Annotated in this window: 53 protein-coding genes and 1 pseudogene (1 of these 54 cut by a window edge); 24 read left to right on the top strand and 30 right to left on the bottom strand. The window is 61.3% G+C overall.

Annotated elements, in window-relative coordinates; all coding sequences use genetic code 11:
* Positions 1-101: the 5' end (the start) of a protein-export chaperone SecB gene (secB, locus tag AC13QO_RS23725; RefSeq protein WP_011423412.1), read on the bottom strand. 382 nt of this gene lie to the left of the window's left edge; the window shows 101 of its 483 coding nt (coding positions 1-101); its start codon is at positions 99-101; its stop codon lies beyond the left edge, outside the window.
* A 101-nt stretch (positions 102-202) separates the two neighbouring features.
* Entirely contained in the window at positions 203-706 is a 504-nt protein-coding gene (locus AC13QO_RS23720; protein ID WP_488542029.1) for an FxsA family protein, read from the bottom strand.
* A gap of 132 nt (positions 707-838) precedes the next feature.
* Between AC13QO_RS23720 and AC13QO_RS23715 the strand changes: the two genes are divergently transcribed.
* From AC13QO_RS23715 to gyrB, 5 genes are all read left to right on the top strand, one after another.
* Positions 839-1,543, top strand: a complete 705-nt coding sequence (locus tag AC13QO_RS23715) for a Tim44/TimA family putative adaptor protein (protein WP_085776427.1) — start codon at positions 839-841, stop codon at positions 1,541-1,543.
* Positions 1,536-2,657: a murein transglycosylase A gene (mltA, locus tag AC13QO_RS23710; protein ID WP_488542028.1), complete on the top strand. Its 1,122-nt coding sequence runs from the start codon at positions 1,536-1,538 to the stop codon at positions 2,655-2,657. The genes AC13QO_RS23715 and mltA overlap by 8 nt, the downstream gene beginning before the upstream one ends.
* The gene (locus AC13QO_RS23705) at positions 2,657-3,226 is read left to right on the top strand and encodes a Smr/MutS family protein (RefSeq protein WP_488542027.1); all 570 of its coding nucleotides are present in this window, start codon (positions 2,657-2,659) and stop codon (positions 3,224-3,226) included. The genes mltA and AC13QO_RS23705 overlap by 1 nt, the downstream gene beginning before the upstream one ends.
* Positions 3,223-3,600, top strand: a complete 378-nt coding sequence (locus AC13QO_RS23700; protein ID WP_085776430.1) for a helix-turn-helix domain-containing protein — start codon at positions 3,223-3,225, stop codon at positions 3,598-3,600. The genes AC13QO_RS23705 and AC13QO_RS23700 overlap by 4 nt, the downstream gene beginning before the upstream one ends.
* A 135-nt stretch (positions 3,601-3,735) precedes the next feature.
* On the top strand, positions 3,736-6,171 hold the full coding sequence (gyrB, locus tag AC13QO_RS23695; RefSeq protein ID WP_085779910.1) for a DNA topoisomerase (ATP-hydrolyzing) subunit B: 2,436 nt from the start codon (positions 3,736-3,738) through the stop codon (positions 6,169-6,171).
* Positions 6,172-6,235: 64 nt separating this feature from the next.
* On the opposite strand, the gene AC13QO_RS23690 is transcribed toward gyrB, so the two are convergent.
* Both AC13QO_RS23690 and AC13QO_RS23685 read right to left on the bottom strand, forming a co-directional pair.
* On the bottom strand, positions 6,236-6,835 hold the full coding sequence (locus tag AC13QO_RS23690; protein ID WP_488542026.1) for a nitroreductase family protein: 600 nt from the start codon (positions 6,833-6,835) through the stop codon (positions 6,236-6,238).
* A gap of 36 nt (positions 6,836-6,871) precedes the next feature.
* Positions 6,872-7,156, bottom strand: a complete 285-nt coding sequence (locus AC13QO_RS23685; protein ID WP_085779911.1) for a DUF2218 domain-containing protein — start codon at positions 7,154-7,156, stop codon at positions 6,872-6,874.
* A gap of 131 nt (positions 7,157-7,287) precedes the next feature.
* On the opposite strand from AC13QO_RS23685, the pseudogene AC13QO_RS23680 reads away from it, so the two are divergent.
* The 10 genes and pseudogenes from AC13QO_RS23680 to AC13QO_RS23635 all read left to right on the top strand — a co-directional run.
* Positions 7,288-7,654 (top strand): annotated as a pseudogene (locus AC13QO_RS23680) (glutathione S-transferase family protein); the annotation flags it as partial.
* Positions 7,655-7,748: 94 nt separating this feature from the next.
* On the top strand, positions 7,749-8,591 hold the full coding sequence (locus AC13QO_RS23675; RefSeq protein ID WP_488542025.1) for a fumarylacetoacetate hydrolase family protein: 843 nt from the start codon (positions 7,749-7,751) through the stop codon (positions 8,589-8,591).
* Positions 8,592-8,795: 204 nt separating this feature from the next.
* Complete coding sequence (locus AC13QO_RS23670; RefSeq protein ID WP_488542024.1) at positions 8,796-10,073, top strand: polyhydroxyalkanoate depolymerase; 1,278 nt, start codon at positions 8,796-8,798, stop codon at positions 10,071-10,073.
* 144 nt (positions 10,074-10,217) lie between these two features.
* Complete coding sequence (locus AC13QO_RS23665) at positions 10,218-10,652, top strand: DUF2852 domain-containing protein (protein WP_064800136.1); 435 nt, start codon at positions 10,218-10,220, stop codon at positions 10,650-10,652.
* Between the two features lie 209 nt (positions 10,653-10,861).
* The gene (locus AC13QO_RS23660) at positions 10,862-11,620 is read left to right on the top strand and encodes a M48 family metallopeptidase (RefSeq protein WP_488542023.1); all 759 of its coding nucleotides are present in this window, start codon (positions 10,862-10,864) and stop codon (positions 11,618-11,620) included.
* A 75-nt stretch (positions 11,621-11,695) separates the two neighbouring features.
* Positions 11,696-12,364 (top strand): phosphoribosylanthranilate isomerase, encoded by a 669-nt coding sequence (locus AC13QO_RS23655; RefSeq protein WP_488542022.1) that lies wholly within the window; start codon positions 11,696-11,698, stop codon positions 12,362-12,364.
* 2 nt (positions 12,365-12,366) lie between these two features.
* Positions 12,367-13,587, top strand: coding sequence for a tryptophan synthase subunit beta (gene trpB, locus AC13QO_RS23650; protein ID WP_488542021.1), 1,221 nt, complete (start codon positions 12,367-12,369; stop codon positions 13,585-13,587).
* 3 nt (positions 13,588-13,590) lie between these two features.
* Positions 13,591-14,430, top strand: a complete 840-nt coding sequence (gene trpA, locus AC13QO_RS23645) for a tryptophan synthase subunit alpha (RefSeq protein WP_285193299.1) — start codon at positions 13,591-13,593, stop codon at positions 14,428-14,430.
* A 39-nt stretch (positions 14,431-14,469) separates the two neighbouring features.
* The gene (accD, locus tag AC13QO_RS23640) at positions 14,470-15,375 is read left to right on the top strand and encodes an acetyl-CoA carboxylase, carboxyltransferase subunit beta (RefSeq protein WP_183705815.1); all 906 of its coding nucleotides are present in this window, start codon (positions 14,470-14,472) and stop codon (positions 15,373-15,375) included.
* Positions 15,376-15,459: 84 nt separating this feature from the next.
* The gene (locus AC13QO_RS23635; protein ID WP_085776439.1) at positions 15,460-16,755 is read left to right on the top strand and encodes a bifunctional folylpolyglutamate synthase/dihydrofolate synthase; all 1,296 of its coding nucleotides are present in this window, start codon (positions 15,460-15,462) and stop codon (positions 16,753-16,755) included.
* Positions 16,756-16,817: 62 nt separating this feature from the next.
* Here AC13QO_RS23635 and trxA read toward each other — a convergent pair whose 3' ends face one another.
* The 12 genes from trxA to AC13QO_RS23575 all read right to left on the bottom strand — a co-directional run bounded on the left by trxA (position 16,818) and on the right by AC13QO_RS23575 (position 34,434).
* Positions 16,818-17,138: a thioredoxin gene (gene trxA / locus AC13QO_RS23630; protein ID WP_004672616.1), complete on the bottom strand. Its 321-nt coding sequence runs from the start codon at positions 17,136-17,138 to the stop codon at positions 16,818-16,820.
* A gap of 75 nt (positions 17,139-17,213) precedes the next feature.
* On the bottom strand, positions 17,214-20,765 hold the full coding sequence (gene addA / locus AC13QO_RS23625; RefSeq protein ID WP_488542020.1) for a double-strand break repair helicase AddA: 3,552 nt from the start codon (positions 20,763-20,765) through the stop codon (positions 17,214-17,216).
* Positions 20,758-23,952, bottom strand: coding sequence for a double-strand break repair protein AddB (gene addB / locus AC13QO_RS23620; RefSeq protein WP_488542019.1), 3,195 nt, complete (start codon positions 23,950-23,952; stop codon positions 20,758-20,760). The genes addA and addB overlap by 8 nt, the downstream gene beginning before the upstream one ends.
* 4 nt (positions 23,953-23,956) lie before the next feature.
* Positions 23,957-24,688 (bottom strand): nucleotidyltransferase family protein, encoded by a 732-nt coding sequence (locus tag AC13QO_RS23615; RefSeq protein ID WP_488542018.1) that lies wholly within the window; start codon positions 24,686-24,688, stop codon positions 23,957-23,959.
* A 13-nt stretch (positions 24,689-24,701) separates the two neighbouring features.
* Positions 24,702-26,216 carry a tRNA (adenosine(37)-N6)-threonylcarbamoyltransferase complex ATPase subunit type 1 TsaE gene (gene tsaE / locus AC13QO_RS23610; protein WP_488542017.1) on the bottom strand — a complete coding sequence of 505 codons (1,515 nt, stop codon included), beginning with the start codon at positions 26,214-26,216 and terminating at the stop codon, positions 24,702-24,704.
* On the bottom strand, positions 26,213-28,798 hold the full coding sequence (locus AC13QO_RS23605) for a PAS domain-containing sensor histidine kinase (protein WP_488542016.1): 2,586 nt from the start codon (positions 28,796-28,798) through the stop codon (positions 26,213-26,215). Before AC13QO_RS23605 ends, tsaE begins: the two co-directional genes overlap by 4 nt.
* 203 nt (positions 28,799-29,001) lie before the next feature.
* Positions 29,002-30,402 carry an adenosylhomocysteinase gene (gene ahcY, locus AC13QO_RS23600; protein ID WP_011423435.1) on the bottom strand — a complete coding sequence of 467 codons (1,401 nt, stop codon included), beginning with the start codon at positions 30,400-30,402 and terminating at the stop codon, positions 29,002-29,004.
* A 144-nt stretch (positions 30,403-30,546) separates the two neighbouring features.
* Positions 30,547-30,822: an HPr family phosphocarrier protein gene (locus tag AC13QO_RS23595; RefSeq protein ID WP_011423436.1), complete on the bottom strand. Its 276-nt coding sequence runs from the start codon at positions 30,820-30,822 to the stop codon at positions 30,547-30,549.
* 9 nt (positions 30,823-30,831) lie between these two features.
* Complete coding sequence (locus AC13QO_RS23590; protein WP_011423437.1) at positions 30,832-31,233, bottom strand: PTS sugar transporter subunit IIA; 402 nt, start codon at positions 31,231-31,233, stop codon at positions 30,832-30,834.
* A gap of 150 nt (positions 31,234-31,383) precedes the next feature.
* Positions 31,384-31,833 (bottom strand): HPr kinase/phosphorylase, encoded by a 450-nt coding sequence (locus AC13QO_RS23585; RefSeq protein ID WP_488542015.1) that lies wholly within the window; start codon positions 31,831-31,833, stop codon positions 31,384-31,386.
* Positions 31,830-33,620, bottom strand: coding sequence for a sensor histidine kinase (locus AC13QO_RS23580; protein WP_097601329.1), 1,791 nt, complete (start codon positions 33,618-33,620; stop codon positions 31,830-31,832). The genes AC13QO_RS23585 and AC13QO_RS23580 overlap by 4 nt, the downstream gene beginning before the upstream one ends.
* A gap of 76 nt (positions 33,621-33,696) precedes the next feature.
* Positions 33,697-34,434, bottom strand: a complete 738-nt coding sequence (locus tag AC13QO_RS23575; RefSeq protein ID WP_194291625.1) for a response regulator transcription factor — start codon at positions 34,432-34,434, stop codon at positions 33,697-33,699.
* Positions 34,435-34,773: 339 nt separating this feature from the next.
* Here AC13QO_RS23575 and AC13QO_RS23570 point away from each other — a divergent pair, with 339 nt between their 5' ends.
* From AC13QO_RS23570 to AC13QO_RS23560, 3 genes are all read left to right on the top strand, one after another.
* A complete protein-coding gene (locus tag AC13QO_RS23570) occupies positions 34,774-36,384 on the top strand; it encodes a phosphoenolpyruvate carboxykinase (RefSeq protein WP_488542014.1) in 1,611 nt (536 codons plus the stop codon).
* Positions 36,385-36,569: 185 nt separating this feature from the next.
* Positions 36,570-37,007: an alternative ribosome rescue aminoacyl-tRNA hydrolase ArfB gene (gene arfB / locus AC13QO_RS23565; protein ID WP_183705804.1), complete on the top strand. Its 438-nt coding sequence runs from the start codon at positions 36,570-36,572 to the stop codon at positions 37,005-37,007.
* 1 nt (position 37,008) lies between these two features.
* Positions 37,009-37,620 (top strand): alpha-ketoglutarate-dependent dioxygenase AlkB family protein, encoded by a 612-nt coding sequence (locus tag AC13QO_RS23560; RefSeq protein ID WP_488542013.1) that lies wholly within the window; start codon positions 37,009-37,011, stop codon positions 37,618-37,620.
* A 14-nt stretch (positions 37,621-37,634) separates the two neighbouring features.
* Here the strand turns inward: AC13QO_RS23560 and coaA are convergent, their stop codons facing one another.
* Genes coaA through hisB form a run of 9 tightly spaced genes read right to left on the bottom strand, consistent with a single transcriptional unit; the run spans position 37,635 to position 43,062 of the window.
* Positions 37,635-38,630 (bottom strand): type I pantothenate kinase, encoded by a 996-nt coding sequence (gene coaA / locus AC13QO_RS23555; RefSeq protein ID WP_085776451.1) that lies wholly within the window; start codon positions 38,628-38,630, stop codon positions 37,635-37,637.
* Positions 38,627-38,950 (bottom strand): phosphoribosyl-ATP diphosphatase, encoded by a 324-nt coding sequence (locus AC13QO_RS23550; protein WP_488542012.1) that lies wholly within the window; start codon positions 38,948-38,950, stop codon positions 38,627-38,629. The genes coaA and AC13QO_RS23550 overlap by 4 nt, the downstream gene beginning before the upstream one ends.
* A gap of 16 nt (positions 38,951-38,966) precedes the next feature.
* Positions 38,967-39,755 carry an imidazole glycerol phosphate synthase subunit HisF gene (hisF, locus tag AC13QO_RS23545; RefSeq protein WP_020920029.1) on the bottom strand — a complete coding sequence of 263 codons (789 nt, stop codon included), beginning with the start codon at positions 39,753-39,755 and terminating at the stop codon, positions 38,967-38,969.
* Positions 39,755-40,501, bottom strand: coding sequence for a 1-(5-phosphoribosyl)-5-[(5-phosphoribosylamino)methylideneamino]imidazole-4-carboxamide isomerase (gene hisA / locus AC13QO_RS23540; protein ID WP_488542011.1), 747 nt, complete (start codon positions 40,499-40,501; stop codon positions 39,755-39,757). Before hisA ends, hisF begins: the two co-directional genes overlap by 1 nt.
* Before the next feature lie 6 nt (positions 40,502-40,507).
* Entirely contained in the window at positions 40,508-41,065 is a 558-nt protein-coding gene (locus AC13QO_RS23535; protein ID WP_488542010.1) for a hypothetical protein, read from the bottom strand.
* On the bottom strand, positions 41,062-41,244 hold the full coding sequence (locus AC13QO_RS23530; protein WP_488542009.1) for a hypothetical protein: 183 nt from the start codon (positions 41,242-41,244) through the stop codon (positions 41,062-41,064). Before AC13QO_RS23530 ends, AC13QO_RS23535 begins: the two co-directional genes overlap by 4 nt.
* 52 nt (positions 41,245-41,296) lie before the next feature.
* Positions 41,297-41,947: an imidazole glycerol phosphate synthase subunit HisH gene (gene hisH, locus AC13QO_RS23525; RefSeq protein ID WP_285193315.1), complete on the bottom strand. Its 651-nt coding sequence runs from the start codon at positions 41,945-41,947 to the stop codon at positions 41,297-41,299.
* Between the two features lie 2 nt (positions 41,948-41,949).
* On the bottom strand, positions 41,950-42,432 hold the full coding sequence (locus AC13QO_RS23520; protein WP_285193317.1) for a DUF2628 domain-containing protein: 483 nt from the start codon (positions 42,430-42,432) through the stop codon (positions 41,950-41,952).
* 21 nt (positions 42,433-42,453) lie between these two features.
* Complete coding sequence (hisB, locus tag AC13QO_RS23515) at positions 42,454-43,062, bottom strand: imidazoleglycerol-phosphate dehydratase HisB (RefSeq protein WP_097601349.1); 609 nt, start codon at positions 43,060-43,062, stop codon at positions 42,454-42,456.
* A 177-nt stretch (positions 43,063-43,239) separates the two neighbouring features.
* Here hisB and hslV point away from each other — a divergent pair, with 177 nt between their 5' ends.
* From hslV to AC13QO_RS23490, 5 genes are all read left to right on the top strand, one after another.
* On the top strand, positions 43,240-43,767 hold the full coding sequence (hslV, locus tag AC13QO_RS23510) for an ATP-dependent protease subunit HslV (RefSeq protein ID WP_064800163.1): 528 nt from the start codon (positions 43,240-43,242) through the stop codon (positions 43,765-43,767).
* A 104-nt stretch (positions 43,768-43,871) separates the two neighbouring features.
* Positions 43,872-45,179, top strand: coding sequence for an ATP-dependent protease ATPase subunit HslU (hslU, locus tag AC13QO_RS23505; protein WP_064708200.1), 1,308 nt, complete (start codon positions 43,872-43,874; stop codon positions 45,177-45,179).
* Positions 45,180-45,367: 188 nt separating this feature from the next.
* A complete protein-coding gene (locus AC13QO_RS23500) occupies positions 45,368-46,315 on the top strand; it encodes a DUF1402 family protein (RefSeq protein ID WP_488542008.1) in 948 nt (315 codons plus the stop codon).
* Between the two features lie 48 nt (positions 46,316-46,363).
* The gene (locus AC13QO_RS23495; protein ID WP_488542007.1) at positions 46,364-47,776 is read left to right on the top strand and encodes a cytochrome P450; all 1,413 of its coding nucleotides are present in this window, start codon (positions 46,364-46,366) and stop codon (positions 47,774-47,776) included.
* Positions 47,777-47,860: 84 nt separating this feature from the next.
* Positions 47,861-50,032 carry a malate synthase G gene (locus AC13QO_RS23490; RefSeq protein WP_488542006.1) on the top strand — a complete coding sequence of 724 codons (2,172 nt, stop codon included), beginning with the start codon at positions 47,861-47,863 and terminating at the stop codon, positions 50,030-50,032.
* A gap of 69 nt (positions 50,033-50,101) precedes the next feature.
* Here AC13QO_RS23490 and AC13QO_RS23485 read toward each other — a convergent pair whose 3' ends face one another.
* Complete coding sequence (locus AC13QO_RS23485; protein WP_011423457.1) at positions 50,102-50,785, bottom strand: L,D-transpeptidase; 684 nt, start codon at positions 50,783-50,785, stop codon at positions 50,102-50,104.
* Between the two features lie 179 nt (positions 50,786-50,964).
* Between AC13QO_RS23485 and AC13QO_RS23480 the strand changes: the two genes are divergently transcribed.
* On the top strand, positions 50,965-51,459 hold the full coding sequence (locus tag AC13QO_RS23480) for an MmcB family DNA repair protein (RefSeq protein WP_011423458.1): 495 nt from the start codon (positions 50,965-50,967) through the stop codon (positions 51,457-51,459).
* A gap of 12 nt (positions 51,460-51,471) precedes the next feature.
* On the opposite strand, the gene AC13QO_RS23475 is transcribed toward AC13QO_RS23480, so the two are convergent.
* The 4 genes from AC13QO_RS23475 to lhpI form a co-directional block, all read right to left on the bottom strand.
* Positions 51,472-52,050, bottom strand: a complete 579-nt coding sequence (locus tag AC13QO_RS23475; protein ID WP_285193321.1) for an ActR/PrrA/RegA family redox response regulator transcription factor — start codon at positions 52,048-52,050, stop codon at positions 51,472-51,474.
* A gap of 68 nt (positions 52,051-52,118) precedes the next feature.
* Entirely contained in the window at positions 52,119-53,447 is a 1,329-nt protein-coding gene (locus AC13QO_RS23470; protein ID WP_085776464.1) for an ActS/PrrB/RegB family redox-sensitive histidine kinase, read from the bottom strand.
* Positions 53,448-53,468: 21 nt separating this feature from the next.
* The gene (gene hrpB / locus AC13QO_RS23465) at positions 53,469-55,934 is read right to left on the bottom strand and encodes an ATP-dependent helicase HrpB (protein ID WP_488542005.1); all 2,466 of its coding nucleotides are present in this window, start codon (positions 55,932-55,934) and stop codon (positions 53,469-53,471) included.
* Positions 55,931-56,878 (bottom strand): bifunctional Delta(1)-pyrroline-2-carboxylate/Delta(1)-piperideine-2-carboxylate reductase, encoded by a 948-nt coding sequence (gene lhpI, locus AC13QO_RS23460; protein ID WP_488542004.1) that lies wholly within the window; start codon positions 56,876-56,878, stop codon positions 55,931-55,933. The genes hrpB and lhpI overlap by 4 nt, the downstream gene beginning before the upstream one ends.
* Positions 56,879-57,091: the final 213 nt, after the last annotated feature.

The following is a 57,091-nucleotide window of genomic DNA, read 5'->3' as shown; positions in this document are numbered from 1 at the left end:
CGCGGCGCACCCGGATTTTCGAAGGAGAGGTCCTTGGTATATTGCGCAAGGATCGAAAGGGTCGGGTTGGTCGCACCGTTGCTGTTGTTATCGTCTGCCATTGGCTTTTCCTCGAAGGGCATGGGAATGGTGCCGCCATCTAACATTTCGGGGAGGGGCTTACAACCCTGGGCGCAAGCCGCAGCCGATCACCGGCAAAGCCTCAGTCCCCGAGATGTTTGCCGGACCATGGCGAGTTGCGATCCGGCTCCCTATGATAGTCCTCCTCGTCGAGATCGACCACCTTCGAATTTGAATTGCGATCGCGGAAGTCGGGTTTCGCGCCATTGGAAAAGCCGCTTGCGGCGTTGACGACGAAGCGTTTGGCGATCGACCGCCAGAGGAGATCGCGCACCGGCGGAATGAGAATGAGGATGGCGATGATATCCGTGAGGAAACCGGGAATGATCAGCAGCAGCGCGGCAATCACCGTCATTGCCGGCTTCAGCAGATCACGTCCGGGCATCACGCCGTTCCGCCCTTCGCTCGACATCCGGCGCAGGATGCCGATCCCCTGCCGGCGCAGCAGGACCACGCCGAAGATGAAGCTCGCCATGACGAGCGCAAGCGTCAGCGCCAGCCCGATTGCGCGACCGATAATGACGAAGCCGGCAATTTCGCCAAGCGGCAGCAACAGAATGAAAGCCGGCAGAATTGAAAAACGCATGGTCGTCATGTCCCGGCTTTTGCCGGTCTCCTCGTGGCGCCGGCGAAGATGCCAGCCATCATTTGAATCATCTGTATAGGCGGACTATATGGGAGTACAAATCAGAGATGTTAACGGCGGTTGCGACAGGATATGAGTTCGAACGACTTCATCACATTATTCTTCCTGGTGGCGGCGGTGCTGATCTTCTTTCAGCTCCGCTCCGTGCTCGGGCGCCGCACAGGAAATGAGAAGCCGCCCCGCGATCTCTATAGGCCAAGGGATGCTGCTCCGGCTGAGGCTGCCGACGCCGGCAAGGTCGTGACGCTGCCGCGCCGTGATGCGACGGCCGAGGACGACGAGCGCTTCTCTGCCATCGACGCCTTTGCCGCGCCGGGGACCCCGCTCAACGAATCGCTGCGCGCCCTGAATAAGGCCGATTCCTCCTTCAGCCCGAAGGAGTTTCTGAACGGCGCCCGCATGGCCTACGAAATGATCGTCATGGCCTATGCCGATGGCGATCGTAAAACCCTTAAGAACCTTTTGTCCCGTGAGGTTTATGACGGATTCGAGGCGGCGATTGCCGAGCGCGAAGCCCGCGGCGAAAAGGTCAAGTCCACCTTCGTCGGCATCGACAAGGCCGAAATCACCCATGCCGAGACGAAGGGCAGCGAAGCGCAGATCACCGTGCGCATCGTCAGCCAGCTGATCTCGGCGACTTACGACAAGGCTGATGTCCTGATCGAGGGCGACGCCGAAAACGTCGCCGAGGTCAACGACCTCTGGACCTTCGCCCGCGACACCCGCTCGCGTGATCCGAACTGGAAACTTGTGGCGACCGAATCGGAACATGAGTGATCAGGCATCGGACTTCGTCCTGCAGGCCATCAGCTTCGATAATTTGGAAGGCTGGAAGGATGATGATCCCTCCGGCCTTTTTGAAGTGATGCGGCGCTGCCGCCGGCAGATCACCGACGTAAAGCCCTACCGTACCGGCTTGCTCGGCCTGAGCGCCGAGGACCTGCTTCCACTTCTGATGGACGCTGAAAATTTTACACCGTCGTCGCCGGCAGCGGCGCGCGCCTTTTTCGAGACGCGTTGCCGGCCATTTCTGATCCGCCGCAAGGACGGCAAGTCCGGTTTCGTCACCGCCTTTTATGAGCCGGAGGTCGAGGTATCGGATCGGCCAAACGAGCTCTCCCGTTTCCCCTTCTACAGCCGTCCGAACGATCTGATCGATCTTGATGACGGCAATCGCCCGGCCGAACTGGATGGATCCTATGTTTTCGGCCGCTTGCATGATGATGGCCGCATTGACGCTTATCCGGATCGCCGTGAGATCGATCAGGGCTTTCTCGCCGGTCGCGGCCTGGAAATCGCCTGGGCGAAATCGAAGGTCGATGTCTTCTTCGTGCATGTGCAGGGTGCCGCGCGCCTGCGTTATCGAGACGGGCGTATCGGCCGTATCACTTACGCGGCAAAGGCAGGGCATCCCTTCTCGGCGATCGGCAAGCTCTTGATCGACCGCGGTGAGATCGACCGCGCCGAGATTTCCATGCAGTCGATCCGCGCCTGGCTGGCCCGCAATCCCGAGCGGGTGGACGAGGTGCTATGGCACAACCGCTCCTATATTTTCTTCCGGGAAGCGGCGGTTGCCGATCCTGAGGCGGGTCCGATTGCCGCCGCCAAGGTGCCGCTTCTCGCCGGGCGCTCGCTCGCGGTCGACCGGCTGATCCATACCTTCGGTTTCCCCATTTTCATCCGCGCCGACAGCCTCACCCATCTTGATCACGGCCGCCCGTTCCGTCGGCTGATGCTGGCGCTCGACACCGGCTCGGCGATCGTCGGGCCGGCGCGCGGCGATATTTTCACCGGTTCGGGGGACTTGGCCGGAGAGCGCGCCGGCACCGTCCGCAACGATGCCGATTTCGTCATCCTCATTCCCAAAGCCGCCGCCGGACGTTTCGACTGATGGCCAGGGATCGCAAGCTCAGCGCCGATGAGAGGATCCTGTGGGGCAAGGTGGCCCGCAGCACGCGGCCGATGCCCGGAAAAGCGAACGAGTTGACCGAGCTTGACGCCTTTCTGGCCGAAGCGGAAGCGGCGGCAGAACGGCAGACAGCCGAAAAGCAGACCTCCGTTGCGCCGACGGCAGCACAGCCGGCCCCACCGTCGACGCCGAGACAGCCGGCGAAGGCGCACCGTCCGCTGGAAAGACCGGTCAAGCGCAAAATCGCCAAAGGCCGGCTGGCGCTCGAGGCGCGCATTGACCTGCATGGCCTGGTGCAGAGCGAGGCCCATGTCATCCTGCTCGATTTTTTAATCCGCGCCCATGAACGCGGCATGCGCCATGTGCTTGTCATCACCGGCAAGGGCAGCTCGCTGGGCAGCGAAGGTGCGTTGAAAAGAGCGGTTCCCCTGTGGTTCTCGAAGCCGGAATTCCGCTACCTGATCTCCTCCTATGAGCCAGCCGCACAGCATCATGGCGGTGAGGGAGCGCTCTATATCCGGCTGTCGCGGCGGCATGGGGAAAAGCCATGACACCCTTTGGAGAGGCGGTTCGCAGGCTGAGGGCGCGAAAGGGCGTCTCGCAGAAGGAGATGGCGCAAGCACTAAACGTCTCCCCCGCCTATCTCTCGGCGCTCGAACATGGCAAGCGCGGCCTGCCGACATTCGACCTGCTGCAGCGCATCGCCGGCTACTTCAACATCATCTGGGACGAGGCCGAGGAACTGTTCCTGCTTGCCCGCTCCTCCGACCCGCGCGTCGTCATCGACACGTCGGGCCTGCCGCCGGAATATACCGAACTCGCCAACCGGCTGGCCCGGCGGATCCGCGACCTTGACAGCGCCGAGATCGCCCGGTTATCGGCTGTTCTCGAAAATGGCGGCAAAGGTGACGGAAAAGCGTCATAATCCCCTGTTTTATGGCTTGTTCAGGGGACTTGCCATTGGGAACCGGGCTCAAAAAACCTATATACAAGAGTGAAGAAAGCCGGTGATTCGCAGGGCGCGCCGCCGCTTTACGACAACAGGGAAAATCTCGACAGAATGAGCGATACATCCGCGACGGAAAACGGCGTAAGCACCGAATATGGCGCAGATTCCATCAAGGTCCTGAAGGGCCTCGATGCCGTGCGCAAGCGCCCCGGCATGTATATCGGCGATACCGACGACGGCTCCGGCCTGCATCACATGGTCTATGAGGTCGTCGACAACGCGATCGACGAAGCGCTGGCCGGCCATGCTGACATCGTTACCGTCACCCTCAACCCGGATGGTTCTGTTACGGTCACCGATAACGGCCGCGGCATCCCGACCGACATCCATAGCGGCGAAGGCGTGTCGGCCGCCGAAGTCATCATGACGCAGCTGCATGCCGGCGGCAAATTCGACCAGAATTCCTACAAGGTCTCAGGCGGTCTGCATGGCGTCGGCGTTTCCGTCGTCAACGCCCTCTCTGTCTGGCTGAAGCTGAAGATCCGACGCCATGGCAAGATCCATGAAATGAGCTTCACCCATGGCGTGGCCGACGCACCGCTGAAGGTCACGGGCGATGCCCCTGATTCGACCGGCACGGAAGTCAGCTTCATGCCGAGCAGCGAAACCTTCACCATGACCGAATTCGATTACGGTACGCTGGAGCACCGCCTGCGCGAACTCGCCTTCCTGAATTCGGGCGTGCGCATCCTTTTGAGCGACAAGCGTCATTCCGACATCAAGCAGGAAGAAATGCGCTATGACGGCGGCCTCGAGGCCTTCGTCTCCTATCTCGACCGCGCCAAGAAGCCGCTCGTCGACAAACCGGTCGCCATCCGCGGCGAGAAGGACGGCATCACCGTCGAAGTGGCGATGTGGTGGAACGACAGCTATCACGAGAACGTGCTCTGCTTCACCAATAACATTCCCCAGCGTGACGGCGGCACCCATATGGCCGGCTTCCGCGCGGCCTTGACCCGCCAGGTGGTTTCCTATGCCGACAATTCCGGCATTACCAAAAAGGAAAAAGTGACGCTGCAGGGCGAAGACTGCCGCGAAGGCCTGACCGCGGTGCTGTCGGTCAAGGTGCCCGATCCGAAATTCTCGTCGCAGACGAAGGACAAGCTCGTTTCTTCGGAAGTCCGTCCTGTCGTCGAAAGCCTCGTTAATGAGGCGCTGAACACCTGGTTCGAGGAGCATCCGAGCGAAGCCAAGATCCTTGTCGGCAAGGTCGTCGAGGCGGCAGCCGCGCGCGAAGCGGCCCGCAAGGCCCGTGAATTGACCCGCCGCAAGGGTGCGCTCGATATAGCCTCACTACCGGGCAAGCTCGCCGACTGCTCCGAACGCGATCCGGCCAAATCCGAAGTCTTCCTGGTCGAGGGCGATTCCGCCGGCGGGTCGGCCAAGCAGGGCCGGTCGCGCGAAAACCAGGCGATCCTGCCGCTGCGCGGCAAGATCCTAAATGTGGAACGGGCCCGTTTCGACAAGATGCTGTCGAGCCAGGAAATCGGCACGCTGATCACCGCGCTCGGCACCGGCATCGGCAAGGACGAGTTCAACGCCGAAAAGCTGCGATATCACAAGATCATCATCATGACGGACGCCGATGTCGACGGCGCCCACATCCGCACCCTGCTGCTCACCTTCTTCTTCCGCCAGATGCCGGAACTGATCGAGCGCGGCCATCTCTACATCGCTCAGCCGCCGCTCTATAAGGTCGCGCGCGGCAAGTCGGTGCAGTATCTGAAGGATGAGAAGGCGCTCGAGGAATATCTCATCGCCCAGGGTCTGGAGGATGCCGCGTTGAGGCTCGGCAGCGGTGAGGTCCGCACCGGACAGGACCTGCGCGAAGTCATCCTCGATGCGCTGCGTATGCGCGCTCTGCTCGACAATCTCCATTCGCGCTACAATCGCGCCGTCGTCGAACAGGCGGCGATCGCCGGCGCGCTCAATGCTGAGCTCGTCAGCGATCAGGCGAGAGCGCAGGCATTGGCGAGCGAGGTCGCAAGCCGTCTCGACATCATTGCCGAAGAGACCGAACGCGGCTGGCAGGGCGACCTGGCGAGCGATGGCGGCCTGCGCCTGGAGCGCATGGTTCGTGGTGTCAAGGAAGTGGTGGTGCTCGACATGGCGCTGATCGGCTCCTCCGATGCCCGCCACATCGACCAGCTGACCGCGCGTCTCAAGGAAATCTATCAGACGCCGCCGTCGCTGCACCGGCGCGAAGGCGACATTGAGATTTCAGGGCCGCGCGCCCTGCTCGATGCGATCTTTGCCAGCGGCCGCAAGGGTCTGACCATGCAGCGCTACAAGGGTCTCGGTGAGATGAATGCCGAACAGCTCTGGGAAACGACGCTCGATCCGAATGTCCGTTCGCTGCTGCAGGTCAAGGTTGCCGATGCCACCGATGCCGACGGCCTCTTCGCTCGCCTGATGGGGGATGAAGTCGAGCCCCGGCGTGAATTCATCCAGGACAACGCGCTCAGCGTCGCCAATCTCGACATCTGATCGATGTGCCTTCAATAAAAGCCCCGCCGTCGCAAGACGGCGGGGCTTTTGCTTGTTCTGTCGCTCAGTTGGCTAGGAAATGGCCGTTGAAGGCAAGGTCGGAGAGCGGCTTGCGCTGGCTCGGGAATTCGCGCGCCTGATTGCGTTCGGAAAGAACTCTCTTGTCGGCCAGACGGCCGACGGCAACGCCCGCTTCGATCCGGTAACCATCGGGGATATTGAAGGTTTTTCTGATTTCCTCATGTTTGATGCCGCCCATGCCATGGGCATAGAAGCCGGAAAGGCGCGCTTGCAGCGCCAGGTAACCCCAGGCTGCACCGGCGTCGAAGGAATGGGTGTAGCTCGGCTTTTCCTCGCCGGATCCGGCAACGCCGGTGAAGCTGCGTGAGACAACGAAGATCAATGCCGATGCGTTCTTCGCCCATTCCTGATTGGCGTCGACGAGCAGTGTGACGAATTTCTCCCAGTGCTCCGAGCCCTTGAGGGCATAGATGAAGCGCCAGGGCTGCTGGTTGGAAGAGGAGGGCGCCCAATGGGCGGCTTCGAGCAGGCTGAGCAGCTGTGCCTCATCGATGACTTCGCCGGTAAAGGCGCGAGGCGACCAGCGGTCGAGAAACATCGGATCGATCGGATATTGGGATTCGCGGTTATTGCTCTGCGTCATGCTTGTTCCAGGGTTAGGGCATAAAAATCGTTGAGGTCAATCGGTCCAGACGATGTCGAGTTCCTCGCGGAAGGCGAAACGCTTCAGATGATCATCGATCACCCCCTGCATTCTTGCCTGCTGGTCGGGATCGGCAACGGAAAGCGTCATGGTGAGCGCCGCATCGTCGGCGGCGAATATCACCTCGGCGCTTTCGCTGAACGGCACCCGGCCCTTATGCGGATCGAAATCGACGCTGAACTTGTGGCTCCAGTGTTTGCAGAGCTGCTGCAGGTAACGGCTCGCATGTTCGGTGCGTACGACGGCCTTGGAGAGGTGCATGTCGAACTCCATCTCATGTTGGACTGAGGCCAAAGTCATATTTCCTGCTTCGCCGTCTTGGCAAGCGCAGCGTCGTCGCAGCTGGGTGAACGGACAGTCTCCATGAGGATCGGCCTTGAGCGCGCGCCAAAGCGAAAAAACCAATCGATCTCTGTCCCGTCGACAGACGGGTTGAAAATCGATGGTTTCAACGACCGCGTCTATCCCGCCCTCAAATGGGGCCTATCGCGCCGGTTTTACCAGCAAGCAGATCGCCGATGAGAAAGCCTTCGCCGATGTCTCGATTGGATCGAGCCGCAATTCGAAAACTGGTCCTACCTCTTCGCTGAACACCGGCTTTCGGACTTTGCCGATCTAAGCGCCTTCTGCTGGCTCATATGTCCGAATATCCCTGAAACAATGGGTCTCGACCATATCAAACGAGGCTATTACTCGGTTGAAAGCTTGAACCCGACGAAAATCGTTCCTGCCTGTCCGGATCTCTCCGAAATTTTCTAGAACACCGTACCGCTTCCGGGCAAAGCCGTAATGACACCGATGAATAATTCGTTCATAGGTGGCTGCAAATCCGTTTTCGATGAGGAGGCATTCCATGAAGCTGATGCGTGTTGGCGAAGCAGGTCGGGAAAAACCGGCGCTTCTCGATGCCGATGGCAAGATTCGCGATCTCTCGGCGCATGTCGCCGACATCGGCGGCGACGCAATCTCGCCGGCCGGCCTTGCAAGGATCGCGGCGCTCGATCCGAAGGACCTTCCGGAGCTTGCCCCCGGCCGTATCGGCGCCTGCGTCGCCGGCACGGGCAAATTCATCTGCATCGGCCTCAATTTCTCCGACCATGCCGCCGAAACCGGAGCCACCGTACCGCCCGAGCCGGTCATCTTCATGAAGGCGACCTCGGCCATCGTTGGCCCGAACGACACCGTCCTCATCCCGCGCGGTTCCGAAAAGACCGACTGGGAAGTCGAGCTCGGCGTCGTCATCGGCAAGACGGCGAAATATGTCAGCGAAGCCGAGGCGCTCGACTATGTCGCCGGTTACTGTGTGTCGCACGATGTTTCCGAACGCGCCTTCCAAACCGAGCGCGCCGGCCAATGGACCAAAGGCAAGTCCTGCGACACCTTCGGCCCGATCGGCCCTTGGCTGGTCACCAAGGATGAAATCGCCGATCCGCAGAATCTCGGTATGTGGCTGAAGGTCAATGGCCAGACGATGCAGAATGGTTCCTCCAAGACCATGGTCTATGGAGTCGCCAACATCGTTTCCTATCTCAGCCAATTCATGTCGCTGCATCCTGGCGACATCATCTCGACGGGGACGCCACCCGGCGTCGGAATGGGCATGAAGCCGCCGCGCTTCCTCAGGAATGGCGATGTCGTCGAGCTCGGCATCGAAGGGCTCGGCAGCCAGAAGCAGAGCTTTGTTGCGGATCGTTAACGAAGTTAACTCAGCTGAACCTTAAACTTTCAGTTCTATGGTGATGCCAGAGATCAACTCTCTGGCATTTCTTGTGCAGGTCTGGGACGTCCATGTTGCTGTGCAACAAAAACCTGTTAGTCTGCGTTACGTGCCAGCGTGCGGAAAGAGCTCGACGTCTATCACCCGACGTCATCTTTTCGATAGAGAAAGGCAGCGCCTTCTATGTTCTATCAGCTTTATGAATTGAATCATGCCGCCATGGCGCCGTTTCGCGCCGCGGCTGACATCATGCGGTTTGCCTATGCCAATCCGCTGAACCCGTTCGCGCAGACGCCGTTCGGCCGCACGATGGCGGCAAGCCTCGAAATGTTCGAGCGTACGACGCGCCGCTACGGGAAACCGGAGTTCGGACTGAAGCAGACGGTGATCGGCGATCAGACGGTTTCCGTTCGTGAAGAGATCGTCTGGTCGCGGTCCTTCTGCAACCTCCTTCATTTCTCGCGCAACGTTCCGCCTGGCCGCGCCAGCGATCCGCGCATCCTGATCGTTGCGCCGATGTCCGGCCACTATGCGACGCTGCTGCGCGGTACCGTCGAGGCATTGCTGCCGACCGCCGATGTCTACATCACCGACTGGATCGACGCCCGCATGGTGCCGATGACGGAAGGCAGCTTCGATTTCGACGATTACGTCGACTACGTCATCGAGATGCTGCATTTCCTCGGTCACGACACGCATGTGATCGCCGTCTGTCAGCCGTCGGTGCCGGTGCTGGTCGCAGCCGCGGTGATGGAGGAAGCCCAGGATCCGCTGTCGCCGTCATCGATGACGCTGATGGGCGGCCCGATCGACACGCGCATCAATCCGACGGCGGTCAACAAGCTCGCCCAGGAGCGGTCGCTGCAGTGGTTTTCTGACAATGTCATCATGAACGTGCCCTGGCCGCAGCCGGGCTTCATGCGGCCTGTCTATCCTGGTTTCCTGCAGTTGTCGGGCTTCATGTCGATGAACCTCGACCGGCACCTCGTCGCCCACAAGGAGTTCTTCATGCATCTCGTGAAGAACGATGGCGAACCGGAAAAACATCGCGATTTCTATGACGAATATCTCGCCGTCATGGATCTGACCGCCGAGTTCTACCTGCAGACGGTCGAACAGGTCTTCATGAAGCATTCGCTGCCGAAGGGCGAATTGATGCACCGAGGCAAGCGGGTCGATCCGGCGGCGATCCGCAAGGTCGCGCTCCTGACCGTCGAGGGCGAGAATGACGACATTTCAGGCGTCGGCCAGACCAGGGCGGCGCAGACCATCTGCGTCAACATCCCCGAAGACATGCGCATGCATTATCTCCAGCCGGATGTCGGCCACTACGGCGTTTTCAACGGCTCGCGATTCCGTCGCGAGATCGCGCCGCGCATTGTCAATTTTGTCCGCCAGCATTCCCGCACCGCCGTCAAGCCGCGGGTGCCGCGCGTCATCAAGGGCGGTCGCACCGCCTGATTTAGCGACAGCTGAATTAGGGAAGCGGATTCAAGGCCTTGTTCGATTTCGCAGGCAATCGTCTTGAAGGCGGTTCTTGCGGTAACCACATCGATTTCCAGCGTTCGGCATCTTGCCGGCCGCGGAAAGCGAGGATACCGCACGATGAACCAGTCAGCATTGCTTCGACCGGATTGGACTCCGGCTACCATTGCCCTGATGATTCTCGGCTTCATGGTTTTCTGGCCTCTGGGTCTGGCCATGCTAGCCTACATCATTTTCGGCGATCGTCTGCGCGGCTTCAAGCGCGACGTCAATCAGGCGACCGACGGCTTCTTTGCCTCCTGCCGCCGTTCGCATGGCCGCCACCGCCCGCATTTTTCGACCGGCAACGTCGCATTCGACGACTGGCGTAAGGCCGAGCTCGACCGGATCGAGGAAGAGCGCCGCAAGCTCGACGAAATGCGCGAGGAATTCGACGAGTATCTGCGTGAACTCCGCCGCGCTAAGGACCAGGAAGAGTTCGACCGCTTCATGCGTGACCGCAAAAACGCCAAGCGCGACGACAACGGCCCGGTCGCGGAGTTCCAGACGCCGTGAAGGCCGAAGCATGTTTCGCAAAAAGTGTGCAGCGGTTTTGCGGGCAACGACATGCGTAAACGAAGACCTAAAGCGCAACGAGCGAGTCTGAACGATCGCGACACGCTTTAGGCGATGAATGATGACCGGCATCTCACGATGCCGGTTTTTCCATGTCTGCCTGCCCGCAAATCGTTTAGATTTGCCGGCGAATCGTATAGAAAATCACCATGTTTCCGCATCTGAAGACACGGCCAAAGGCGCGAAAGCCGGCTCCGCCCGAAACGCGGACGCTCGATGTCGCCGGCCGGCTCATGCCGCTGACCATCAAGCAGCACGATCAGGCAACCCGTATCACGCTTCGCATCGAGCCAGGTGGGCGGGCTCTGAGGATGACGGTGCCAAGAGGCCTTGCGGCGCGTGAGGTCAACGCTTTCCTCGATCGGCACCAGGGATGGCTGCTCACCAAGCTCGCCAAGTTTTCGATCGATACCGGCTTAAGCGACGGCGGGAAGATCCTCCTGCGCGGCGTTTCCCATCGCATCGAGCACACAGGCAGTCTGCGCGGCTTGACGGAGGCGGTCGCTGTGGATGGTAGCCCTGTGTTGCGCGTCAGTGGCCTGCCCGAGCATGTCGGACGGCGCATTTCGGCCTTCCTCAAGAAGGAGGCGCGCGCCGATCTCGAGAGGCTGGCGACGATGCATGCGGCAACGATCCGGGCACCGATCCGCTCGATCTCGATGAAAGATACCCGCAGCCGCTGGGGCTCTTGCTCGTCGGAGGGAAATTTGAGTTTCTCCTGGCGTATCGTCATGGCGCCGCCTTCGGTAATCGATTATCTGGCCGCTCACGAAGTCGCCCATCTCAAGGAGATGAACCACGGCCCCCGCTTCTGGGCACTTTGCAAGAAGCTTTGCCCCGGCATGGAGGAAGCGAAATTGTGGCTGAAGCGGCACGGCAGCCAGCTGCACGCCATCGATTTCGATTAGACCCAAGCCCCGCTAAATACAGCTTTCCATGCAAATTGGCTCGACTCTTGCAGCATTTCGTGTCACTTCGCTGCCATGAAACCCGATATCAAGATCTGTGGCTTGAAGACGCCCGAAGCGATTGATCGCGCGTTGAAACGCGGCGCGACCCATATCGGTTTTATCTTCTTCGAAAAGAGCCCGCGTTACGTCGAGCCGGATGTGGCGGCAAAGCTTGCCGAACCGGCGCGTGGCAGGGCGAAGATCGTCGCCGTCGTCGTCGATCCCACAAATGACGATCTGGACGAAATCGTGTCGCTGCTGAAGCCTGACATGCTGCAGCTCCATGGCGACGAGAGTCCCGAACATGTGCTGACCATCAAGGCGCTCTATGGTCTGCCTGTGATGAAAGTCTTTTCCGTGCGTACGGCCGACGATCTCAAGCGCGTCGAAGCCTATATCGGCATCGCCGACCGTTTCCTCTTCGATGCGAAAGCGCCGAAGGGTTCGGAACTGCCTGGGGGCAACGGGATTTCCTTCGACTGGAGCCTTCTCGGCTGGCTCGACGGCAGCATCGACTACATGCTGTCCGGCGGGCTGAACAAGGACAATGTCGCGGATGCGCTTGTGAAGACAAAGGCACGTGGTATCGACGTTTCCTCGGGTGTCGAAACCGAGCCCGGCGTCAAGAGCGTCACGTTGATCGATGAATTTTTCGATGCGGTCGAAGAGGCGGATAAGTCCGTCGTGGCCTCAGGGAGTTGAGAGTGAACGAAACGCCTAAACCGAATTCCTTCCGTTCCGGGCCCGATGAAGATGGCCGCTTCGGCATCTATGGCGGCCGTTTCGTTGCCGAAACGTTGATGCCTTTGATCCTCGATCTGCAGGACGAGTGGAACAAGGCGAAGAACGATCCGGCCTTTCAGGCGGGACTAAAGCATCTTGGCGCCCATTATATCGGCCGCCCGAGCCCGCTTTATTTCGCTGAACGGCTGACGGCCGAACTCGGCGGCGCGAAGATCTATTTCAAGCGCGAGGAGTTGAACCACACCGGTTCGCACAAGATCAACAACTGCATCGGCCAGATCCTGCTCGCCAAGCGCATGGGCAAGACACGGATCATCGCCGAAACCGGCGCCGGCCAGCATGGCGTCGCTTCGGCGACTGTTGCCGCCCGCTTCGGCCTTCCCTGCGTCGTCTACATGGGCGCCACCGACGTCGAGCGCCAGGCGCCGAACGTTTTCCGCATGAAGCTGCTCGGCGCCGAAGTCAAACCGGTGACGGCAGGCAGCGGCACGCTGAAGGACGCGATGAACGAGGCGCTGCGCGACTGGGTCACCAATGTCGAGGATACCTATTACCTGATCGGCACGGCGGCCGGCCCGCATCCTTATCCGGAGATGGTCCGCGACTTCCAGTCGGTGATCGGCGCCGAAGCGAAAGAGCAGATGCTGGCAGCCGAAGGCCGTCTGCCGGATCTCGTCATTGCTGCCGTCGGCGGCGGCTCGAACGCCATCGGCATCTTCCATCCCTTCCTGGATGATTCCTCCGTGAAGATCGTCGGCGTCGAAGCCGGCGGCAAGGGCCTGCAGGGCGACGAACATTGCGCCTCGATCACCGCCGGAACGCCCGGCGTGCTGCACGGCAACCGCACCTACCTGCTGCAGGATGGCGATGGCCAGATCAAGGAAGGTCACTCGATTTCGGCCGGTCTCGACTATCCCGGCATCGGCCCCGAACATTCCTGGCTGAGCGATATCGGCCGCGTCGATTATGTGCCGATCATGGACCACGAAGCGCTCGAGGCCTTCCAGACCCTGACCCGCCTCGAAGGAATCATCCCGGCGCTCGAGGCCGCGCATGCGATTGCCGAAGTCATCAAGCGCGCGCCGAAGATGGGCAAGGATGAGATCATCCTGATGAATCTCTCCGGCCGCGGCGACAAGGATATCTTCACCGTCGGCAAGATTCTGGGAATGGGACTGTAAGACATGACCGCACGCATGGACAAACGCTTTGCCGCGCTGAAAGCCGAGGGCCGTCCGGCGCTTGTGACCTATTTCATGGGCGGCGATCCTGACTACGACACCTCTCTCGGCATCATGAAGGCACTGCCGGAAGCAGGTTCCGACATTATCGAGCTCGGCATGCCTTTCTCCGATCCGATGGCCGACGGCCCGGCGATCCAGCTGGCCGGTCAGCGGGCGCTGAAAGGCGGCCAGACGCTGAAGAAGACGCTGCAGCTGGCGGCCGACTTCCGCAAGACCAACGATGTGACGCCGATCGTCATGATGGGCTATTACAATCCGATCTACATCTACGGCGTCGAGACGTTTCTGGATGATGCGCTTGCTGCCGGTATCGACGGCCTGATCGTCGTCGACCTGCCGCCTGAGATGGATGACGAACTCTGCATTCCGGCGATCCGCAAGGGTATCAACTTCATCCGCCTGGCGACGCCGACCACGGACGAGAAGCGCCTGCCCGCGGTGCTGAAAAACACCTCCGGCTTCGTCTATTACGTCTCGATGAACGGCATCACCGGCTCGGCGCTGCCCGATCCGTCGCTGGTTTCGGGCGCCGTCCAGCGCATCAAGCAGCATACGGAGCTGCCCGTCTGCGTCGGCTTCGGCGTCAAGACGGCGGAACATGCCAAGGTCATCGGCGGCTCGGCCGATGGCGTTGTCGTGGGCACAGCCATTGTCAATCAGGTCGCAACCAGTTTGACGAAAGACGGAAAGGCGACGGCCGACACCGTTCAGGCGGTCGCAACGCTGGTGCGCGGCCTTTCCTCGGGAACACGTTCGGCGCGCCTTGTTGCTGCCGAATAGTTTTCCCACATTGGCACCAATCAGTTAGGAGATTTCGAGTTGAACTGGATCACCAACTACGTTCGCCCGCGGATCAATTCCATGCTGGGCCGCCGCGAAGTTCCCGAGAACCTGTGGATCAAGTGCCCGGAAACGGGCGAAATGGTCTTCCACAAGGATCTGGAATCCAACAAATGGGTCATTCCCGCATCCGGTTATCACATGAAGATGCCGGCCAAGGCGCGCCTTGCCGACCTTTTCGACAATGGCGAATATGAATCGCTTCCGCAGCCGAAGGTCGCCCAGGACCCGTTGAAGTTCCGCGATTCCAAAAAATATATCGATCGCCTCCGCGACAGCCGTGTGAAGACCGAACAGGAGGATACCATCCTTGCCGGCCTCGGAAAGGTGCACGGTCTGAAACTCGTTGCCGTTGTGCATGAATTCAACTTCATTGGCGGTTCGCTCGGCATTGCCGCCGGTGAGGCGATCGTCAAGGCTTTCGAACGCGCGACCTCCGAAAAGTGCCCGCTGGTGATGTTCCCCGCCTCCGGCGGCGCGCGCATGCAGGAAGGCATTCTGTCGCTGATGCAGCTGCCGCGGACAACCGTTGCCGTTGACCTGCTGAAGGAATCCGGCCAGCCTTATATTGTTGTGCTCACCAACCCGACCACAGGCGGTGTGACGGCCTCCTACGCCATGCTCGGCGATATTCATCTGGCAGAGCCCGGCGCCGAAATAGGCTTTGCCGGCAAGCGCGTGATCGAGCAGACGCTGCGCGAGAAGCTGCCTGAGGGTTTCCAGACCTCCGAATATCTACTGGAACATGGTATGGTCGATATGGTCGTCAAACGTCACGATATTCCGGAGACACTGGCGCGTCTGCTGAAGATCCTGACGAAGAAGCCCGTTTCGGCGGCCAACGACATGAATGGCGGCGCGATCGCTCTGGCGGCGAGCGCCTGATAACCGACACACAGGCGGGGTGCCGAATTGATACCAAGAGGCCAAACCGCGGTGAGTGAGGCAGCGCAAGAGATAGAAAAACTCATGGGATTGCATCCCAAGGGGTTCGATCTGTCTCTCGATCGCATCACCCGTCTTCTCGATCAACTCGGCAACCCGCATCGGAAACTGCCACCTGTGATCCATGTCGCCGGCACCAACGGCAAGGGCTCGGTCACCGCCTTCTGCCGCGCCTTGCTCGAGGCCGGCGGCTACAGCGCCCATGTCCATACCTCGCCGCATCTCGTCAATTGGCACGAGCGCTATCGCATTGGTGTCAAGGGCGGGCGCGGGCAGCTCGTCGATGACGCCGTCTTCGCCGATGCTGTGCGACGCGTGGCGGATGCCAATGCGGGGCAGCATATCACCGTCTTCGAAATCCTGACGGCGGTCACCTTCATTCTGTTTTCCGAGCACCCGGCCGACGCCGCGATCATCGAGGTCGGTCTCGGCGGCCGTTTCGACGCCACCAATGTCATTTCCGATCCGGCCGTTTCGGTGATTATGCCAATCTCGCTGGATCACCAGCCCTATCTCGGCGACAGGGTTGAGCTGATCGCTGCCGAAAAAGCCGGCATCATGAAGCCGGGACTGCCTGTCGTCATCGGCCACCAGGAATATGATGCAGCACTCGACGTGCTGATGTCGACGGCGGAGCGGCTGCATTGCCCGAGCGCCGTCTTCGGTCAGGATTTCATGGCGCATGAGGAATATGGGCGGCTCATCTATCAGGACGAGTTCGGCCTTGCCGACCTGCCGCTGCCGCGCCTTCCCGGCCGCCATCAGTATGCCAACGCCGCCGCGGCCATCCGCGCCGTCAAGGCCGCGGGTTTCATTGTCACCGAGACGATGATGGAAAAGGCGATGAATTTCGTGGAGTGGCCGGGCCGGCTGCAGCGCCTCAGCGAAGGCCGGCTGATGCAATATGCGCCGGCCGGTGCCGAGATCTGGGTCGATGGCGGGCATAATCCCGGCGCCGGCGAAGTGATCGCCGAAGCCATGGCCAATTTCGAGGAGCGCCAGCCGCGGCCGCTTTTCCTGATCATCGGCATGATCAACACCAAGGACCCGATCGGTTATTTCAAGGCTTTCACAGGCCTGGTCGAGAAGGTGTTCTGCGTGCCGATCCGCGGCAGCGACGCGATGATCGACCCTGTGATATTGTCGAACGCCGCCTATGATGCCGGTTTGATCGCCGAACCGATGTCGACGGTCGGCGAGGCGCTGGAAGCGATAAAATCGGCCCTCGACCCAGCGGCACTGCCGCCCCGCATCCTCATCGGCGGCTCTCTCTATCTCGTCGGGGATGTGCTTGCCGACAACGGCACGCCCCCGAAATAAGCAGACGAAAAAAGCCCGGCCGAAGCCGGGCTTTTCCATGCGATATATGAAGACGATATCGATTAGGCGGCGTTCGAAATCCAGTTCGAAAGCGCTGTCTTCGGCTTGGCGCCGACGGAGATATCAGCGACTTCGCCGCCCTTGAAGATCGCGAGCGTCGGAATGGAGCGCACGCCGAACTGGGCGGCGAGTTCAGGGTTTTCGTCGATATTGAGCTTGGCGACCTTGACCTTGCCTTCCATCTCGACGGAGATTTCCTCGAGGCTTGGAGCAATCATCTTGCACGGACCGCACCATTCAGCCCAGAAATCGACGACGACGGGTTCTGCGGATTCCAGAACTTCCGACTGGAAGTTGTTGATATCGACTTTCACGGTAGCCATAGGCTGCTCCTTTGACCGAAGAAGATGTTGAACCACATGTGATGGTGCGGCGCCAAATTTTCAATGTCCGGTATTTCACTTTGTCTTGAGTCCTGCAAGCGCCAAACCGAGTGCCTCTTCGCTCAAAGTGTAGAGCGACGCATTCTCGGTGTAGACGAGCATGCAGTCGATGCGTTTGCCGGGATAGAGCGGTGCCAGGATCTCACGATAAATCGCGAGCTGAGCCTTATGTGCGAAAGGGATCGCCTCCTCGGTCGAAGGTGGCACCCGATTGGTCTTGTAGTCAAGAATGACGACACGGTCGGCAAGCACGGCGAGCCGATCGATACGGCCGGAGACCGCATAGCGCCTGTCTGCAAGCGTCAATGTTCCCATGATCGAAACTTCCGGCTGGGCCTCTACTCCGAGAACCGGCTGCAGACCTTCTTCGTCCATCAGTCTCAGAACCGAATCGACGAGCCGGCGGCGTTCCGCTTCAGGCCAGAACCGCGCCGCCCGCTCGGCATAGCGGCTTGCGGCATCCGGCCGTTTGACCGGGGGAATGTCGGGAAGCGCCTGCAGCATGCGATGGATCAACCTGCCCTTTTCCAGGGAATGATCGCTGCGCTCCTTCTCGCCGAACAGCGGCGAAGCGACAAACAAGCTGCCCTCGTCTTCGTCGACGATCGTCCCGGCGCCGGATGGGCTGAGGGGGCGGGGCAGCTCAGCCTGCGGCGGCAGTGGCCGCAATAGGCCTTCCGGCAACGCCTCCTGGCTGTCGCGCGCCTCATGGCGGTCGCTACGCTCGAAGCGCCGCTCCACCCGCGGCACCCGCCATCGGATGCCCGGCCATTCGCCGTCTGGGCCGGAGAAGGTGGCCGCCTCCACATGCGGATGGCCTTCGCTGAGCGCGGCTGAGATCATCATGTGCCAGGTATCGTTGTTGACACGAACGCCACGGTAGCCGCAAACAACAAGCCGGTCGGCAGCCCGTGTCATGGCGACGTAAAGCAGCCGGCGATACTCCTCTTCCGCCAGCATCTGGATCCGTGCTGCATCGTTTTGCGTCAGCGAATTGGCGAGGTCGGAGACGGGAACCCAGGCCGGCAGCGGCGGCTCGTCTGCGTCGGTTTCGATCAGGCGAAGCTTCGGCAGATGTGTATGCGTGAACGGCTTGGAGCCGCCGTCGACGAGGAAGACGATCGGTGCTTCAAGACCCTTGGAGGCATGCACGGTCATGATCCTTACCTCGTTGCGCCCCTTGTCCTGCTCACGCTTCACCTCCGGCGCTTCGAGCTCCAGCGTTGAGATGAAGGATTGCAGCCCGGGAAGGCCGGAACTCTCGTGGTCGAGCGTAAAGGTCAGGAACTCGTCGAGAATATCGCTAACCTCGGTGCCGAGACGGGCAAGGAATTGCCGCCGACCGCCATGGCTGCCCAGCACGCGCGCATAGAAATCATGGACCGACAGATGCCGCGACTGCCGCAGAAACAGCTCCAGCCTCTCGACGGCAGCACGGAATCGTTCAGTACCATCGGCCGCAAACCTCTTGAGCTGGCTCCAGACGCTCTCGTCGTCGCCCCGAAGGCCGGCGATTGCAAAGATATCGTCCTCCGAAAAATCGAAAAGCGGGCTCTTCAGCACGGCAGCGAGCGAAAGGTCGTCCTGTGGCAGAAGCAGGAACCGGCCGAGCGCCAGCAGATCCTGCACAGCGATATGGCTGGTCAGCGTCAGTCGGTCGGCGCCGGCGACGGGAATGTCGCCACGGCGCTTCAAGGCGCGGGTCAAGGCATTGACGAAGGCGTCGCGCTTGCGCACCAGAACGAGGATATCGCCGGCTTCGATCAGCCGCTCCGTGCCTTTGTCGACGATCGTTTCACGGCCGACGAGCGTGCCGATCGCATGGGCGATCCGCCGCGCGAGGATTGCGGCCGGCGCGCTTTCCGGCGTCGCATCGAAGGGCGCCGTCCAATCCTCTTCCTTCACCACCGCCTCAGGCGCGACCATCTCCCAGAGGTCGACGGCGCCGGGATGTCCGATGCGGCTGGATCGATGTACGACCGGTTCGCCGACAGCGCTGAGACCCCGCGCATTGTCCGCCGTCCGGAAGATCTGGTCGACGGCTTCGAGCACGTCGGCGGTCGAGCGGAAGGAGAGCGGCAGCCGCACGGAGGAAAAGCTCTGCCCGCTGTCGGCGACCCGCCGCCGTGTCCGGTCGCTCTCTTCGGAAAAACGCTCGGGTCGCGCTCCTTGGAAGGAGTAGATCGACTGTTTCTCGTCGCCGACGGCAAAGAGCGTGCGCACGATCGGCCGGGCGCTCTCGCCGGAAAAGAAATCCTCGGCGAGCGACTGGATGACGCTCCATTGGATCGGGCTGGTATCCTGGGCCTCGTCGACGAGGATATGATCGATACCCCGATCCAGCTTGTAATGGACCCAGGGACCGACGCCACTCTTCGTCAGCAGGTTGGCGGTGCGTGTGATCAGGTCTTCGAAATCGAGTTGGCTGCGCTGCTTCTTCAGTTCCTCGTAATCGTGGTTCAGCCGACCGGCGAGCACCAGCGCCGCCCTCGTGGCGCCGAACATCCGCATCAGCTTCAACCGGTCACGGCTTGCGGCGACATGCGCGCGGGCGGCGGCTATGGCGCTCGTCAATTCCGGCGCTTCCGCAAGCATGGCTTTGACCAGGAACTGCGAGTCCGTTTTCGGCTCGCCTTTTGCCGTCAAAAAGATCTTCTCCAGCATCTCGGCGCGCTTGGCATCATCGCGCTCCCGGCCGGCGAGCCTGAGGCCATAAGCAACCTCCTGCGCCTTGGCGCCGCCCTTCTGGTCGGAAAGCGCCAAATAAAGCTCCAGCATGCCGCCCGAAAGCTCCGGCAACGGCCAATATTGCGCCGCGATCCGGCTTTCAGTATCGCCTGCGGCAAGGCCGAGCCTGTCGCGCAGAACCGTCTCCACGCCGCCCTGTCGCTCGGCAGCCGCCGTGAAGCGGCGAATGGCATTGCGGTTGGCGATGATGTCGGCGAGCAGGTTCTCCAGCCCGGATTCATCGCCGAGATTGAGCACATAGGCGAAAGCCTCGGCAAGAGCGCTGCCTTCCTCCGGCGCCGTTGCCGACAGCAGCGCCCGGCGTACATCGGAAAGCAGTGCCGCCGCCGCGCGATCGTCGAGGACCGAGAAATGCCCGGCAACATTGGCCTCCAGCGGGAATTGGTGCAGCAGCGCTTCGCAAAAGGCATGGATTGTCTGGATCTTCAATCCGCCCGGCGTTTCCAGCGCCTTCGCAAACAGCCGGCGCGCCTCGGCAAGCTTTAAGGCATCCGGCGCCGTACCCTCGATCTGCGTGATGCGCCGGCTGAGATTTTCGTCGTCAAGCACCACCCAGTCTGCCAGCCGTTCGAAGACGCGGTTCGACATTTCGGAGGCCGCGGCCTTGGTATAAGTCAGGCAGAGAATGGCGGAAGGCCGTGCGCCGGCGAGCAGGAGACGAATGACACGCTGGGTCAGGACATGCGTCTTGCCTGAACCGGCATTGGCCGAGACCCAGGCCGAGCGCTCGGGATCGGAGGCGATTGCCTGTTGAATCGTGGTCCAGCCGATCCAGGCGCCGGGATCGTCGTCAATCGGAAGTGCGGTCTGGTCACTCATCGCCGCCGCCTTCCTCGGTCTCGGCCGTCGACCATTCGGAGACGCGGGCGAGATGATCATAGTCGCCGCCGAAATCAAACTGCTGCGCCGGAATGAGCCGCGAGGTAAAGCCTTTTTCGCCGGACTGCAGCAAACTGACGAACTTGATCAGCTGGTCGACCGAGTCCGCGGCAAGGTCCATCGCCGATTTTGCCTTGTCGCTGCGGGCCGAGTTTTCGTTGTTCACCGTATCGACCTGGAACCGGCGTCCCGGACGCAGACGGACATAGAGCAGATCCTGCGGGATGGGACTGCCGGCATCGCGGAAGGCGCCGGCGCTCAACGCGGCCGCTTCGAGCGCGAGCTGCGGATCGAGAAGCGCGCGTGCCTGTGCCGGTGAGGGGTTGTAGCCGGTCTTGTAGTCGATGATATCGGCCGCCCCCGGCCCCGTAATATCGATCCGGTCGGCAACGCCGTTCAGCCGGACATCGATCGCCTCCAGCTCCACGCCGCCGCGCACTTCCGTCAGTGTCCTGCGGATGGCGGGACGTCGTCCGGCCTCCCATTCGAGGAAGGCGCCGGCCACGTCGCGAAAGCGCGGCCGCCACACGGCATCGATGTGTGGCGGCAGCTTCTCCATGTCGAAAAGCTCGGTAAGAATCTGCTCCATCGCCGCTGCCGCCTCCGGCGTGCCGGCGACATGGGCTTCGCGGATGAACCGGTCGATGATCTTGTGGTAGAGCGTTCCGCGTTCGGCCGCTCCCGGATCCCGGTTGAACGCGTCGACCGGATCGAGCCGCAGGATACGGCGGGCATAGATCGCATAGGGATCGCGGCGCAGCCGGCCGACCTCGCTGAAGGAATAGGACTTCGGCTGCAGCGCCAGAGGCGGTTTCGGCGAGGGTCGCTGCGCCGGTGCCTGAACCTCTCCCCGATCGATGAGGCCGGCCCATTGCTGATACCGGTTACCGCGCCCTCTCAATGCCGCTTCGAATGTCTCTCCGCCGAGCGCCAGCAGCCGCTGCAGCCAGCGCGAGGCGACGGTCGGCGTCGAACCTTGGCGCAGCGCTCTCGAATAGATCAGGTGGCGAGTGCCGTTCGCCATCTCGAAATCATGCGCCAGCTGGCCGATGCGCCGCTCCGGCGGTTCGAGCCCGATCTCTGTCTTCATCATGCGCGGAATGAAGGGATTGTTTGCGCTCTGCCCTGGCCAGGAGCCTTCGTTCAAGCCGCCGAGGATCAGCGTGTCGACGCTCTGTAGGCGGGCTTCGAGCGTGCCGAAGATGAAGAGGCGGGGATGGCTGAGTGCCCGGGGTTTCACCGCATGGCCGGCGGCAAGTGCGGCCATGATGTCGATCCATTGCGGCCCGTCGGCCTCCATCTGGCCATCCGTGTCGATCACTTCGCTGAGAAGCGAGGCAAGGGCGTCTCCTGCCTCGTGCGACCAGAGATCGGCAAGATTGCCGTGCGGATCTGCCGCGACCGCTTCGAGCGAACGGCCGGTCCGCTCCGCCCATTCGGACAGCGTGAAACGCGCCGTCTTGCCGCGTTCTTCCGGCCGGTGCCGGACCAGCGCGGAAGCCAGAGGCTCGGTTGCGCGGGCAACCCGGCGGGCAAGCTCGGATGCGGCATTGGCCGCCTCGGCTGGCAGTGTTTTTCGCCATTGCGGCGTGTGTCGGTCCAGAGCCTGCTCGCCGAGCTGATGGGCCAGGAGCGACTCGAGCGCACTGATATCCACCTCCGCCACGCCGCCGCGCAGTGCCAGCAGCTCAAGCGCCTCGGTCGCAGAAATCAGGGCCCCACGTTCGAGGCCGAAGCGGGCCAGCGGATGTTTGAGCAGCGAGACGATCGCCACCGGATCGCCCGGGCGCAGCGCCGCCTCCAGCAGTAATTGCAGCAGGGTGCCCTGCGGGGTGGCCGAAAGCGGCGTGCCGGCCGAATCGTCGGCGAGGATGCCGAAGCGGGACAGTTCGGCCATCACCCGACGGGCGAGATTGCGGTCGGGCGTGATCAGGGCTGCCCGGCTTTCGCCGTCCTGGCCCGGCCTTTCCAGTGCGAGCCTGAGCGCGATGGCAATTGCGGTTGCTTCCTCGCGTTCATTGGCAGCTTCGATCAACGAAACATCGGCGAAGGCCGAAGTCAGCGCTCCCTCGGGCAACGCGCCCTTCCAGGCCCCCCAGTCGCTGGTCGCCTCTGCCGGCGAGAGCGCGCGCGATAGGATTTCGGCGCGTCGATCGAGATCGGTCTCCGGCCTCTCAAGCAGGCTGATGTCGGCTCGTGTCAGCCTCAGCCTCTTCAGCAGCGAGGACAGGCCATATTGCGGATGGCTCCGGCTGGCCGGATTGGCATGCTGGCCCGGTGCCGGTTCCGGCGCGACCATTTGCCAATGCCTATCGGGCATGGAGAGATCGAGGCCGGGAAGGACGATCACGCCTTCGGGCAGATTGGCAACGGCGGCGATGAGATCGGCCGTGGCAGGGACCGAACCCGTCGAACCGGCGATGATAATCGGCCCCGCCGGCTTCGCCGTAGAAATCCTGGCTGCCTCGGCCCGCAGAATGGCGTTCCTGTGCCGCGCCCGCGAGGACCTGCCGAGCTCGGAAAGCCGCTCCGGCCAGAAGGCGCTGGCGATCTGCAGGAACTCCGCCGTCAGCTGCCACCAGGCGGCGTAGTCACCGGTGTCGAGTTTCGACAGTTCCGACCAGTCAAGATCCTCGGTTTCGATGGAATCGATCAGCTCCGCAAGGTTGCGGGCGAGCCAGATAGCATCCGCCGGGCTGGCCGGCGCAACCAAAGGCGAGTCCGAATGGATATGACGGACGATCTCCGGCAGTTTGTTTCGCCAGGCAAGGATCAGGCGCGCCAGTTCCAGCAGCCGGGCGGTATTCGACAGCGGCTGGGCGAGATCGATCGTTGCCGGCAGCGCCTCTTCGAAATATCCGCTGTCGTCATCGGTTTCGCCGAGCGGACGAATGACCGGCAGGATCGCCGAGCGGCCGCCGAGCAGATCGACGAATTCCGAACGGAGCACACGCACGGCGCGCCGGGTCGGCAGGTAGATCGTCACCCTGGCGAGCGACAGCGGATCAGCGGGCTCATGCCGAAAGAGCGGCGTCAGGCGTCCGTCGCAAAGCGTCGTTGCCAGCGTTTTCAGGAAGGGGAGGCCCGCCGGGATCGTCAGGATGCGTGGCTGGTGCCGGTCCGCCATGAGCTCACGCGAACGCCCGCAGTCGGCGGATCGTTTCCTCCGCTTCGCCGATCGCCTCTGGCGTTCCCACTGTCAGCCAATGGCCTTCGAGCATAATGCCGAACAGCCGGCGGCGCGCGATCGCCTTGTCGAAATAGATGTTGAGGTTGAAGGCATCCTTCGGCGCATCGTCAAATAGCGCCGGATTCATGGCGATCGCCCCGGCGTAGACGACCGGATTGGACGGATCGTCGCGATACCGCGTCAGCCGGCCATCTGCAGCGAGGCTGAAATCGTTCTTGCCGTTGTGACCCGTCGTATCCTCGATCCCAACGCAAAGCAGCGCCATGTCCATGTGTTCGGCATCGAAGAATCCGGCTAAGCGCTGCAGGTTCGTCGGCCGTCCCGGCTGTTCGCCGATCCAAAAGAGATCGGCATTCATGACAAAAAGATCGTCACGGTCCAGCAGCGTCAGGCCCTTCGCCAGCCCGCCACCGGAATTCATCAGTCCGTCCCGCTCATCCGATACGACGATGTCGAGGCCGCGATACTTGCCGAGATGGTCGAGCATCTGCTCGGCATGATGATGAACGTTGACGACGGCCCGCTCGACACCGGCCGAAACCAGCGCGTCCAGCGCATAGTCGATCATCGGCTTGCCGTCGATCTTCACCAGCGGCTTCGGAATCGTATCGGTGATCGGGCGCATGCGGGTCCCGAGACCCGCGGCCAGTACCATGGCTTGTCTGATGGTCATCTTGATCCGGAACTTATGATTCGCTCTGGCCTATTCCAGCCCTTGCACACCAATCGCGCAAGGGGGTAAGCGCCTCGTGCTCGAGCGCGACATTCAGATAAGCGAGTGTGCGCGGCATATGTTTGAGATAGCCGGGCTTGCCGTCCCGCTGCAGCAGCCGCACCCAGAGACCGGCAAGCTTGCAATTGCGCTGCGCCGACATGATCGCCCATGCTTTCAGAAATCCGACTTCGTCAAAGCCGCCCTGTCTGCGGCGAAGCGCCATATAATCATCCATCAGCTGCCGGAAAAGCTGCGGCTCGATCGTGACGCGGGCGTCCTGGACGATCGAGGCAAGGTCATAGGCGGTGGGCCCGATCATGGCGTCCTGGAAGTCGATGAGGCCGATCTTTCTGATGCCCGGCTCCTGCGGCCGCCAAATGATGTTCGGTGAGTGGAAATCGCGCAGCAGCAGGTTCTTTTCGACCGTGGCAAGTTCATCGATCAGGGCGTCCCAGATCGCCAGATATTCCTTGCGCTCTGCCTCCGAGGGGGCGGTGCCGCGCTTCCAGGCAATGTGCCAGTCGAGCAGAAGCTGCACTTCCATTTTCATCGCCGTGCGATCGAAGTCCGGTATGTGATGCCTATGGGTGGCGGAAACCGGTATATCCTGCGGAAATTGCATGGAATGAAGATGGGCAAGACAGGCGACGCTTTGCCGGTAACGCTCGACGATCGGCCGCCCCTCGTCATCGAGCACGCCTTCGGTGCCGAGATCCTCGATCAAGAGGATGCCCTTGTCATAATCGACCTTATAAATCTCCGGCGCCGCAAATCCCCGTTCGCGCAGCGCATTGGCAATCGCAACGAAGGGATAGGCGTTCTGTGCCAGATGTGCGACCTTGGGATAGGGCTTGCCGTCGTGGACCGGCGGTCCCTCGGGATGCGGCTGCCAGTCCATCAGGATGAGACGGCCCTTGATGCTCTCACAATAGATCGCCTCGTAGGCACGCAGCGACGCATCGCCAGTCAGGAAGCGACGTTTGGCATCGGAACAGCCTGCGTCTTCGAGGAAATTGCGGATCGCCAGGACGCGCCGGATGCGCAAAGCCTGTGCGCCGGCGGCGCTGATCGTCGCCCGGCGGCCGTTGCCTTCATGGGTCAGCGTCAACGTGATGCATTCCCCAGGCAACTCGCTCGCCGCCATCTCCGGCCATTCGACGAGGCATATGCCGTTCTGCAGGGCCTCGTCGAAGCCGAGCTCCGTCAATTCACCGGGATCGCCGAGCCGGTAGAGATCGAAGTGCGAAACCGGGATACGCAGGTCGTAGGATTGCACCAGTGTGAAGGTCGGGCTCGGGACTTCGAGCCCATCGTCATCGGCAATGGCACGCAGGATCGCACGGGCAAGCGAGGATTTGCCGGCGCCAAGATCGCCCGACAGGGCAAGACAATCGCCGGCCTTCAAGGCCAATGCCAGGTCTTCGCCGAGGCGAACCGTGGCCGCTTCGTCCTTCAGGAACAGCGAGATCGTATCGTCGGTCGTCATTCGGCGGCGGCGGAATGCGGTATGTTGACCGAGGGGATACGGCAGACGACCGTCGTGCCCTTGCCCGGCTCGCTGTCGATCGTCACGTCGCCATGATGCAGGCTGACGAAGCTGTCGACGATCGACAGGCCGAGGCCGGCGCCGCCGCGTTTGCCGCTTTTAGCCCCGGTCGCGAACCGGTCGAAGACCGTCGCGATCATGTCGGGCGAAATACCGGGGCCGCGATCGCGGACGGAGAACACGAAATCCGTGCCTTCGCGATGGCATTCCAGCGAGATCGAGGTACCCTCCGGCGAGAAATTCGCCGCATTGGCAAGAAGCTTCAGAAGGATCTGCTTCAGCCGCTGCGGATCGGCGATGATCGAGCCGAGATACGCAGGCGCGGTGATTTCGAGCGCGACGCCGCTTTCGTGCAGCCGGTCGGCAATCTGCATCGAGACATCGTCCAGCAGGTCGTTGAGATCGATCTCGGCATAGTTCAGACGCATGATGCCGGCATCGACCGTCGCAAGATCGAGAATGTCGTTGACGAGGGTCAGCAGAACCGAGGACGAAGTCGAGATGTGGTCGATATATTCGGCCTGCCGTTCATTCAGCGGCCCAACGCCCTGCGTGCGCAGCAGATCGGTAAAGCCGATGATATTGGTCAGCGGTGAGCGAAGTTCATAGGAAACATGCTGGACGAAGTCGTTTTTCAATTCGTCGGCTTTGCGCAGCGCCTCGTTCTTCTCGGTCAATGCCCGCTCGGCCCGCACGCTGTCCGTCATGTTGACGAAGGTCAGCATGGTCTGCGCGTTCGGCAGCGGGATGACGGCGTAATCGAGCACGAGGCCGGAGAAGAGTTCCAGCGTCCCCTGGCTCGAGCGACGTTCGTCATCGAAGCTGGTGATCAGTTCCGCAAAGGTCTTCCAGCCGTCCGGCCGGTCATAGGACGGTGCGCACGCCTCGCCCAGCGCGCGGATATGGGTTCCGGGCTTGGCTTCGGTTTCGGTAATACCCCAGAGCGCCCGGAAGGCCGGATTCGACAGGCGGATACGTCCATCGGGCCCGAATACCGCGACACCTTCGGAAAGGTGATCGATCGTTTCACCCTGTACCTTGACCAGCGTGTTATAGCGGGTTTCGAGATCGACCTGTTCGGTCAGATTTTCGAAAACCCAGGTGGCGCCGCCCTGGGGATGGGCGGTCGCAAAGACGCGCAGCGTCTGGCCGTTCGGCAGGTGCCAGAGATCCGATTGCGTATCGAGCGTGCGATAGACCGAAAGGGCCGCTTCCTTCCAGCTTTTCCAGTTGAGCTGGTCCGGCAGTTTCTTGGCCGCCCGCAGCCGCTCGAGCAGCTCGCTATTGTCGGGCCGGCTTTCAAGGAAGGCGATATCCAGTTCCCAGAGGGCGACGAAGGCCTGGTTGTAGAACTGCAGCCTCCGCTCGCCGTCGAAGATGGCGACGGGTGTCGCGAGATGATCGAGCGTTTCGGCGTGGCTCTTCAGGGTCCGCTCCAGCTCGGCGCGGACCGCTTCGATGTCGGATACGTCGACAGCAATGCCGGCCGAGCCGCCGGGAACCTTGACGTCGACGACATCGAAGAAGGTTCGGTTGCCGCGCACGACCGTCGAGATCGTGTCATGGAAAGGTGATTCCGGCGTCGCCGTCGCGCGAATGCGTTCGCGTGCCACGGTCGTCAGCATCTCGCGGCCTTCGTTGATCGCCTGCTGCGGCGAGCGCGCTTCGACCGCATCGCCATAAGCCTGATTGACCCAGGTCAGGCGGCCCGCCGGGTCGCGCTGCCAGGCCGGCATGTCGATCGCGTCGAGCATGGTCTGGAAGGCCGAGATCGAGGTCATCAGCCGGTCGCGCTCGATCCTGAGTTCGGCAAGCTCGGCGCGCAGATTGTTCAGCGCCACGAAGCGGACGAAGGCGCGTCCGCCAGAAACCCGGCCCTGCGCCTCGAGGATTTCATCGCGGATGGTCTCGACCACCATGTCGAAACTCTGCGCTCCGTCGCGCAGCCGGTCGATCGCCTTTTCCAGCTCCGAGGCGGAGTGTGACTTCAGCCAGAGGCCGAAGGCCAGGAATTCGCCATCCTGCGGTGCGCCAGTCTCGGGCGGAAGCTGCCCAAGCAGTTCCGGGCGCGCATTGCCGTCCCAGATGACGATGCGCCGGTTCTTGTCGGCGATCAGCGCCTGATATTGCGAAATGCGTTGCTGGGCATCCGAGAGCGCCGAGCGGATGTCCCTGCTCTCGTTTTCCAGATTGCCGCGCTGGCGCACGAGCCAGAGCGTGGAAAGCAGGGCCGCCGATATGACGCCGATGACGACGGAAACGCCAACGACCTGCGAGGAGGTGAAAAGGTGAGCCGAGGCCGCCGCCTGCTGCTCGCTTTGTGCCAGAACCGGCCGCGCCAGCGCGGCAAGCGCCGTGCCGGCCGCGCAAGTTTTCAAGAAGCGCGCCAATGATCCATGCTTTTGCCTTGCGGCCTCGTGTGCCGTTGCAGATTTATATCCCTGGCCTGCCATGAACGGACGGCAATGCTTACAAGCATCATCATCCGCCTGATCGGGCAGGCTGTTTTTCACTTCCGACATCCGCGGTATGTCTCCGTCCTTCAATGTGCCGCATTACGACAAGACATCCCATTTTCGGAGCGGTCGGACGGAGTCCGGCGTCCCGAATCAAGTCTTAAAACAATACTTCGGAAGGGAATCGGCGGGAAGGGAGCGGCCAAAAAATAAGCCGCGGCATTTGTCAATGCCGCGGCTTCTACATCTTGTGGATATCGACGACCCTATCAATATCTGTAGTGGTCGGACTTGAACGGGCCCTGCGGCTTCACGCCGATATAGGCAGCCTGCTCTTCGCTGAGCTGGGTCAGCTTCACGCCGAGCTTGTCGAGATGAAGGCGTGCGACCTTTTCGTCGAGATGCTTCGGCAGGATGTAGACCTTGTTCTCGTACTGGCCGGGCTTGGTGAAGAGTTCGATCTGCGCCAGCGTCTGGTTGGTGAAGGAAGCCGACATCACGAAGGACGGATGGCCGGTCGCATTGCCGAGGTTGAGCAGACGCCCTTCGGAGAGAAGGATGATGCGGTTGCCCTTGGGGAACTCGATCAGGTCGACCTGCGGCTTGACGTTGGTCCACTTGAGGTTACGCAGCGCGGCGACTTCGATTTCGTTGTCGAAATGGCCGATATTGCCGACGATCGCCATATCCTTCATCTGCCGCATGTGATCGATGCGGATGACGTCCTTGTTGCCCGTCGTGGTGATGAAGATGTCGGCAGAGGAAACGACGTCTTCCAGAAGTACGACTTCGTAACCGTCCATGGCGGCCTGCAGAGCGCAGATCGGATCGGCTTCGGTCACCTTTACACGGGCGCCGGCGCCGGAGAGCGAGGCAGCGGAACCCTTGCCGACGTCGCCGTAACCGCAGACGACGGCGACCTTGCCGGCCATCATCACGTCGGTGCCGCGGCGGATGCCGTCAACCAGCGATTCCTTGCAGCCGTATTTGTTGTCGAACTTCGACTTGGTGACGGAGTCGTTGACGTTGATCGCCGGGAACGGCAGCAGGCCCTTCTGGCTGAGCTGGTAAAGGCGGTTGACGCCGGTCGTCGTTTCCTCGGTGACGCCCTTGATCGCGTCACGCTGCTTGGTGAACCAGCCCGGAGAAGCGGCGAGTCGCTTCTTGATCTGGGCGAAGAGGATTTCTTCTTCTTCCGAATGCGGGTTCGAGAGCACGTCCTCGCCGGCTTCGGCGCGAGCGCCGAGCAGGATGTACATGGTGGCGTCGCCACCGTCATCGAGGATCATGTTGGAAAGGCCACCATCGGCCCACTGGAAGATCTTGTCGGTATAGACCCAATAGTCCTCGAGCGACTCGCCCTTGATTGCGAAGACCGGAACGCCGGCGGCGGCGATCGCCGCTGCAGCATGGTCCTGGGTCGAGAAGATGTTGCAGGAAGCCCAGCGGACTTCGGCGCCGAGCGCAACCAGGGTTTCGATCAACACGGCTGTCTGGATGGTCATATGCAGCGAACCGGTGATGCGCGCGCCCTTGAGTGGCTTTGCCTCACCGAACTCGGCGCGGCAGGACATCAGCCCCGGCATTTCGGTTTCGGCGATCGTAATTTCCTTGCGGCCGAAATCCGCAAGCCCGATATCGGCGACGACATAATCTTTTTCAGTGCTCATAGAGGTCTCCAGGCTGAAAAACGTCTCAAAAATTGGCGCAGGCGCAAGCAAGCGCACGGCATATCCGCCGTTTAGCAGGCTTCGCATGGGATGGCAATAAGGATATAAAGAAGTCTTTATATGTTTATATGAGCTCGGCCGAACTCACATTTCTTCGCCGAACTTGTTCTGGATCAGCTGATCCAGGGCCTCCAGGGCTTCCTGAGCCTGGCTGCCGCTTGCCGAGACGACGACGCTGGAGCCGGGGCTTGCCGCAAGCATCATGAGACCCATGATCGAGGTGCCGCCGACCGTCATTCCATCCTTGGAAACGGTGATGGCTGCATCGAAATTCTCGACCATCTGCACGAATTTAGCGGAGGCGCGAGCGTGAAGGCCGCGCTTGTTGATGATGAGGAGTTCCCGGGAAAGCGATGTCATGAAGCGCCGTTATTTTCCGCTGAGCACGCGGCTCGCGACATTGATATATTTCCGCCCGGCTTCGGAAGCCTCCACCAGCGCCTTCTCCATGTTGTTCTCGCCGCGTACGCCGGCGAGTTTGATCAGCATCGGCAGGTTCATGCCGGCAATGACTTCGGTATGGCCGCTGCTCATGACCGAGATGGCGAGGTTGGAAGGCGTGCCGCCGAACATATCGGTCAGGATAACAACGCCATGGCCGTCATCGGCGCCGGAAACGGCTTGCAGAATGTCCTGCCGTCTCTGGTCCATATCGTCTTCGGGGCCAATACAGACCGTCTCGATGAATTTCTGAGGACCGACGACGTGCTCGACAGCATGACGAAACTCTTCAGCCAGCTTGCCATGAGTGACAAGCACAAGTCCGATCATGATATTACTGCTCCCATATACGCAAACGGTGGCTGAGATATCGCAATGCAGCAATTTCGTCCACCGGTGGCGGCACATCTTCGCTATGAAAAGCCGAAGTGCAAGATAAAAATGCAAATATATAAGGCGGATTGATCAATCCGGAAGCCTTCAGCATCCGATGTCAGGCGCTTTCGCCATCAGGATCGCCAGCGGCGAGGCAACATTTGTGAGCAGCCGCAATGCGGGAAGCGAAAAACCCGGGGCGAGACTGACGATTTCGCCCTCCGCAGGGACGCGGTTTTCACCGGAAGCGCTGCCGGGAAGCACGGCATAGTGCATGGTTGCCGGGGACACGTGATCCTGCCGGACGATGCCAGTGCCGCGAAGTTCGATCAACCCGGCGATCGACGGCGAACAGGTGGCGATCACCGTGCCGGTCTCTCCCGACAGAAGCACCTGATCATCGGCGACCAGCGCCGTGAACAGCCCAAGACGGCGCGCCTCGGTCATGCAGGTGAAAGCCAGCATCGATTTCCCCCAGCCCGAGGGACCGCTGAACAGCAGCCCCGTTCTGCCGACGACGATCGCCGTGGCATGGATGTTGGCGGCCGCCGTCATGCGGCTGGATCGAGGGGCAGGGCGAGGATAAAGCGCGCGCCGAGCACCTGCCCGGTTTCGGCGTCGGTAATGTTCTCTGCTCTGAGCGACCCGCCATGCGCCTCGGCGATCTGGCGGCTGATCGACAGGCCGAGCCCCGAATTCTGGCCGAAGCCTTCGGATTCAGGTCGGTCGGTATAGAAGCGCTCGAAGATGCGATCGATATTTTCCGCCTGGATGCCGGGACCGTTGTCTTCGATCGTGGTGACACAGCGCGACCGTGTCCGCATCAGCCGCACGATGATCTTCCCGTCCTTTTCAGGGACGAAGGAGCGGGCGTTCTCGATCAGATTGGTGACGATCTGGCCGATGCGCAGGTCGTGACCGTTGACGACGAAGCGCGTCTTGATGTTCGGCTTGCGCTCCACGACATAGTCGATCTGCACTTGCTTTTTGCTGCCCCTGATCTGGCGCGACACGTCGATCAGGTCGCGCAGCAGCACCTCCATGTCGATGGAGGCGGCGTCGACGCGTGCGAGTTCGGCATCGAGCCGCGAGGCGTCGGAAATGTCGCTGATCAGGCGATCGAGGCGGCGGACGTCGTGCTGAATGACGTCAAGCAGCCGTTTCTTGGAATCCTCCGACCTGGCGAGCGGCAGCGTTTCGACGGCGCTGCGCAGCGAGGTCAGCGGGTTCTTGAGCTCGTGGCTGACATCGGCGGCAAAGCTTTCGATGGCGTCGATGCGGTCATAAAGCGCTGTCGTCATCTCGCGTAATGCGATGGAGAGGTTGCCGATTTCGTCCTGGCGAGCGGAAAAGTCGGGAATTTGCTCACGTGTCTTGGCGCCGCGGCGAACGCGGATGGCGGCTGCCGAAAGACGACGCAGGGGATTGGCGATCGTCGATGAGAGCACCAGCGACAGCAGTACGTTGACGAGCGTCGCCACGCCGAAAACGCGCATGATGGCCAGTCGTTCGGCATGGACGATATTGTCGATGTCACCGGCCTGCGTCGACAACAGCAGCACGCCGAGCACGGCGCGGAAGCGCTGGATCGGAACGGCGACGGAAACGATGAGTTCGCCTTTCTCGGTGGTGCGTACGACCGCGCCGCGCACGCCGGTCAGCGCGTTCATGACCTCCGGATAGATCGAGCCGTCGCCGCCCGGCGCTTCTTTGTAGAGCGGCAGATTGCCCGGCTGCAGCGCCTTGTTGAACAGCGTCGCGAACCAATCGCTCCAGGTCTGCTTTTCTTCCTCGACCGGCGGCAGGTCGAAGCGCAGCACCTGACCGCGCGAATAGAGGTGACGCGAATCGAGCAGCAGATTGGCGTCGGCATCGAAGATGCGCGCGCGTGTGCGCGTAGGCGAGATCAGCCGACGCAAGACGGGAGCGACCTTCTCGGGGTCGATCGGAAATTCCAGGTCCTCGTCGTTCGGCACTGGGGTGATGCTCTGGCCGGCCTGCAGTTCAAGCAGCTTTTGCGGATCGATGGTGATCGAGTTCGTATCGACCGACGCGGAAGCCGAAACGGCGCCGGCGATGATTTCACCCTGCGTCAACAGGCTTTCGGCGCGGGCGTCGATCAAGCCTTCGCGAAACTGGTTGAGATAGAGAATGCCGCCGACGAGCACCACCAGCGCGACGAGATTGAAGAACAGGATGCGCCGCGTCAGGCTCGAAAACACCGCATTGCCGAAGATGCGGCGGATCAGCGTAAAGGGATGCGACCAACGGCGGCCTCGGACGCGACGGGTGCTCACGCCCTCCGCATCGTCCAAATCCCTTTCCTGCACCAACTGTGCCAATGATAGGCCCTTTCGAAAGGTTGGGCCCGATAAACTGGCCGGCAACCTTCAATATTTCCAGCTGTGCCGCTCGGGCTCAAGCTGCTTCGCGGAAGCGGTATCCCACTCCGTAGAGCGTTTCAATCATATCAAAGTCGGTATCGACCATCTTGAATTTCTTGCGCAGCCGCTTGATGTGGCTGTCGATCGTCCGGTCGTCGACATAGACCTGTTCATCATAGGCCGCATCCATCAGCGCGTCGCGGCTTTTCACGACACCGGGGCGCTGCGCCAGCGAATGCAGGATCAGGAACTCTGTCACCGTCAGCGTCACGGCCTCGCCCTTCCAGGTGCAGGTATGGCGCTCCTGGTCCATGACCAGCTGTCCGCGCTCGAGCGAGCGGGCCTGCTGCACCGCTCCGGCTTTCGGCGCACCGCCGGGGCTTGTGCCGCCGGCGGCCGCAGCTTCGCGGCTGGAGGCGCGACGCAGGACGGCGCGGACGCGCTCCACCAGCAGGCGCTGCGAAAACGGCTTGGTGATAAAATCGTCCGCGCCCATCTTCAGGCCGAACAACTCGTCGATCTCCTCATCCTTGGAGGTGAGGAAGATGACCGGAATATCCGATTTCTGCCGCAGGCGGCGCAGCAGCTCCATGCCGTCCATTCGTGGCATCTTGATGTCGAAGATCGCCAGCTGCGGCGGTCGCGCCAGAAGGCCGTCGAGCGCCGAAGCACCGTCCGTATAGGTCTCGACCTTATATCCTTCGGCCTCCAGTGCGATCGACACCGAGGTGAGGATGTTGCGGTCGTCGTCAACGAGCGCGATTGTCGGCATGGTGTTGGTCTCCGTCATCAGTGCGCAATCTCCCGGATTTTGGTCGTCCCCAGGCGGTCTCAATGACCGGATGCGCTTATGGAGGATAAAGGTGGAACAAATTGTGGCAAAGATAAAGGGGAAGATTGTCGCTAGATTCGGCGGCACTCGTAAGTTGTGGCCGGAAATGTTTCAACGTTGTCTCTTCAAACGATTTAAAAAGACCGAAACAAATTTAAATCGATTAATTAATTGATATTACTATATTTTCTCGATTTTTGTCTCTTGTCTTTTAAAATTTCTCCCCGTATTTTCCCGGTTAGTTTTAACGGCAACGAGCCTGAGCAAAGGGAACTAGCCATGGAAAAGTTCGGAGTTCATAACCCGGCAACGGAGCTTGCAACGGTTGGATTGGGCGGCGCAGCCAGCGTCCGCTATAACTTTTCCGCCGCAGCGCTCTATGAAGAAGCGATCCGCCGGGGTGAAGCCGAACTGACCGCTCAGGGCGCGCTTCGGGCCCTCACCGGTCAGCATACGGGCCGTTCGCCGCGCGACAAATTCATCGTTTGCGACGCCAATACCGATGGTCAAATCTGGTGGGACAACAACAAACCGCTCTCGCCGGAGCATTTTGCCCTGCTGCGCGACGACATGCTGGCGCATGCAGCCGGCAAGGAGCTGTTCGCTCAGGATCTTGTTGGTGGTGCCGAGGAAGGCCATGCCCTGCCGACCCGTGTCATCACCGAATTCGCCTGGCATTCGCTGTTCATTCGCAATCTGCTGATCCGCCCCGAGGCGGCGGCGTTGCCGACCTTCGTGCCGAAGCTGACGATCATCGATCTGCCGAGCTTCAAGGCCGATCCTGCCCGCCACGGCTGCCGTTCGGAAACGGTGATCGCCTGCGATCTCACCAACGGTCTCGTTCTCATCGGCGGCACCTCCTATGCCGGCGAAATGAAGAAGTCGGTCTTCACCGTGCTCAACTACCTGCTGCCGGCCAAGGGTGTCATGCCGATGCACTGCTCGGCCAATGTTGGCCCCGACGGTGACGCGGCGGTCTTCTTCGGTCTTTCCGGCACCGGCAAGACGACGCTTTCGGCCGATCCGGCCCGCACGCTGATCGGTGACGACGAACATGGCTGGAGCGAAAACGGCATCTTCAACTTCGAAGGCGGCTGCTACGCCAAGACCATCCGCCTCTCGGCCGAGGCCGAGCCGGAAATCTACGCAACGACGCAGCGCTTCGGCACCGTGCTCGAAAACGTCGTCCTCAACGAAAATCGCGAGCCCGATTTCGATGACGGTTCGCTGACTGAAAACACCCGTTGCGCCTACCCGATGCATTTCATTCCGAACGCCTCGGAAACCGGCCGGGCCGGGCATCCGAAGACGATCATCATGCTGACCGCCGATGCCTTCGGCGTCATGCCGCCGATCGCGCGGCTGACGCCCGATCAGGCGATGTATCACTTCCTCTCCGGCTACACCGCCAAGGTGGCCGGCACCGAAAAAGGTGTCGTCGAGCCGGAAGCGACCTTCTCCACCTGTTTCGGTGCGCCCTTCATGCCGCGTCATCCGGCCGAATACGGCAACCTGCTCAAGGAGCTGATCAGCCGCCACGGCGTCGAGTGCTGGCTCGTTAACACCGGCTGGACCGGCGGCGCCTACGGCACCGGCAAACGCATGCCGATCAAGGCGACGCGCGCTCTTCTCGCTGCCGCGCTCAGCGGCAAACTCGGAAAGGTCGAATTCCGCACGGACACGAATTTCGGCTTTGCCGTGCCGGTTTCCGTCGACGGCGTCGAAGGCGGCATTCTCGATCCGCGCTCGACCTGGGCCGATAAGGCAGCCTATGACGCGCAAGCCGAAAAGCTGGTCTCGATGTTCATCGCCAACTTCGCGAAGTTCGAGAACCACGTCGATGGTGGCGTCCGCGATGCTGCTCCCGGCGTGAAGGTCGCAGCCGAATAAGAAGCGCAAGCAATTCCAGCAAAAGTGTGCAGCGGTTTTGCCAGGCAAAGCGCGAAGCGCTTTTGCCGGGAACTGCGCTAGCCAGAATCTCTGATTCACGTGAAACCCGGCATCGCAGGACTGCCGGGTTTTCTCTTTGACGGCCGATATTTTCAATTGGCGGCCGATATGAGATAGAACGCCGCATGGCCAGCGACGCACTCTATATCGACGACAGGATCACCATCGCGGGATGGGAACTGACTGAACAGTTTGTTCTCGCGGGCGGTCCCGGCGGGCAGAACGTCAACAAGGTTTCGACCGCGGTCCAGCTGTTCTTCAACATCGCGAATTCGCCTTCCCTCAATGATCGCGTCAAAGCCAATGCGATCAAGCTCGCCGGCCGACGCATGTCGAAGGAGGGCGTGCTGATGATCGAGGCGAGCCGCTTTCGCAGCCAGGACCGCAACCGCGAGGATGCGCGCGAGCGGCTGAAGGAACTGATTCTGGAGGCGGCCAAGCCGCCGCCGCCGCCGCGCAAGAAGACCAAGCCGACCAAGGGTTCGGTCGAACGCCGCCTGAAGGAAAAATCCGGCCGCTCGGAAGTCAAGAAAATGCGGGGCCGCCCCGGCGGCGGCGAATGACATGCCCGAGCTTCTGAACGGCATCCGCCATCTGCCCGGCTATCTCGACCGGGCGCGCCAGGCGGAATTGGTCGAGGTGATCCGTGCCGTCGTCGCCGAAGCGCCGCTCTATGTGCCCGTCATGCCCGGCACCGGCAAGCCGATGTCGGTCAGGATGACCAATTGCGGGCTGCTCGGATGGGTGACGGACAAGGAGCGCGGCTATCGCTATCAGCCGACGCACCCGGCAACCGGCCGGCCCTGGCCTGAGATGCCGGCGCCTTTGCTCGATATCTGGAATGAGGTTTCCGGCTATGAGAAGCCACCGGAGGCCTGCCTCGTCAATTTCTATTCCGACGACGCCCGCATGGGCCTGCATCAAGACAAGGACGAGCAGGATCTGCAGGCGCCGGTCGTCTCGATCTCGCTCGGCAACAGCTGCCTCTTCCGCATCGGCGGCCTCAATCGCAATGATCGCACGCTATCCTTCAAGCTTGCGAGCGGTGATCTGGTCGTGCTGGGCGGCGAGGGGAGGCTTTGTTATCATGGCGTCGACCGCATCTACCCCGCGACATCGACGCTGTTGAAGAACGGCGGCCGCATCAATCTGACGCTGCGCCGCGTTCGTCGGTGAAAATTGATCGTCTGCTATAGTTTTCTGAGCGCGACCTGTTCGATCAGATGATCCTTGCCCTTTTTCAGGATGAGATCGGCGCGCGGCCGCGTCGGCAGGATGTTCTGGCGCAGGTTCTTCAGGTTGATGTTCGCCCAGAGATCTTCGGCGATTTCGAGCGCTTCCCCATCGGTGATCGAGGCGTAGCGATGGAAATAGGAGTTCGGATCGCGGAAGGCGGTTTCCCGCAGCCGCATGAAGCGCGTCACGTACCAGTTGTGGATCTGGTCTTCCGCGGCATCGATATAGATCGAGAAGTCGAAGAAGTCGGACACCATCGGAACGATCTTGCCGTCGGCCGGCAGGTTGCGCGATTGCAGCACGTTGATGCCTTCGAAGATCAGAATGTCGGGCCGGTCGACGATCTTGTATTCGTCCGGCAGCACGTCATAGACGAGATGCGAATAACACGGCGCCTTCACATCGGGCCGCCCGGCCTTGATCGCCGAGAGGAAGCGCAGGATCGCGCCAGTATCGTAGCTTTCCGGGAAACCCTTGCGTTGCATCAGCTTCTCCCGCTGCAGCACCGCGTTCGGGTGGAGGAAGCCGTCTGTCGTGATGAGATCGACCTTAGGGCTGGAAGGCCAGCGGCCTAAGAGCTCCTTCAGGATACGGGCTGTGGTCGATTTTCCCACAGCGACCGAGCCGGCAATGCCAATGACGAAAGGCGTCTTCGTTACATCCGACATGCTGAGGAAGCGGTTGCGTTGGTCGAACAGCATCTGCGAAGATTCGACATGCGACGAGAGCAGGCGCGAGAGCGAGAGGTAGATGCGCCGGACCTCGTCGAGATCGATCGGGTCGCCCATTGAGCGCAGCCGCTTGACCTCGTCACCGGTTAGCGTCAGCGGCGTGTCGGCGCGGAATTTCGCCCATTGCTCGGAAGAGAAGAAATGGTAGGGCGAATAGGATTCAGACTGGAAGTGATCCAATATCTCCGGCACCCCGATAATCTCAGTCGCGATACTCATGAACTCTGCCGGCTGGCCTTTTCCTTGAGACCGGACTGCGCGGTTCTGCGCTCGAGTTCGGCCATGACATTCTCTAGCGGTATTTCAGCAATCTTCAATACGACCAATAGGTGATAGAGCACATCGGCCGCCTCATAGGTCAGATTGTCGCGATCGCCCGTCACCGCCGCCATCACCGCTTCGATTGCCTCTTCGCCGAGCTTCTTCGCCGCTTTAGGCTGGCCGGCGGTCACGAGTTTGGCTGTCCAGGACTGCTCCGGTGAGGCTTTCGATCGCTCTTCGACGATGCGTTCGAGGTCGGAAAGGGAAAATCCGCTCATTGTTCGCTCTCAGGCTTCAGTCGAGACGCATGTCGATGCCGCACTTCGACATATAGTGTTTTGCCTCGCCAACGGTATAGGTGCCGAAGTGGAAGATCGATGCGGCCAGCACGGCATTGGCATGGCCCTCCTTCACCCCGGCGACGAGATCGTCGAGGTCGCCAACGCCGCCGGATGCGATGACCGGCACACGCACCGCATCGGCGATCGTCCGCGTCAGCTCCAGGTCGTATCCGACCTTGGTGCCGTCACGGTCCATGGAGGTGACCAGCAGTTCGCCGGCCCCGCGCGCCACCATCTTCTGCGCGAATTCGATGGCATCGATGCCGGTCGCGTTGCGGCCGCCATGCGTATAGATTTCCCAGGCGCTGAGATTGTCGCCGCCGACCGCTTGCGTGCGCCTGCGCTTGGCGTCGATCGAGACGACGATGCACTGGTCGCCGAACTTATCGGCCGCCTCGGCGACGAAATCAGGATTGCTGACAGCTGCCGAGTTGATCGACACCTTGTCGGCGCCGCACAGCAGGAGCTTGCGGATGTCGGCAATGGTTCTGACCCCGCCGCCGACGGTCAACGGCATGAAACATTGCTCGGCCGTGCGCGCCACGACATCGAAAATCGTCTCGCGATTGTCCGAGGATGCGGTGATGTCGAGGAAGCACAGCTCGTCGGCGCCGGCCGCGTCATAGGCCTTTGCCGCTTCGACCGGATCGCCGGCATCGACGAGATTGAGAAAATTGACGCCCTTGACGACACGGCCGTCCTTGACGTCGAGGCAGGGAATGACACGAGCCTTGAGGGTCATTAGGCAGTCTCCTTGGCCTTGTTGGCCTTGATCAGCGCCAGCGCTTCCTGGGGGTCGATGCGGCCGTCGTAAAGCGCCCGGCCTGAAATCGCCCCTTCCAGCTTCTGCGCGTCGGGCTGCAGCATGCGCTTGATATCTTCGATAGAGGCAAGGCCGCCCGAAGCGATAACAGGAATGGAGACGGCATCCGCGAGTTCCAGTGTCGAGCTCCAGTTGATGCCGGCCAGAATGCCGTCGCGGTCGATATCGGTGTAGATGATCGCCGCAACGCCGGCGCCCTCGAATTTCCGGGCAAGCTCGATGATGCCGAGTTCGGAAGCTTCAGCCCAACCCTCGACGGCCACCTTGCCCCCCTTGGCATCGATACCGACAGCGACGCGGCCGGGAAACTTGCGGCAAGCCTCGATCACCAGCGCCGGATTTCTGACCGCGATAGTACCGAGGATCACCCGCCGCAAGCCGCGCGACAGCCAGGCTTCGATGTGGTCGAGGGTGCGGATGCCGCCGCCGAGCTGCACCGGATTTTTTGTCGCCTTCAGGATCGCCTCGACGGCGTCGCCATTGGCCGAATGTCCCGCGAAGGCGCCATCGAGATCGACCACGTGCAGCCATTCGAAACCCTGGTCTTCGAAGGACTTCGCCTGGGCGGCCGGATCGGTGTTGTAAACCGTCGCCTGTTGCATGTCGCCGAGCTTCAGGCGAACGCATTGGCCGCCCTTCAGATCGATCGCGGGAAAAAGGATCATGTCGTCTTACGTCCGTAGAGTGATCGCTGCCATCAGCGCATTCCACGCATCTACGATATCCGAGCGGAAAAAGACAGCGGCAATGGCGGCCGCGCTCAAAAGCAGCAGAAGCAGAAGGATGGCGATGAAGCCCGCACGCACCTGGCGCCAGAAACCGAGGCGCTCCTTCACCGATTTCTCGATCTCCCGCACCCGCCGCAGCGCGTCGCTGTTGACGGCGGCGAGCCGGATCTCAGGCTCCATCGCTTCCACATAGGTCTCGGCATAGCTCGAAAGAATCTGCGAGGCGCGATCGCGCAGCGTATTGCGCAGGTCAGTGGAGAGATAATTGCTGGAAACTGCGGCAAGCTCGGCCTCATTGGGCGAACGGCCGGCATTCCGCTTTCGATAGCTGACGACGAAATCGCGCTTCTGCCGCTCGTAAAGGGCGTAGGCAAGCAGGCCGATCAGATCGTCTTCGCCTTCGATATAGAATTCCAGCACGGCTTCGGTGATATCGCCGGCATTGATCCCATTGGCGCGCAGCTGCGAATTCTCGTTGCCGGCAAGAAATTCATGGATCATCGGTCCAGCCTTTCTTTCAATGCCTTGGCCGCATTGGAAAGCGCTCTTCTATGGAGGGCTTCGTCGACACGGCGAATGATCGTCCCGTCGGGAAGCCGGATGTCCGAGAAGGGAGGCAGACCCTCTCTGGAGGGTCTCAGCATATAGCACACCTTGCCTGATTTCCGCGAAGCCGGCATCGAGCGCACTCCTGTTCCGCTCTTTTCATAAAGATGAAATAAGGCGGAGGTATTACGGGTTCCAGCGCAGGAAATTGGCGATCAGGGCGAGGCCGAGCTTCTGGCTCTTTTCCGGGTGAAACTGGGCCCCCACCATGTTGTCGCGCCCGACGAGGGCGGTCATCGGCCTGCCATAATCGACGGTCGCAATGACATCCTCGGCATTTTCGGCGGCAAGATGGTAGGAATGGACGAAATAGGCATGCAGCCCCTGCGGCCCGGTGGGAATGCCGTCGAAGAGCGGATGCTCGCGCTTCAGGTCGAGCGTGTTCCAGCCGATCTGCGGAATCTTCAAGGCGGGATCGTCAGGCGTCATCTCGATGACGTCGCCTGGGATCCAGCCGAAGCCGTGTGTCACGGTCTTCTCCAGACCGCGCGACGACATCAGTTGCATGCCGACGCAGATGCCGAGGAAAGGCCGCGCCTTGTTCTCGACAGCCTCGATCAGCACTTCGTTCATGCCGGGCACGGCGTCCAGTCCGCGCCGGCAATCGGCGTATGCGCCGACGCCGGGCAGCACGATGCGATCGGCCGCAGCAACGTCCTCCGCCTTATCGGTGAGATCGATATGGGCATTGATGCCCGCCTCGCGCGCGGCACGTTCGAAAGCCTTGGTGGCCGAACGAAGGTTGCCGGAGCCATAGTCGATAATCGCGACGCGCATCGTCAGCGTCCTCCATCAAAACCAAAGAGATCAAGCGATGTCGCTTGGCCGCGCAGGCTGTTTGCACCGGGCTTGTTCTGCCAATCCGGTGCGACCGTATCGTCACTGCTCGCAGGGACTGTCTTGTCCGCAAAATAGACCTGCTCGGCGATATCGAGCGTATCGGCTGCAATGAGGGCGTCCTCGTTCCAGCCCTTGGCGGCAAGATGGCGGATGCGAAAGTTCTGGCCTTCGAGACCGACCACTATATTCACGCCCAGCATGATCGCCGCGCCCGCCGGCCCCAGACCGGGTTCGTCCATCAGTGCGCCGCCGATTCCCTGCAGGAGAAACGCCGCGGCCGCATGCATCCATAGCCGGTGCACCAGAAGCCAAACCCATGGAAACAGGAAGCCGAGCCAGGTGAAGCCGTCGCGAATAGTGCGCACCTCATCGGTCGCTGGGTTCGCACCGGGCGGTGTCAGGAAAATATAGCTGGAGGTCATTGTCGCCGCTCCCTGAGGGGCTCAGACGAGCGTGCCCTTCGTCGAGGGAACACGGCCCGCCTGTCTCGGATCGATCTCTGTCGCCGTGCGCAATGCGCGCGCGACCGCCTTGAAGCATGTCTCGGCAATATGGTGGTTGTTGGCGCCATAATGATTGAGAATATGCAAGGTGATGCCGGCGTTCTGGGCGAGCGCCTGGAAAAATTCGCGCACGAGTTCCGTGTCAAAGGTGCCGATCTTCGGTGCGCTGAAGGCGACATTCCAGACGAGGAACGGCCGACCCGAAAGATCGACAGCCGCCTTGGTCATCGTCTCGTCCATAGCGAGATCGATCGAAGCGTAGCGTGTGATGCCCCGGCGGTCGCCAAGCGCCTTCGAGATCGCCTGGCCGATCGCAATACCGGTATCCTCGACCGTGTGATGATCATCGATATGCAGGTCACCCTTGGCTTCGATTTCCATGTCGATGAGCGAATGCCGCGAAAGTTGATCGAGCATATGGTCGAAGAAGCCGACGCCGGTCGAAATCTTCGATTTGCCGGTGCCGTCGAGATTAACGGAAACGGAAATCGACGTCTCGTTGGTCTTGCGGGCAACGCTGCCGGTACGGCTTGCTGCGGTCTCGGCCATCTGGCCCTCCATCGGAATAAGGCCGTTCCTTATCAGGCGCATCGGCAAATATCCAGAAGCCGGGCAGGAGAAAAGCCCGCCCATTTGCAATCAGCTCCGGCCGGCTTACATAGGGTTCAACAAGGACCGGTTTGCGGTCTCGTGTAAAGGCCCGCCTCATGGGCAGACAGGTGTTTTATGACAACAATCATTACAGTTCGAAAAGGCGGCAAGGTGGTGATGGCGGGCGATGGCCAGGTGAGCCTCGGCCAGACCGTGATGAAGGGCAATGCCCGCAAGGTCCGGCGCATCGGCAAGGGCGAGGTCATCGCCGGTTTCGCCGGCGCCACGGCCGACGCTTTCACCCTGCTCGAAAGGCTTGAAAAGAAGCTGGAACAATATCCCGGTCAGCTGATGCGCGCCGCTGTTGAGCTCGCCAAGGACTGGCGCACCGACAAATACCTGCGTAATCTCGAAGCCATGATGCTCGTCGCCGACAAGTCGATCACCCTGGCAATCACCGGCAATGGCGATGTTCTGGAGCCCGAACATGGCACGACGGCGATCGGTTCTGGCGGCAATTTTGCCTTCGCCGCCGCTCGTGCACTGATGGATACCGACAAATCGGCCGAAGAGATCGCGCGGCGCGCCCTCGATATCGCCGCCGACATCTGCGTCTACACCAACCACAATATCGTGGTCGAATTGCTGGACGTCGAAAGCTGAATCCCGGCCTTCCGGCTGCTGCCGCGGCTGACCCGTCGCGGCGCGACAACGATGAATTGCGGCCGGGCGTTGATGGCTCCGGACCGCCAGGAGAATGATACGCAATGACGACCTTTTCCCCCCGCGAGATCGTTTCCGAACTCGATCGCTACATCATCGGCCAGCATGATGCCAAACGCGCCGTCGCGATTGCGCTGCGCAACCGCTGGCGTCGCCAGCAGCTCGACCCGAGCCTGCGCGACGAAGTCATGCCGAAAAACATCCTGATGATCGGTCCGACCGGTGTCGGTAAAACGGAGATTTCCCGCCGTCTGGCAAAACTCGCCGGCGCGCCTTTCATCAAGGTCGAAGCCACGAAGTTCACCGAAGTCGGCTATGTCGGCCGTGATGTCGAGCAGATCATCCGCGATCTGGTCGAGGTCGGTATCGGCCTGGTGCGCGAGAAGAAGCGGGCCGAGGTGCAGGCCAAGGCGCATGTGAGCGCCGAGGAGCGTGTGCTCGATGCGCTGGTCGGCACCACCGCTTCGCCCGCCACCCGCGAAAGTTTCCGCAAGAAGCTCAGAGACGGTGAGCTCGACGACAAGGAAATCGATATCGAGGTGGCCGATGCCGGCTCCGGCATGGGCGGCTTCGAAATACCCGGCATGCCGGGCGCCAATATCGGCGTGCTCAACCTGTCGGAAATGTTCGGCAAGGCAATGGGCGGACGCACTAAGAAGGTGCGCACGACGGTCAAGGCTTCTTATACCGATCTGATTCGCGATGAATCCGACAAGCTGATCGACAACGAGGTGATCCAGCGCGAGGCCGTCCGCTCTACCGAAAATGACGGCATCGTCTTCCTCGACGAGATCGACAAGATCGCCGCCCGCGACGGCGGCATGGGTGCCGGCGTTTCACGCGAAGGTGTCCAGCGCGACCTGCTGCCGCTCGTCGAAGGCACGACGGTCTCGACCAAATACGGGCCTGTGAAGACGGACCATATCCTCTTCATCGCCTCTGGCGCCTTCCATGTCTCCAAACCCTCGGATCTCTTGCCGGAGCTGCAGGGCCGCCTGCCGATCCGCGTCGAGCTGCGCCCGCTGAACAAGGAGGATTTCCGCCGGATCCTGACAGAGACCGAAGCGAGCCTCATCCGCCAGTACCGGGCGCTGATGGAAACCGAAAATCTGAACCTCGATTTCACCGAGGACGCGATCGACGCATTGGCTGATGTCGCCGTGCATTTGAACTCCTCGGTCGAGAATATCGGTGCGCGCCGCCTGCAGACGGTGATGGAGCGGGTTCTGGACGATATTTCCTACAATGCGCCGGATCGGGCAGGGGCAGCCATCACGATCGATGCAGCCTATGTGCGAGAACATGTAGGCGATCTCGCGCAGAATACCGACCTGTCACGCTTCATTCTGTGATATCGGCGCACCGGCTCGTGGCTTTACCGATGTGAATGCCGCATTCTGTTGACCTTGACTATCGACAGCGGGCCTTTTCCTTTTTAGTGAAGGCCCGTTTTGTTTTCCGCTACGGCTTTATTCGGCCAAGATTCTGGTCCAGTCAGCCGCATCGCGAACAGGACGATGAACGGACGGGATAGCGGATCGTGCGACGCCTTTTGACAAGCCTTTTGATTGCCGTTGCCCTGGTGAATTCGGCGCCGGCCTTCGCCATGCAGACGGTGCCGGCCGGCAATCGCCACGCTGAGCAGCCCGATATTCCCGGCGCGTCCGTCCGCCGCACCAAGGGCACCAAGAGCAGCTTCGATCTGAAATATGAGAAGGTCCATGAGCTTCTTGCGACCGATCGCGAGCTGATGGCCAAGATCCGCAAGGTCTCCAGCGCTTACGGCATCAATCCCATCCATGTCGTCGGCGCGATCGTTGGCGAACACACCTATAATGTCGACGCTTACGACAGGCTGCAGGCCTATTATGTCAAAGCCGCTTCCTATGCCGGGGAAAGTTTCCGCTTCGCCTATGACGGCGAAAACGTCGACGATTTCGTGGCGCGGCCGCAATTTGCGCAGTGCAAGGGCAAGAGTGATTCCTACGCGCTCTGGTCCTGCCGGGAAGATGTCTGGGAAAGCGATTTCCGCGGCAAGACCGTGGGCGGCGAGAGCTTCCCCAACAATCGCTTCAGTGCGGTCTTCTTTCAGCCTTTCTATGCCGGCCAGACCTTCGGCCTCGGTCAGGTCAATCCGCTGACGGCGTTGATGCTCTCCGATCTCGTCAGCCGCGTCTCCGGCTATCCGAAGCTGAACGAGAAGAATGCCGGCGAGGTCTATAAGGCGATCATGGATCCAGATATCTCGCTCGCCTTCGTCGCGGCCTCGATCCGCCGGTCGATCGACGATTACAAGGAGATTGCCGGCATGGATATCTCGGGCAATCCCGGCCTGACGGCGACGCTGTATAATGTCGGCAATTCCCGCCAGCGTGCCGCAGCCCTTGCGGCGAAAAACCGCTCTTCCGGTGCGACCGTTTGGCCTGAAGAGAATTATTACGGCTGGCTGATCAACGACAAGCTGGACGAACTCAAGGGCCTGCTCTAGCTTCAAGCTTGCCGGGAAGGCGTCGCTCTTCCCCGAAAGGCTTTGACGATGGACATGCGTCCGGACCCCTTCGTTCCGCCGGCACCGCTGCCGCGCACCGTGCCGCCGAGCCGGCTGGATATCATCCGAATCATCCTGCGCAACCCGCTCGAACTCTGGGGCGAGCCCTCCTATACGCTACCCTGGATCAAGACGAGTTTCTTCGGGCAACACACCCTCATCGTCAACGATCCCGGCTTGATCAAGCACGTGCTGGTCGACAATGCCGCCAATTACCGCATGTCCGACATTCGCCAGCTGGTGTTGCGGCCAATCTTGCGTGACGGGTTGTTGACGGCGGAAGGCCAGGTCTGGAAGCGATCGCGAAAGGCGGTCGCGCCAGTCTTCACGCCGCGCCACGCCAAGGGCTTTGCCGGCCAGATGCTGCGGCAATCGGAAGATTTCGTCCGCAAATACGAGAACGGCGAGGCGGCTGGTCAAATTTTCGACATTGCCACCGACATGACCGATTTGACCTTTGCTATCCTTGCCGAAACGCTCTTCTCCGGCGAAATCATCTCGTCGAGCGGCCATTTCGCCGACGACGTCAACCAGCTTCTCCACCGGATGGGCCGCGTCGACCCGATGGACCTGCTGCGCGCGCCCTCCTGGGTGCCACGCCTGACCCGTATCGGCGGTCAGAAGGTGCTGGAAAAATTCCGGGCCATCGTCCGCGATACCATGGATGTGCGTCTGGCGAAGATGAAGGCCGATCGCGCCGCCGCACCGGAGGATTTTCTGACGCTGCTCCTGGAACAGGCAGGTCCGGATGGCCTGACCAAGGAGGAGATCGAGGACAATATCCTGACTTTCATCGGAGCCGGCCACGAGACGACGGCGCGTGCGCTTGCCTGGACACTTTATTGTGTGGCCAACAGCCCGCATATTCGTGAGGCGATGGAGACGGAGATCGATGCCGTCCTGGCGACTGGAGCCGAACCAGTGGAATGGCTGGATCTGATGCCGGTGACGCGGGCGGCCTTCGAAGAGGCCCTCAGACTTTACCCGCCGGCTCCTTCGATCAATCGCGCCGCCATAGCCGATGACCTCTGGACGAATGCCAAGGGCGAAAAGGTCGAAATACCGGCGGATATTACTGTGCTGATCATGCCGTGGACGCTGCATCGCCACGAACTTTATTGGGAAAAGCCGCGCGCCTATATGCCGGAGCGCTTCCTGCCGGAAAACCGCGGCAGCATCGGCCGGTATCAGTTTCTGCCGTTCGGCGCCGGCCCGCGCGTCTGCATCGGCGCGACCTTCGCGCTGCAGGAGGCGGTGATCGCACTGGCCGTGATGATGCGCCGTTTCCGTTTCGATCAGACGGCAACCACCAACCCTTGGCCGGTGCAGAAGCTGACGACTCAGCCGCAGAACGGGCTTCCCATGCGCGTGACGTCGCGCATAATTTCCGGAACGGCATAAATCTTTCGAACTATTGCGGAATTGACTGTGAATGAAAGCCGGGCAAAGTGGCAGCATTCACAGGCGCTGCCAGGGAGAATACGCATGAGCCGCATTGATAAGAACGGTCTTGCCATCGAAACCGTCCTTCACGATTTCCTGACGCAGGAGGTTCTGCCGGGTCTGGCGATCGATGTGGACAGATTCTTTGCCGATTTTTCGGCGATCGTTCACGATCTCGCCCCGCGCAATCGCGCACTGCTGGCCAAACGCGACGAGCTGCAGACGAAGATTGATGACTGGTATCGCCAGCATGGCGCCCCGTCGGATATGGACGACTATCAATCCTTTCTCCGTAGCATCGGCTACCTTCTGCCGGAAGGATCGGACTTCCAGGTCTCGACCGAAAACGTCGATCCCGAGATCGCCTCGATCGCCGGTCCGCAGCTCGTCGTTCCCGTGATGAATGCCCGCTACGCTTTGAACGCCGCCAACGCTCGCTGGGGCTCGCTCTATGATGCGCTCTATGGCACCGACGCCATTCCCGAGAGCGACGGCGCCGAGAAGGGTAAGGGGTATAATCCGAAGCGCGGCGAAAAGGTCATCGCCTGGGTGCGAGATTTCCTCGATACGGCGACGCCGCTGCAGGACGGCAGCTGGAAGGATGTCGGCAGCTTCGCCGTCAAGGACGGAATGCTCGTCGTCAGATCGGTGGACGGCGAGCAGACAATGCTCAGAGACGGCCGGCATTTTGCCGGCTATCGCGGCGATGCCACCATGCCGAGCCATATTCTCCTGAAGAACAACGGCATCCATATCGATATCGTTATCGACCCGACGACAGCGATCGGTAAGGCCGATCCGGCCCATATTTCCGATGTCTGGCTGGAATCGGCGATCACCACGATCATGGACTGCGAGGATTCGATTGCAGCCGTCGACGCCGAAGACAAGGTGATCGTCTATCGCAACTGGCTCGGCTTGATGAAGGGCGATCTGCAGGAAGAGGTGGCAAAGGGCGGAACGACCTTCATCCGCAAGCTCAACCCGGATCTGGACTATACGGGCCCGGATGGCGCTTCGTTCGAGGTGCATCGCCGTTCGTTGATGCTGGTGCGCAATGTTGGCCACCTGATGACCAATCCCGCGATCCTCGACAAGGACGGCAACGAAGTGCCCGAGGGCATCATGGATGCCATCATCACTGCCCTGATCGCGCTTTACGATATCGGTCCCGCCGGCCGGAAGAAGAATTCCCGCACCGGCTCCATGTATGTGGTGAAGCCGAAGATGCATGGGCCAGAAGAGGTCGCCTTCGCCGTCGAGATTTTCTCCCGGGTCGAAGACGCGCTCGGCATGGCGCGCAACACCATCAAGATGGGCATCATGGACGAGGAGCGGCGCACAACGGTCAATCTCAAGGAGTGCATTCGTGCCGCCCGCGAGCGCGTCGTCTTCATCAACACCGGTTTCCTCGACCGCACCGGCGACGAGATCCATACTTCGATGGAAGCCGGTCCGATGATTCGCAAGGGCGATATGCGCCAGGCAGCGTGGATATCGGCCTATGAGAACTGGAACGTTGATATCGGTCTGGAATGCGGCCTTTCCGGCCACGCCCAAATCGGCAAGGGCATGTGGGCGATGCCGGATCTGATGGCGGCGATGCTGGAACAGAAGATCGCCCATCCCAAGGCCGGCGCGAACACCGCCTGGGTGCCGTCGCCGACGGCCGCAACCCTGCATGCCACCCATTATCACCGCGTCAACGTCGCCCGGGTTCAGCAGGGGCTGGAGGACCGGGCTCGCGCAAAGCTTTCCGACATTCTCTCCGTGCCGGTTGCGGTGCGGCCGAACTGGACTCCCGAGGAAATCCAGCGGGAACTCGACAACAATGCCCAGGGTATCCTCGGTTACGTCGTGCGCTGGGTCGATCAGGGCGTCGGTTGCTCGAAAGTGCCCGACATCAACAATATCGGCCTGATGGAGGATCGCGCCACGTTGCGCATTTCGGCCCAGCACATGGCGAATTGGCTGCATCACAAAGTCGTCACCGAAGCTCAGATCGTCGAAACGATGAAACGCATGGCTGCCATCGTCGATCGACAGAACGAATCCGATCCGGCCTACCGGCCGATGGCGGCCAATTTCGATGATTCGATCGCCTTCCAGGCCGCCCTCGATCTCGTCCTGAAGGGCAGGGAGCAACCGAACGGCTATACCGAACCGGTGCTTCACCGCCGCCGCCTCGAGCTCAAGGCGAAACAATCGGTGTAACCGAGAATACGAAAAAGCCGCCGGAACGACAGTCCGGCGGCCCTTTTTATACCGAATTCGGTATCTAGCCTACTGGATGACGATGACCTTGGAGGTCCCCTTGCCGGGGCGGACGCGGCTGTAGAGGTCGATGACGTCCTGGTTCATCAGGCGAATGCAGCCCGAGGAAGCGGCGGTGCCGATCGAAGCCCATTCCGGCGTGCCGTGCAGGCGGAACAGGGTGTCCTTGCCGTCGTCGTTGAAGAGATACATGGCGCGCGCGCCGAGCGGATTGCTGAGACCGGGGCCCATGCCCTCCTCGACGTATTTGGCGACGTCGGGGCGGCGTTCAGCCATTTCCTTCGGCGGGTGCCAGGTCGGCCATTCCTGTTTCCAGGCGACATAGGCAGTGCCGGCCCATGCGAAGCCCTGCTTGCCGACGCCGATGCCGTAGCGCATCGCCTTGCCGTTCGGCAGGATGTAATAGAGGAAGCGCTCGCGCGTATTGACGATGATGGTGCCTGGACGCTCGGTGGTCTGGTAGCTGACGACCTGGCGGCGGAACTGCGGCTTGACCCTGTCGATCGGGATCGCCGGCAGGGAGTATCCGGCGTCCTTCGTCACGCCATAGGCGTCGTTGAAGATTTGAGCTGTCTGTACCGTCGGGCCTGCGCCCTTGTCGTCGACGGATGCGCTTTCGGAATTGGTGGAGCAGCCGGCCAGTGCGAGTGTCGTCAGCAGGCCAAATACAGGGAATGCGTTGCGGATGCGCATAGATAACTCTTGAAGTTTTCGGGCGAGGAGAACAGTCTTTCGACCATCGTTGATTATGGTTTATTTTCGATTAACTTGCGCTTTGCAAGACTGCTTCGGCGCGAGGAATCCGTCTGCCGCGCAAATTAAAAGCGCATGGTTTTTTTGCAACAACACACCCGGCTCGGCGATGGTTATCCATGACGATTTTGAGCGTTTACAATAACAATCCGTTAATCGATGGCCGGCAATCGGACAGGGCCATGATGGTGCGGCGCGGAACGCAGATATTGCTGCACGAAATGCGCCATGCGGTGCTGCCGGAACTGCCGCTCGCCAGCGGCCGCCGCGCCGATCTGATCACGCTTTCGGAAAAGGGCGAAGTTTGGATCATCGAAATCAAGACATCGATCGAGGATTTCCGGGTGGATCGCAAATGGCCCGAATACAGGCTGCATTGCGACCGCCTGTTCTTTGCGACTCATGAAGGTGTGCCGCTTGACATCTTTCCCGAGGAATGCGGGCTCTTCCTCTCAGATGGCTATGGCGCCCATATGATCCGCGAGGCGCCGGAACACCGCATGGCACCGGCCACGCGCAAATCTGTCACGCTCAGTTTCTCGCGCGCCGCTGCGCAAAGGTTGATGATGGCCGAATGGGCGAACGGAAAACCATTCACTGTGGATGATGTCTGACGAAGGTTTCTTCTATTTCGGCGCGCGTTTGGCAAGTATGCGCTGCAGCGTTCGCCGATGCATGTTGAGCCGACGTGCTGTTTCCGAGACATTGCGCTCGCACATCTCGTAGACCCGCTGGATGTGTTCCCAGCGCACCCGATCGGCCGACATCGGATTCTCCGGCAGCTCGGCCTTTTCGCCCGGCCGTTGCGTCAGCGCTGAAAAGACCTCGTCGGCATCCGCGGGCTTGGCCAGATAATCGACGGCTCCGAGTTTTACGGCCGTCACCGCTGTTGCGATATTGCCGTAGCCGGTCAGCACGATGATCCGGGTATCGTCGCGCCGCTGCCGGATCGCTTCGATGACGTCGAGGCCGTTGCCGTCGCCGAGGCGAAGGTCGACCACCGCATATTTCGGCGGCCTGCCTTTCGATTTCGCAACGCCTTCCGCCACTGATTCGGCCGTCTCCACCTCGAAACCGCGCGTCTCCATCGCCCGTGCGAGACGGCGCAGGAAGGGCCCGTCGTCGTCGACGATCAGCAGGCTGGCGTCGGGCCCGATATGGTCTTCATCCGGTGCGGCGAAATTTCCATGATTCTGTTCTGTCATCGTCTCGGGTCCCGGCGGTTGCGCCTGATCCTGGGCAACCGTTTCTCATTCTACTTATGCCCACAAACTCATTTTGTCGAATTTGCGTCGATCAGCATTCGCGGCCATTCGATGCGGATGCGCGCGCCGGCTCTTTCCGGCTCTCGGTTCTCGAAAACCAGCGATGCGCCCGAGCGCTCCAGCAGTGTCTTGGCGATGAAAAGTCCGAGCCCGAGGCCGCCGGCCGTATCTTCCTTCTGCCGCTTGGTCACATAGGGCTCGCCGATGCGCGTCAGGATGTCAGGCGAGTAACCATTGCCGTCGTCTTCGATGACGATCAATACTTTGTCTTGATCATGCTCGACGGTCACGGTCACTTTCTCCCTGGCATAATCGACGGCATTTTCGATGAGGTTTCCGAGCCCGTACATGATGCCGGCATTGCGATCGGTGACCGGCTCGCTCTTGCGCGGGCTCTTCTCGATGAGCTCGAGTGTGATGCCGAATTCCCGGTGCGGTGCGACAACTTCTTCGATCATGGAGGAAAGCGGCAGCCGGCGCATATGCGCCTCTCCTTCGGAGGAGAGCGTCGTCAGCCGCCGCAGAATGTCACGGCAGCGTTCGCTCTGGCTTCGCAGCAGCATGACATCCTCGCGAAAGCGATCATCATCCTTGAGCTCGCGCTCCATTTCCTTGGCGACGACGCTGATCGTGGCAAGCGGCGTGCCGAGTTCATGAGCGGCGGCCGCAGCCAGACCGTCCAGCTGCGAAAGATGCTTTTCCCGCTGTAGCACCAGTTCGGTCGCGGCGAGCGCATCGGCAAGCTGGCTCGCTTCCATCGAGACGCGATAGGCATAGAAGGCGGCGAAGGCCATGGTCGAGGCGATCGAGCACCAGACGCCGAACTGCATGACATTATGGACATTGATCTCGACGCCGTCGAACCAGGGCAGCGGGAAAGGCGAAAAGGCAAGCACTGTAATGCAGACCATGGCAAAGCCGATCAGTGCCGTGCTGTAGCGGATTGGCTGTGAGGCGAAAGAGATGATGACGGGCACGCAGACGAGTGCGGCGAACGGATTGGCGAGGCCGCCCGTGATGAAGAGCAGCGCGCAAAGCTGCAGAAGATCGAAGCCGAGCAAAGCGAAGGCGGCCGGCGGCTCCAGCCGATGCGTCGGCGGATAGCGGATTGTCAGGTAGAAATTCACCCAGGCAAGGGCGGCGATCAGCAAAGAGCTGGCGATCAGCGGCAAGGGAAATTTCAGCCAGAAGGCGACGATGAACACCGTCAGTGCCTGGCCGCCGACCGCAAGCCAGCGAAGCCGCACCAACGTCTGTAGCCGCAGCCTGCGGCTGCTGTGCCGGTCTTCCAGCGTATGGCTTTCGGTCTTGTCGATGACACCGGGCTTGTCGATCATTCCGGGGCTCCTTGATGGCTCTCATGTACCACGTGGTTTTGCCCGTGTCGTCGGCAGCGCCTCTTCCGGCCGCTCCGGCCAGGGGTGGCGGGGATAGCGTCCACGCATCTCGGCGCGCACGTCCTTCCATGAGCCCACCCAGAAGCCGGGCAGGTCGCGTGTCGTCTGGATCGGCCGGTGCGCCGGTGACGTCAGCTCCAGGAGTAGCGGCAGGCGGCCTCCGGCGACCGCCGGATGCTGCTTGAGCCCGAACAGCTCCTGCACGCGGATCGTCAGGACCGGCTCCTCGCCTTCATATTGGATGGGATGTTTTTGACCGGTCGGCGCCTCGAAATGCGTTGGCGCAAGCCGGCTAAGATCGCGCTGCAGCTCGTGTGGTACCAACGACATCAGGCCGTTCGAAAGCCCGGCCGCAGAAACCTCGGAAAGGCTACGGGCATCCTCCTGGAAGGGAGCGAACCAATCTTCCAGCCGAGAAAGCAGAGCATCGTCGCTGACATCGGGCCAGGGATCACCGATCGTCCGATGAAGAAAACCGATCCGTTCGCGAAGCTGCATGGCCTCCTTTGAGAAGGCGAGCTGATCAAGCCCCAATTCGCGCACGCCCTCTATCAGCGCCTGAGTGACGGCGGCTCCGGAAGGACGCGGCAAGGGCGTCTCTTCGAAGACGATTGCGCCAAGCCGAGTTGCCCGCCGCGCCCGCACCTGCCGGCTTTGCCGGTCGAAGAATATCTGGTCATCGGTTCTGATCTCGCCAGGCAGTTCGGCTTCGATATCCGCACGTGTCACTTCCGCCGCCGCCAGAATCCGCCCCTGCGCCGCGCGCCCGGTGAGATCGGCGATGACGAGCATCTGGCTGCCGGCGAGCCGCTCGGTCTCCGGCAGTTCCGCTCCCCGCCCGTTCACCATGACGAATCGCCCGCGCCCCCCGCGCTGAAGCGCGATCCGATCTGGGAATGCGTGCAGCAGCAGCTGACCCGCCAATACGGGTGCGGCTGTTGTGACGGGATCGAGGCCGGCGGCCAGCCGCCCCGCCAGCCGCCGCGAGGCGTCGGCTCTGTCACCGCGCTCGGCTTTGAATCGCCGCAGCCGGTCGTCAATGTCGATGCTCGATCCGCCAAGCCCCTGTTCGGTCAGGAGCACGGCAATCATCGCCGCCTCCCGGGCATGGCCCGATTCGCCTGATGAGACGACCATGGCGGCAAGTCGCGGCGGCAAAGCGAGATCGCGCATCATCTTGCCACGGGCAGTCAACGCGCCATCCTTGTCGAGCGCTCCGAGCTGACCGAGCAGCGCCCGCGCTTCCTTAAGCGTCGTTTCCGGCGGCAGATCGACGAAGGCAAGGGATGCGGGATCCTGGACCCCCCAATGCGCGAGATCGAGCACCAGGCCGGAGAGGTCGCTGGAGAGGATCTGCGGCGGTGTGAAAGCCGGCAGTGCCGCCGTCTGCCCCTGGTGCCACAGCCGGATGGCGATGCCGGGCTCGGTTCGTCCCGCGCGGCCGGCCCGCTGATCGGCCGAGGCTCGCGACACCCGCACCGTCTCGAGCCGCGTAATCCCGGTCGAGGCCTCGAAGACCGGCAGACGCTGCAATCCGCTGTCGATCACGATCCTAACACCGTCGATGGTGATCGATGTTTCGGCGATCGAGGTGGCAAGAACGATCTTGCGCATTCCCTTGGGCGCCGGGCGAATCGCTGCATCCTGCTCCTTCTGGCTAAGATTGCCATAGAGAGGGGCAATCAAGGTTTCGGGCCCGAATCGCCCCTGCAGGCGCTCCACGGTGCGCGTGATTTCCGCCTGGCCGGGCAGGAAGGCGAGGATAGAGCCGTCCTCATCGGCGTGAGCCTCGATAATCACCCGCGAGACGGCGTCCTCGATGCGCTCGCCGCCGGCCCGGTCCTGATAGCGGATATCGATCGGAAAGCTGCGTCCCAGGCTCTCGATGATAGGCGGGTTATCGAGCAGGGCGGCCACACGCTCCACGTCGAGCGTCGCCGACATCACCAGGACGCGCAGATCCTCGCGCAACGCTGACTGCACGTCGAGCGCCAGCGCCAGCCCGAAATCGGCATCGAGCGACCGCTCATGGAATTCGTCGAAAAGCACGGTCGAGACGCCGGTCAGTTCCGGATCGTCGAGGATCATCCTGGCGAAAACCCCTTCTGTCACCACTTCGACCCGGGTCGCCGCCGATATCCTGCTGTCGAGGCGCATACGGTAGCCGATCGTTTCGCCCACCTTTTCGCCGATGAGCGACGCCATCCGGCTGGCTGCGGCTCGCGCCGCTAGCCGCCGCGGTTCGAGCAGGATGATCTTGCCGTCGCCGCGCCAGGGCTGATCGAGCAGGTAGAGCGGCACCAGCGTCGTCTTGCCGGCGCCGGGAGGCGCGGAAAGAACGGCGCGTCGCTGCTCGGCCAGCGCCGCCGCGACGGCTGGCAGGACATGCGAAACCGGAAGCTCCGGCAATGATGCAGGGATCGTCACTTGCGGCCCGCCACCGTCTCATAGGCAAGGATGGCGCCGGCGAGATCCTCGAGTGCTGCGCCGACCGATTTGAACAGTGTAATCTCCTCATCATGGCTTCGTCCGCCATGTACGCCGCTGACGAGTTCGGCAAGCTCCGATTGGATATCGTTCATGTCAAGCACGCCGCTTTTAATCGGCTGAACGATATCGCCGGCCTCGCTGGTGGCGCCAGCGCGGGTATCGACATGGACCGGAGCGCGGCGAATGGCTTCGTCGTCGCTTTCGCGCATGCTCGGTTTGAAGGCGCCAACGAGGTCGAGATGTGCGCCCGGCTTCAGCCATTCGCCCGATACCAGCGGTTCGCTGGAAAGTGTGGCGCAGGAAATGATGTCGGCTGTCCGTGCCGCCGCTTCCCTGTCGGTGACGGCTCTAGCATCGAAGCCCAGCACTCGCGCTTCCGCCGCGATCTTCTCCGCCGCCTGCGCGTTGCGTCCCCAGATCCTGTATCTCTTTATGGGCCGGGTCGTGCCGTGGGCGAGCATCAGGTTGAGCGACAGCCGCCCGGTTCCGCAGACGAGCAGTTCTTCCGCATCCGCTCGGGCGAGATATCGGGCGGCGAGCGCCGATGCCGCCGCTGTCCGCCGCGCCGTCAGCTCGCCGCCGTCGATCACGGCCAACATCTCGCCGGTCGCGCCTGAGGAAAGAAGATAGGTCCCTGAAATTGCCGGCAGGCTTCGCTGTGCATTGCCGGGAAAGACCGAAACCATCTTCACCCCGGCATAACGCCCGGGAACCCAGGCCGGCATCAGAAGCAGCGTTGCGTTCTCTTCACCGGGTACGTCCATCTCGTGGTGATGGCGCACCGGCATCACGCACTCGCTCGCAAACATGGCGGCGATCGCTTCGATCAGCTCGGGCCAGGGCAGGGCCGCGCGCGTCTGTTCTTCGTTGAGGACAAGCATTCTTCACTCCGCCGGATCGTTCTTTCGGCCAAATTAGCGAGGGGCGTACGTGAGACGCAAGCGCCCTGGAATTACAGCTGCAGGTTTCCCATATAGGTCATGACAACGCCTTCGAAGCGATTTGTCCGAGATTCGGTTAAGACAGACCCTCAGAACTGCCCAATCGGGCGGCAATTTTGCGGGTTTTCAAAGACGGTAACAAAAAGCTAAGCA

This window comes from Rhizobium sp. CNPSo 3670 (genome assembly GCF_057784555.1).
Note: the sequence above shows the minus strand (reverse complement) of the source record. Positions and strands in the feature narration are given on the sequence as shown.

Coding starts and splice junctions, on each gene's coding strand:
- AC13QO_RS23720 (WP_488542029.1), bottom strand. CDS start 706: ATGCGTTTTTCAATTCTGCCGGCTTTCATTCTGTTGCTGCCGCTTGGC.
- AC13QO_RS23715 (WP_085776427.1), top strand. CDS start 839: ATGAGTTCGAACGACTTCATCACATTATTCTTCCTGGTGGCGGCGGTG.
- mltA (WP_488542028.1), top strand. CDS start 1,536: ATGAGTGATCAGGCATCGGACTTCGTCCTGCAGGCCATCAGCTTCGAT.
- AC13QO_RS23705 (WP_488542027.1), top strand. CDS start 2,657: ATGGCCAGGGATCGCAAGCTCAGCGCCGATGAGAGGATCCTGTGGGGC.
- AC13QO_RS23700 (WP_085776430.1), top strand. CDS start 3,223: ATGACACCCTTTGGAGAGGCGGTTCGCAGGCTGAGGGCGCGAAAGGGC.
- gyrB (WP_085779910.1), top strand. CDS start 3,736: ATGAGCGATACATCCGCGACGGAAAACGGCGTAAGCACCGAATATGGC.
- AC13QO_RS23690 (WP_488542026.1), bottom strand. CDS start 6,835: ATGACGCAGAGCAATAACCGCGAATCCCAATATCCGATCGATCCGATG.
- AC13QO_RS23685 (WP_085779911.1), bottom strand. CDS start 7,156: ATGCACCTCTCCAAGGCCGTCGTACGCACCGAACATGCGAGCCGTTAC.
- AC13QO_RS23675 (WP_488542025.1), top strand. CDS start 7,749: ATGAAGCTGATGCGTGTTGGCGAAGCAGGTCGGGAAAAACCGGCGCTT.
- AC13QO_RS23670 (WP_488542024.1), top strand. CDS start 8,796: ATGTTCTATCAGCTTTATGAATTGAATCATGCCGCCATGGCGCCGTTT.
- AC13QO_RS23665 (WP_064800136.1), top strand. CDS start 10,218: ATGAACCAGTCAGCATTGCTTCGACCGGATTGGACTCCGGCTACCATT.
- AC13QO_RS23660 (WP_488542023.1), top strand. CDS start 10,862: ATGTTTCCGCATCTGAAGACACGGCCAAAGGCGCGAAAGCCGGCTCCG.
- AC13QO_RS23655 (WP_488542022.1), top strand. CDS start 11,696: ATGAAACCCGATATCAAGATCTGTGGCTTGAAGACGCCCGAAGCGATT.
- trpA (WP_285193299.1), top strand. CDS start 13,591: ATGACCGCACGCATGGACAAACGCTTTGCCGCGCTGAAAGCCGAGGGC.
- AC13QO_RS23635 (WP_085776439.1), top strand. CDS start 15,460: ATGGGATTGCATCCCAAGGGGTTCGATCTGTCTCTCGATCGCATCACC.
- trxA (WP_004672616.1), bottom strand. CDS start 17,138: ATGGCTACCGTGAAAGTCGATATCAACAACTTCCAGTCGGAAGTTCTG.
- addA (WP_488542020.1), bottom strand. CDS start 20,765: ATGAGTGACCAGACCGCACTTCCGATTGACGACGATCCCGGCGCCTGG.
- addB (WP_488542019.1), bottom strand. CDS start 23,952: ATGGCGGACCGGCACCAGCCACGCATCCTGACGATCCCGGCGGGCCTC.
- AC13QO_RS23615 (WP_488542018.1), bottom strand. CDS start 24,688: ATGACCATCAGACAAGCCATGGTACTGGCCGCGGGTCTCGGGACCCGC.
- tsaE (WP_488542017.1), bottom strand. CDS start 26,216: ATGACGACCGACGATACGATCTCGCTGTTCCTGAAGGACGAAGCGGCC.
- AC13QO_RS23605 (WP_488542016.1), bottom strand. CDS start 28,798: ATGTCGGAAGTGAAAAACAGCCTGCCCGATCAGGCGGATGATGATGCT.
- ahcY (WP_011423435.1), bottom strand. CDS start 30,402: ATGAGCACTGAAAAAGATTATGTCGTCGCCGATATCGGGCTTGCGGAT.
- AC13QO_RS23595 (WP_011423436.1), bottom strand. CDS start 30,822: ATGACATCGCTTTCCCGGGAACTCCTCATCATCAACAAGCGCGGCCTT.
- AC13QO_RS23590 (WP_011423437.1), bottom strand. CDS start 31,233: ATGATCGGACTTGTGCTTGTCACTCATGGCAAGCTGGCTGAAGAGTTT.
- AC13QO_RS23585 (WP_488542015.1), bottom strand. CDS start 31,833: ATGACGGCGGCCGCCAACATCCATGCCACGGCGATCGTCGTCGGCAGA.
- AC13QO_RS23575 (WP_194291625.1), bottom strand. CDS start 34,434: ATGCCGACAATCGCGCTCGTTGACGACGACCGCAACATCCTCACCTCG.
- AC13QO_RS23570 (WP_488542014.1), top strand. CDS start 34,774: ATGGAAAAGTTCGGAGTTCATAACCCGGCAACGGAGCTTGCAACGGTT.
- arfB (WP_183705804.1), top strand. CDS start 36,570: ATGGCCAGCGACGCACTCTATATCGACGACAGGATCACCATCGCGGGA.
- AC13QO_RS23560 (WP_488542013.1), top strand. CDS start 37,009: ATGCCCGAGCTTCTGAACGGCATCCGCCATCTGCCCGGCTATCTCGAC.
- coaA (WP_085776451.1), bottom strand. CDS start 38,630: ATGAGTATCGCGACTGAGATTATCGGGGTGCCGGAGATATTGGATCAC.
- AC13QO_RS23550 (WP_488542012.1), bottom strand. CDS start 38,950: ATGAGCGGATTTTCCCTTTCCGACCTCGAACGCATCGTCGAAGAGCGA.
- hisF (WP_020920029.1), bottom strand. CDS start 39,755: ATGACCCTCAAGGCTCGTGTCATTCCCTGCCTCGACGTCAAGGACGGC.
- hisA (WP_488542011.1), bottom strand. CDS start 40,501: ATGATCCTTTTTCCCGCGATCGATCTGAAGGGCGGCCAATGCGTTCGC.
- AC13QO_RS23535 (WP_488542010.1), bottom strand. CDS start 41,065: ATGATCCATGAATTTCTTGCCGGCAACGAGAATTCGCAGCTGCGCGCC.
- AC13QO_RS23530 (WP_488542009.1), bottom strand. CDS start 41,244: ATGCCGGCTTCGCGGAAATCAGGCAAGGTGTGCTATATGCTGAGACCC.
- hisH (WP_285193315.1), bottom strand. CDS start 41,947: ATGCGCGTCGCGATTATCGACTATGGCTCCGGCAACCTTCGTTCGGCC.
- AC13QO_RS23520 (WP_285193317.1), bottom strand. CDS start 42,432: ATGACCTCCAGCTATATTTTCCTGACACCGCCCGGTGCGAACCCAGCG.
- hisB (WP_097601349.1), bottom strand. CDS start 43,062: ATGGCCGAGACCGCAGCAAGCCGTACCGGCAGCGTTGCCCGCAAGACC.
- hslV (WP_064800163.1), top strand. CDS start 43,240: ATGACAACAATCATTACAGTTCGAAAAGGCGGCAAGGTGGTGATGGCG.
- hslU (WP_064708200.1), top strand. CDS start 43,872: ATGACGACCTTTTCCCCCCGCGAGATCGTTTCCGAACTCGATCGCTAC.
- AC13QO_RS23495 (WP_488542007.1), top strand. CDS start 46,364: ATGGACATGCGTCCGGACCCCTTCGTTCCGCCGGCACCGCTGCCGCGC.
- AC13QO_RS23490 (WP_488542006.1), top strand. CDS start 47,861: ATGAGCCGCATTGATAAGAACGGTCTTGCCATCGAAACCGTCCTTCAC.
- AC13QO_RS23485 (WP_011423457.1), bottom strand. CDS start 50,785: ATGCGCATCCGCAACGCATTCCCTGTATTTGGCCTGCTGACGACACTC.
- AC13QO_RS23480 (WP_011423458.1), top strand. CDS start 50,965: ATGACGATTTTGAGCGTTTACAATAACAATCCGTTAATCGATGGCCGG.
- AC13QO_RS23475 (WP_285193321.1), bottom strand. CDS start 52,050: ATGACAGAACAGAATCATGGAAATTTCGCCGCACCGGATGAAGACCAT.
- AC13QO_RS23470 (WP_085776464.1), bottom strand. CDS start 53,447: ATGATCGACAAGCCCGGTGTCATCGACAAGACCGAAAGCCATACGCTG.
- lhpI (WP_488542004.1), bottom strand. CDS start 56,878: ATGCTTGTCCTCAACGAAGAACAGACGCGCGCGGCCCTGCCCTGGCCC.